Genomic DNA, 57671 nt, shown 5'->3' on the forward strand with positions numbered 1-57671 from the left:
GCTACGTGGTCACCATCAAATGCCGTTCGATTGGCAAATGCAGTAAAACTTGAGCAGTAAAATTTAAAATGAACTATTTATAATTTTGCATTTAAATGTTCTGTTCCAAACGATTTTTATCTAAATACATTTATTTAAACAAACTGTAAAGCCAGATTTAATGAGGGTTTAAGTGGTTTTAACCATAAAGTGTTTTACATTTGTCTGTTATTCATTATATTAGAGAGTGGGTTGGTTAAATGGATATAGCCAACTTATCTACTCGCAGCCGTTTTTTGCGTATTAGTCAGTATGCTTGATTTGCCGCATTGAAAACGCTTCGAGGTACTTAATCTTAGATTGGAAGCTTTCAGTCTAAGATTTTACTCTATGTTAAGGATAACAGATGGCTACTTCCTCTATTGCACCTCCATTATTACGACCTTCTATGTTACTTATCTCTATTTGTACCGTCGCTCTCAGTTTAACTGCCTGCGAGACAGATTCAACGGAGTCAGCTTTAGTACAGGCTGACTCAATATAGTCTGCATCCGTGCAGTCCGATTCAGTCCTGTCTGATTCAGAGCAAACCATTACCGAAAATACAACCTCCTCATCAGACAGCTCTGTTACGTTAAATCGTAGCGCTTCTGCTATGTCTATGAGAGCAATGCCGACAAGTCAGTATCTCGTTGGTAGTGGTAAGGCAGATATCACCGGTGCGGCTGCTGAAACCGGCATGTTTGGTTATGCTTCTGGGCAGGTTGTGCAAGGTATTAATGACCGCTTATATTCTCATGCCTTTATTATAGGAGAGGATACGAATAGTCAAAATCAAGGTAAACGCGTCGTTTATGTCTCAGCAGATATGGGCGCGATGTTTACCGCGGTAAAGCTTGAGGTCATCAAGCGCTTAAAAGCGGATTATGGCGAATTATATAATGATGATAATGTCATGCTTACTGCTACTCACACCCACGTTGGCAATGCTGGCTACTCGCATCAACAGTTATATCAAATTGCCAGTACCGACGACACCCTCTCAGGCTATAGCAGCCAAAACTTCAATGCTATTGTCAATGGGATTGTTACCTCGATTAAGCGTGCTCACGATACCTTGGCTCCCGGGACGCTATCTTTGGCGCAAGGCGAGCTAAAAGGTGCAACACTTAATCGCTCAGAGTTTGCCTATAACAATAATGCCGATGCAAAAGACTTTGATAGTAATGTTAATGAGACCATGACTCAGCTGCGCCTAAATACTGCCGATGGCACGCCAGTGGGGCTGATTAATTGGTTTGCACTGCATCCGACCAGTTTTAGTAATCAGTTTATGCATCTCAGCGCTGATAATAAAGGCTTTGCCCAGCGCGGTGCTGAAAAGATTTTCGGTGGAAATGCAGATAAGCCATTTGTTGCCGCTTTTGCCAATGCTGATGAAGGTGATGTATTAGCCGCAGGTGGTAATGCCAACTCAAAACCTGGCTATCAAGGCAGCGACAATGAGTGGGAAAACGTCAGGCGTGATGGACAACTGCAGCTTGATAAGGCGGTTGAGCTTTGGAATCAAGGTGTGCCGGTTGCTGGTCCCGTGGATGTACGCGCGCGTTGGGTTGATTTAAAGGGCTACCAAGTCGATGGTAAATTTACCGATGGCGCAGGCAATAAAGTCTTATGTATGCCAGCCCGCGGTTACTCGTTTGCTGCTGGCGGCGAGAATGGCCCATCGAACATACCGGGGATGTATGAGGGCATGACACGAGAAAACTTCCGCATTAATGATGATATCAATAAAGTCGACCAATCCTTTCTAGGTAGTTTGACGCGCGGCGCCTTTGGGATTGTTTCAACCGTCAGCCAAGATGACTGTCAGGCTGAAAAACAAGTATTATTACCGACTGGCAGCTGGGGTTGGATTAATACTCAGCAACCCGTTCAGCTGATGCGCATTGGTAATATCGCCATCGTTGCTATCCCTGGTGAACCTACGACCATGGTCGGACGGCGGATGCGCGCTGCCGTGCTGGCGCAGCTAAGAGATTCAGGCGTAGATACCGTTATCATTAATGGCTTGGCTAATAATTATAGCGGTTATTTGAGCACGCGTGAAGAGTTCGCCACCCAGCATTACGAAGGGGCATCTACTGAATATGGCCCTTATCAAACAGCTGCTTATATACAAGAATATACCCAATTGGCCGAAGCGCTACGGGATGGCATAGAGGTTTATGACAGTGCCACACCGCCTGATCGCTCAGCTAAGTCGTTTAATGAGCGTCCGGGTGTGGTATTTGATGATAAGCCTTTAAAACAAGCTTGGGGACAAACGCTCACTCAGCCTAAAGCCAGTTATCAAAAAAGTCAGGTTGCCACAGCGGTATTCCGCGGTGCTCATCCTAAAAACAATCTACGGACCGAAGACAGTTTTTTAAAGGTGCAGCGTTTTGAGAATGGCCAGTGGGTCGATTATCTGAGTGATAGTGACTTTGAGACCACCTATACTTGGAAGCGTGAAGGGGCGGCTTATAGTAAAGCTATTATCGATTGGCGAATCAGTAATGATACTCCAGCGGGTACGTATCGATTGACCCATCAAGGCGATTGGAAAAGTGGCTGGACACGTAAAATAAAGCCGTATTCAGGCGTTTCTAATAGCTTTATCGTTCAGTAATAAATTTTATTATGTTTTTATCAATTCACTTTCCACTTAATCTTTATATATAGAGAAGCCAGATAGTAGTTATCTGGCTTTTTGGTCTTTATTTCTTGCTATGTATTCTTGTGTCTTTTAAGAATGTTAATTTAAATCAGAGCTATTAAGCTTTGGATTTAAAGAGCTTTTTAGGCAAATGAGCGATAAGTGGTATACTTTTTCCTACCAGTGACCTAGGTGCTATGGGAATAAGGCAGTATAATGTATAGATTTACTATCTACTTATATTATCAGTGGTTTATAAAGATGAGCGTTAGTGATCGATCTTTTATCCCGAAATAGGGGCTGCTTAATAAGAGCTACCTAAACCTCAATGATAATATGAGCGTTATTTTAATGTTCATTAAAATTTCTGATGGTTTATCTTTAGGCGAATAGCGACCATGGCATTTTTAGAAACCTCAAGCGCAAAGATTCCGCTACAGGATGGTAATAGCAATGCCTATCGCTTTGACTATCCGGAAATCTACGTTTTAATACTGACGGTTATATTACTCGCTGTACATTTTAATTTTAGTCCAACCTCAATGGCGCTAGTGGTCATTGTCTGTCTGCCGAGCTTGATGCTTTTAATTTATAACTATCGTCGCCAAACCAGTTTTTGGACCTCGAACATTGTCATTATCTTATTATCGGCGGTCATCGGCTCGATACAGTTTTGCCCCATTATCTCGCTCAGCTTATCGGCGCTCATCGGCTTGCGAGTTATTCTTAGCAGTCCGGAAAACCATCTAAAACTCATAGCGGTTTCCGTAGTCACGGTCATTGTTTTTTATTATGTGAGTGTCACCTTAAGTAGCGCTCAGATAGATTGCCACGAAGGCTTGATTACCCCCGTTATCTTATTGGCCAGTATGCTGGTGCTATTGTGCCATTTTCGCCACGTTTATCATGACTATATAAACTATGAAGCACGAGCGCAGCAAGCGGTTGGGCGTCTCAATACCATGGTTTCTGTGATTAATAAGTTAACACGCTTTGTGCCGCTGCAAGTCTGGGAGCCAATTGTAAAATCTGACAGTCCCGTTAACGTCGATAATAAACGTGCCAAGCTAACGATTATGTTTTCAGATATTGTCGGCTTTACCGAACTGTCTGAGAGTTTGAGCGCAGACAATTTGGCTGATATCTTAAATACCTATATGCACTGTATGACCTTAATTGCCAATAAGCATGGTGCGGTATTGGATAAATTTATTGGCGATGGTATGGTGTGTTTTTTTGGCGAACCAAACAGCCGCGGACCGCGTCAAGATGCACTAGACTGCGTGGCAATGGCCATAGATATGCGCCGTGAGATGCGCACCTTGCGGCAAAAATGGCGTTTGTTGGGCTTTGAGGGTTTGTATATTCGCATCGGTATTACCACAGGCTACTGTCATGTCGGTAACTTTGGTAGTAATAGCCGCCTAAGCTATACCCTCATTGGGAAAGAAGCCAACCTAGCGTCAAGGCTTGAGGCGGTCGCTGGCAAAGGACAGATATTTATCAGCGACAGTACCTATGATTATATCTCGCATGATTACGACTGCGAATATGCTGGTGCTTTTCAGCTTAAAGGTTTTGATAAAAAAATAAACGCTTGGCAAGTACTCGATCCTGATGAGAATAAAGGTCAGTTATCAAAGTGGGTTGACCACACCTTACCAGGTTTTAATTTGCATCTGAATTTTAGAGACATGCAAGACAATGATTATCAGGATATCAGAAATCGCTTAAATCTGGCGCTGGCGCGTATTGAAAAAGAAGAGCAGACGATAGCGCTTGAGATGTTAGAGGCAAGTAAGCAAGAAAACAATCGTCATTAATAAGCGCAGAATGAAACCGATTTGAGTGATTTGTAGAAATGAATGTTTATAGCATGACAGTTAAATTTGCACGCAGGATTACTAGCAGTAAAAATAGAAAAAGCCAGTTATGATAAATAACTGGCTTTTTTAGTTTACTGTCAGCGTGTTTTCAACTAAATGAGCTTGGATAATCAAGCTAAGTCATAAAACACTACAAGTATTTAATGGTTTTCTTTGGCATGGTTTAGGGTGTACTTAGGAATCTCGATGGTTAAATCTTCATCATCAAGCATGACCTGACACGATAAGCGCGAATCAGGTTCCAAACCCCAAGCGCGGTCTAGTAAGTCGGCTTCGATATCGTCCATCTCATCTAAGCTATTAAAACCTTTACGTACCACCACATGACAAGTCGTACAAGCTTTTGACATCTCGCAAGCATGCTCAATCTTGATGCCTTTTTCTAGCAGCGCTTTACATAAGTTGCTGCCTGCCTCTAGTTCGACTTCAGTACCTTCAGGGCAAATTTCATGATGGGGTAATATAGTAATTTTTGGCATAAGTTGTTTGTCCGCTGCTAATCAATTAAAAAAATAAAAAGGGTCCGCCTAGTTCAACTGCTAGGTAATTTTCTTAGGCGTATATATTGTTAATGGTATCTGCTACCAATCTTGGGCACTGGTGCCTGCCATACTGGCTTTAACACTTTGATTCATAATGCGGGCGGCAAAGGCATCACTGTGTGGCTTTAACTTGGCTTGTTTGGCTTCGATAATGGCTAAATCATTAGTGTTAAGCGCGCTTTGCAGGTCTTGCATGGTTTGCGCCAATGACTGCTGCTCTTCAGCTGACACTAATGCTGAAAACTCGTTAAGCGCCGATTGTAGTGCCAATAATTCACGTTCAGCTTTTACTTTGGTCTCAATTAAAGAGCGCACATTTTTATCTTCTTCAGCGTATTTAAAGCCTGCAATCAATAGCTGCTCTTTTTGCTCATCAGACAGACCATAAGATGGCACAATTTCGATTTTACTTTCAGTTTTAGTGGTGGTTTCTTGCGCACTGACGGTTAGCTGTCCATTGGCATCAATACTAAAGGTCACCTCAATACGTGCAAAGCCTGCTTTCATCGGTGGAATGCCGTATAGCTCAAAGCGTCCAAGTGAGCGGCAGTTATCGACCGTCTCACGCTCGCCTTGTACCACATGGATGACCATGCCGGTTTGACCATCTTGATAAGTGGTAAACACTTGGCGTTTTTTAACCGGAATAGGGGTGTTACGCGGAATCAGTACTTCAACCAACCCGCCCATGGTCTCTAGACCAAGCGATAAAGGTGTCACATCAAGTAATAACAAGCCATTGTCACCATCGCCATTGACCAATTGATGCGCAGACTGTGCCGCACCTAAAGCGACGACTTCATCTGGATTCAAGCGGCAAAGCGGCTCTTTAGCAAAAAAGTCTGCAACCACTTGCTGAATTGCTGGCATACGCGTAGAACCACCGACCAAAATCACTTCATCTAAATCAGCGGCAGATAACTTGGCATCACGCAGTACTTGCTCGCAGACGCTCAACGTACGGCGACTGACAGGCTCTGCAATCGTTATCAAATCTTTGCGACTTAAGACGCCTTGATAAGATTGCTCATTGACCACAATGTCGATATCGACTTGTTCAGCATCCGTCAATGCTTGCTTATAGCTCTTAGCTTGTTGCGCAAGTATTGATTTGTCATGCAAGCTTACGTCTTTGGGGTCAATGTTTAATTGCTTAATCAGCCAATTGGTCAATAAGCGGTCAATATCATCACCACCAAGCGCACTATTGCCGCCTGTGGCCAATACTTCAAATACGCCATCGCTTAGCTTTAAAATAGACACATCAAAAGTACCACCACCCAAATCATAGATTAAGTAGTAGTTTTCAGTATCGTCATCGGTAGGTTGGTCGAGACCGTAAGCGACTGCCGCAGCGGTAGGCTCATTTAATAGGCGTAATACATTGATACCTGCCGCCTGTGCCGCATCTTTAGTGGCTTGACGCTGTGCTTCATCGAAATAGGCTGGCACAGTAATCACCGCACCTTGTATGCTCTCATCGGGCAAGGCACTTGCGGCACGTTGCTCTAGCGCTGCTAAAATACGCGCTGAAACCTCAACAGGAGATACTTCCCCTTGCGCCGTCACAAACGCAGGCATCGCATCTTTGCTGCCACTTAACTCATAAGGATGGGAGAATTTAATATCTGCTTGGCTACGACCCATAAAGCGCTTAGCCGAGATAATCGTATTTTTTGGATCATCTGCTAAGTGAGCAAGGGCATCATAGCCAACCACTGGATTACCTGTGCTTGGATAGTAGACCACAGACGGTAACAAGGTATCTGTCGTTGTCGCTGCTTGCAAAACTTGCGCCTTGCCTGAGCGTACCACAGCGACCAGTGAGCGCGTGGTACCAAGGTCGATTCCTAGACCAAAACGATGCTGGTGAGGTTGGGCACTTTGATTGGGTTCGGCAATTTGCAATAAAGACATAAGAAAACTCAAAGATAAAATGAATAAGTGAAATGGAACAAAGGCAATATATGGGCGACTATCATTTAACCGCTGTACTATTAACTGCTATTAATAATCTAATTGTTATTAATAATCAAAAATAGTTAAACGTAGGTATTTAAAAACATACGGACTTAGAAAGCCATGGTAAAAATGTTAGTTAAAAGGCAGTTAATATCTGCAATTATACGGGATAGCAGCAATCATTTTAACCATACCCTCATATAAACTTGTCACTCGTAAAGTTAAACAGTGCTACTTAGCATGAGGTTAAACGTATAAGTCATCATCGTCTAAATGCTCAGCAGACGCGACTTCATCAAGTCCTATGGTCACATCGGCATCTAACTTTACTAAGAACTTTAACTTTTGTGTGGCGTCAATCGCCGTTTGCCAGTCTTGGCTTTGGTAAGCTGTGTTAAAACGCTCTGACTGTTTGGCTAAACGCTCAGTAATCTGTGGGTGTAGCTGCTTTAGCGCTGTCAGCTCTTTATCTTCAATCGCCTCATCTAAGTCAATACGCATTTGCATGGCATCTTCTAAGAAGTTTAAATCAGCAATAGAATGCTCCAAATTTTGGGCTTGACCTGCAATATCTAACAAATAGCTGGCACGACTATCGGGCACACTTAGCGTTTGATAAGCTTGGTTAATAAGCGCTGATGCCTGCTCTGATTGTTGCTTAGCTTGCGCGCTATCTGCCGCATTTTTATCATTTGCTACCGATAAGTTATCCGGATGATAGCGTTTTTGTAGCAGACGCAGCTGCTGATCAAGATGCTCTTGATTGACCGCAAATTGTACAGGTTGTTCAAATAAGGCAAAGAAGTTATCAAACTGTGCTTCTGAGGTGATGTCTGTCATATCGTCTGCCTTCATTTCTATTTATTATTGTGAGGACTTTACTGTTTTGATGGTCGTTTCAAATACTTTTTTAATAACTCAGTATTTAAGCGCTAATCGCTTGAGTGTCAATCGTTTAGCGCACTCTCGTTTAAGCCTTTAAACCGTAAACGATTCACCGCAGCCACATTCACCTTTTTGATTGGGATTGGTGAATTTGAAGCCTTCGTTAAGACCTTCTTTTTCATAATCCATCAATAAGCCATCTAAATAGACCAAACTTTTAGGGTCAATAAAAATATTAACGCCAAGGCTTTCATAACGGGTGTCATTTTCGTCAGGTGTGTCAACAAACTCTAAGACATAAGCCAAGCCTGAGCAACCCGCTGTGCGGATACCCACTCGAATGCCTTCACCTTTACCGCGATTGTCCAAAAAATCTCGAACATGCTGAGCGGCGCGTTCTGTCATTTCAATCATGCCAACTCCCATTGACTCTCAAAATCGATAATAATAATTCACGCAAAATGCTTATTTTGTGTAGAGCTTAGTACGAATAAAGCGTTGCGAGTAATAACTTGCCAATAAAGCGTTAAAAAATAAATAAAAGGTGACAATTACATGAGCGTTATTGTCACCTTATTAGCGTTAGTAGCTTCTAACGTTACTGCTCATGGCTTTTACTAAAATACTGCTATTAAAGTATTGCTGCTAAAGCACTGCTACTAAAATATGGCTACTAACGCTCATTACATTAATAAGCGCATACGCTCTAAATTAGCTGGTTGCTTCTTCAGTTACCGCAGCAGCGCTATGTTTGCCTTTATAGTCGCTAATCGCGGCTTTAATGGCGTCTTCTGCAAGTACAGAGCAATGCACTTTTACTGGTGGCAATGCCAATTCTTCAGCAATATCCATATTTTTGATTTCGCCAGCTTGATCCAAGCTTTTGCCTTTTAGCCACTCGGTGACGAGTGAGCTTGACGCAATTGCTGAACCGCAGCCATAGGTTTTAAAGCGTGCATCTTCGATGATACCGTTATCATCGACTTGGATTTGTAGACGCATCACATCGCCACATGCTGGCGCACCAACCATACCTGTACCAACGTTTTTGGCATTTTTGTCAAGATTGCCGACGTTGCGTGGGTTTTCGTAATGATCAATAACTTGGTCACTATAGGCCATGGGATTTTCTCCTAGTTAGATGATGAGTAAGCATTTAGACGATGAAACTGAATTAGTCACTTACTAACGCTAAATGCTTGTCTACTCATCGATAATTGGGGTCAAACATGTCGTTCATAAAACTGTATTTATAAAAACTAAATGTATGACTATCTAATTAATGGTTCAGCTAATGGTTATATTTGATAACCATTAGACGTTTTAACTATTAAAAGTTTTACTGGTAAATATTAATGCTCAGACCATTCTACCGAGTCTAAATCAACGCCTTCTTGATACATATCCCAAAGTGGTGATAGGGCACGTAGCTTATCAACCGCTTCATGCATTTGCTTGATAACTGTATCAATGTCTTCTTCAGTGGTATAACGACCAAAGCTAAAGCGGATTGAGCTATGCGCCAACTCATCTGGGCGACCAATAGCACGCAATACGTATGATGGCTCAAGCGTGGCTGAGGTGCAGGCTGAACCTGATGATACCGCCAAGTCTTTTAGCGACATCATGAGCGACTCGCCTTCAACAAAGTTAAAGCTGATATTAACAATATTTGGCACACTGTTTTCTAAATCACCGTTTAGATAAATCTCTTCGATATCTTGTAGACCGTCCCACAGTTTTTGGCGTAGCTTTGCCGCGTGAGCATGGTCTTCTGCATAGCGCTCATTGGCTAAAGCAAATGCGGCACCGATACCAACGATTTGATGCGTTGGCAACGTACCTGAACGCATACCGCGCTCATGACCACCGCCATGTTGTTCCGCTTTTAGGCGAACACGTGGTTTACGACTGACGAATAATGCGCCGATACCTTTAGGACCGTAAGCTTTATGACCTGAGAAGCTCATTAAGTCAATTTTCATCTTTTCAAGATCGACCAATACTTTACCAACTGACTGAGCACCATCGACGTGGAAGATAACGCCCGCTTCGCGAGTGATTTCACCAATCGCCGCAACATCGGTAATCGTACCAAGCTCATTATTTACTATCATCAGTGATACTAAAATTGTATCGTCACGTAAAGCTGCTTTCACTTGCTCTGGTAAAATCAAACCGGTGCTTGGCTGCGGCTCAAGATAGGTAATCTCAAAGCCTTCTTGCTCAAGCTCACGGCAGGTATCTAAAACAGCTTTATGCTCAATTTTACTGGTAATAATATGCTTACCACGAGACTGATAAAAGTGTGCTGCGCCTTTAATGGCTAAGTTATCTGATTCTGTCGCACCCGAGGTAAAGACGATTTCGCGTGGGTCAGCATTAATTGCTTCAGCCACTTGCCCGCGAGCCGTTTCTACCGCTTCTTCCGCTTGCCAGCCATAGCCATGTGAACGTGATGCTGGGTTACCAAAGATGCCGTCTACTGTCAGATATTCGCTCATCTTGGCAGCGACTGACTTAGCAACTGGCGTAGTGGCGGCATAATCTAAGTATATAAGGTTGTTATGTTGGCTCATGCTGGGTTTGCCTCGCTGGTCGATAGGGTAATAGTATTGATGTCTTTCATAGAAGTTTCTTTTGGAAAAGAGAGGTGCTGACGGTCTGAGACTGACTGCACGTGTTCCATGTCTAATAATTGCGCTAATGTTATATTTTTCAAGTACTGTTCAACATGATTAGATAGAGCGCACCACAAATCATGCGTTAGGCACATTGTACCACTTTGACAGTCGCCGCGTCCGCCGCACTGCATTGCATCCACAGATTCATCGACGGCAGAAATGATGCTCATCACATCAATCTCATCAAGTGGTTTGGCCAGATGATAGCCGCCTGCTGCACCGCGAATACTGGTGACTAAACCACGTTTACGCAGTTTGGAAAATAACTGTTCAAGATAAGAGATAGATATCGATTGCCGCTTAGCAATGTCTGATAAAGAGACGGCGCTCTCTTGTTGGCTGGTTTGCAGTGCCAAATCAAGTAAAGCGGTCACGGCGTATCTGCCTCGAGTAGTCAAACGCATATATTATCTCCAAACCTTTTAAGGATAAATTTATTTAACAACGATCTTAGTCATGTCGTATTTTTAGAAGTGTGCCGCTTGCAATCATTTATGCCATCAATCATTTATAAAGCATAAGTGGTTTATTGGCAGCGAACTATTAATAGCTAATAGCATTTAATACTTAACGGCATTTAATACTTAATAGTATTGACACTTCTATTAAGGGAAATCATCTATCGACTAAGTGGTGTCTTGTCGCTATTAAACAGCAGATGGTTTACCCGATGTGTACAACGATAGAGTCATTATAATCAATCCCGAGTAATTTAGTCAAGATTAAAGTGTGGTTGAATGGTGAGTGCAACTTATGACCATGATTGATAAAAACAATGACGCAGATATTAAAGGTAAATATGAAAGAGGAGTAGCGAGGAGGAAAAGTGTGCAATAGCGTGTATATGACAAAAAGCGTTTAATAATGCTAAGCATTATTAAACGCTACATCGATATGAAGCTATTATATTCTTAAAAAAACGATTTGTATGAAATATCAGTATTTATAAGCGATCAGCGGCCGTGCATTGTTGTAAAGCTAATTCATTATCGAATTAGATTATTAAAAGTTAAGTCATTATAAATAGAGCGATGATAGCGGCAATGGCGATAACAGCAGCGACTATGCTCGTAATAATAAAGGTCTGCTGTTTACTTTGTAATTCTTTTACCGTGGTTTCAAGCTCACGGTTTTTGATGGTCAAAGTGGTGATTTGAGTTTGCTGCTCTTTAATACGTAGCTTATAGCTCTCTTTTTTATCGGCCTTTTCAGCTTCAGTAGGCTTGGGCTTGCTTTTGCCGCCCTTAATCTTTTTAATCAGGCCTTGAATCAAACTACCAAGACCCAGCTGCATAATAAACTGCTTCACCAACTGTACTTGCACCGACTCACCACGCATTTGTAGCTTTTCGGTGGTTTCGCTGTCGTGGGTAGTGATGGCATTAATCACTTGAATGCTATAAGCATTGATAACAACGTCAGGCTCAGTACGCCCGATAGGCAAGCGGTCGTCCAATAACACGCCTTTGGTACTAAAAGTGGCAAAAACTTCCACATGCGGTAAGTACAATCTTAGCGCGACGACAGTCTCTTGCTTGGCAAGCGGATAAGCGGCTTTACGGAGCTCTGGGTCTAAGCGTAACAGCAGGGTCAGCGCCGACTCGATAAACACCAATATGATATTAAGCAAAGAGTGAGACAACGTAGAACGCTTCATGTAGATAATCCGTTTTTATGGTGTAAATGAAAGACAAAAGGACAGGCAGGGATCAAAGTCGACCCAAAATGTACAATAGAATTGCGCTTATAGTAACGCCTTTATAATAAAAAGTAACGCCCGTTTCTGTCAGTTGTTAATTTATTACCTTACAATTTGCCAGTCAATAAAGACACTGGTATTTATGACTGACAATGTATTAGTATGGCTTGGCAGTTATTTTTATCGATAAAAATTGGTTTTTAGCAGCGCAGTCAGGTTATTAAGCGCTTTAATAAGCGTTTGATGACATTGTTTATGCGCAAGCTAAATTGTTTGTGCACCAGCTATTATAGTGTTTAACTGGCTAAGCTGATTTTTCTACGTCAAATGACACAAGACCTAAGCCAAATACACAAGCTAAAATAGCGATTTTGCAAAAAAGTTGCAGCAGTTTTGAGTAACATTGGGTGTCAAATACGTAGTAGAGTGCACAAAAATATGTAAAATCGCTTGCGCTCCTTATGCTGCCTTGCTATAAAGACGTTAACAAAGCGAAACCTGTTTATACGCCAGTCAGGTGGTTTTTATTGCTTAAGTACTCTGAGAGCGATACAATACTTGGCGTGAGCGTTTTTTTACCCCCTAAAACTTGAAGGAAATTTTATGAATAAGTCAGAATTAATTGATAGCATCGCCGAGAAAAGTGGTCTAAATAAAACTCAAGCTGGCGAAGCTTTGAATGCAGTAATGGAAAGTGTTGGCGAAGCTCTAGAAGCTGGCGATAGCATCTCATTGGTTGGTTTTGGTACTTTTAGCGTAAAAGACCGTAAGGCTCGTACTGGCCGTAACCCTAAGACTGGTGAAGAGCTTAGCATTCCAGCAAGCAAAGTACCAAGCTTCAAAGCGGGTAAAAACTTGAAAGAGCGTTTAAACTAAGCCGTTTAAAACAAGCCGCTTTATTTACGCCATTTCATTTAAGCTATTTTATGATACACAGATGCTCGTTGACGACGTGATACACGCATAACAACAGCGTTTGTTGGCAGTAAATTGATGATGGCAACTTGTGGCTTAAGGCACAATCAAAGTACAATTTAAGTCATGAGTGATGTAGCAAAAAAGCACCTAGAGATTAGGTGCTTTTTTTAGTGCTATAGTTTGTGTCAATTAGTGTGAATAGTAGCGTGAATATTTTGAGTCTGCATTAAAAATCACGTATCATAGGGCGCGCGATAGATGTGTTGTTTAAACAAGAGGTTTTAAAAACCTTGCTATAAGCTTTGTCAATAAGCCTTGTTTTGCAACGATAGACTGCACACGTTCTTCTTCTTACCATTGCCTGCTTATACAGCGTTGATATTATTAATAGTATTACAATGGTCTTTCATCAATATAGGTTAATAAAGCAGAGATAACTATGGATAAATTGCGCGATTTTTTAAAAAGCTGGCCAGGTCGCATTTTATTGATTTTATGCCTATCGCCGCTCGCTCTATTGGGTGTCGAAAGCTACTTTGGAGGCGGGGTCGATCCCAACCAAATCGCTCAAGTAGGTGACGCAAGCGTGGGACTGTCCGAGTATCAGACTGCGGTAAACAACCGCCGTACCGAGCTTTTAGACCAAGTTGATGATGCCAGTTTATTAAATGAAGATGTGCTACATGAGCAAGTCTTAAAGGGATTGATTGATCGCACTTTACTAGAGCAGCAGGCTGGTAAGCTTGGTATGACGGTTTCTGATGACACCATTAATCGCTTATTGCGCCAAGAAGAGATCTTTAAAGATGCGGAAGGCAACTTTTCTAACGATCAGTTTTCAAACTTTTTACGTCAGCGCAATATGACCAAAGACCAGCTGTTTGCAGAGTTCCGCAACCAGTTAAGCTTAGACCAGCTCAACGCCAGTATCGTAGGCACAGCGGTATATCCAATGCAAGCGGTCAGTCAATTGATTGACCTGCAGCTAGAGTCGCGCAATATTTGGCTGCATCGTTTTAATTGGCAAGACTATGCTGAACAAGTAAAGTTGAGCAAGGGTGATATCCAAGCCTATTATGATGCCAATAAAGACAAGTTAAAAAGCGCTGCCATGGTTGATTTGGCTTACCTGCAACTGAGCCCGCAGGCCATTGAAGTTAATGAGGTTAGTAAAGAAGATGTGCAGCAGCAGTATGAAGCTTATAAGCAAGGTCTGGCTGTCGTTGATGAGCGTAAAATTAGTCAAATCTTGCTAACCGGTAAAGATGCCAAAGCGCGCGCTGATAAGATTAAAGCCCGTCTTGCTAAAGGTGAGTCATTTGCTAAGCTGGCTAAGACAGAATCTGATGATCCATCAGGAGAAACAGGTGGCGATATCGGACGCTTTAATGCCTCGGTATTTGGTAATGACGCCCCAGCGGTTGAAAAAGCACTTGAAGGCTTGAGTGTTGGTGATGTCAGCGCGCCTGTAAAGACCAGCTTTGGCTATCAGATATTTACTGTGACTGAAGATAATGGTAGCAAAATACCAAGTCTAGACAGCATGCGTGCAGAGTTAACGGCTAAAGCCAAAGAGTATAAACGTCAGGAAATGTATGCGGATAAAGTGACGGCGATTAACGATTTGGCGGCAGATGGCTTTAGTATTGAAGATATTGCTCAGCAAGAAAACGTCGCATTAAAACGTATCAAAGACTATCGTAAAGAAAACAATCAATCTGCTTTGGCGCAGCCTGCGGTGATTAAGCAAGCGTTTGATGAGTTTACCATTCAAGACCAAGCAGTGACGGCAGGTATTGAGGTCGGTAATGGCACGGTATGGGTACAACCAAGTAACTATCGTCCAACGAAAACGCTATCTTTGACAGCAGCGACGCCAAGAATTACGCAGATATTGCGTCAACAAAAAGCGACGGCACTAGCACTAAAAGAGGCGAAGAAACTGGCCGCTGGTATTAAGACGCCTGCTGATATTGCTAAACAACCAGTTAAGCTACAAGCGTTAGGCGAAATAAACCGTCAGACCACGCAATTGACCGAAAAAGAGCGTGGCTTAGCCTTTAGTCAGCAAGCAGCCGCCAATGGTGTGGTGGCAGTAGCGAGCGAGACTGAGATGGGTGCGACGTTATTGGTCGGTGATCGCATCAAAACAGAGCAGCAATCGCCGTTATCTGATGCCCAAAGAGCCCAAACTGCCGCCATTATTCGTGATAATTTAGGTCAAGATCAGCTGCAAGATTATCTAGATTATCTACGTATGGTGTACAAAGTTGAAATTAATAAAACCAATATGGCCAATGCGCAAGGGCGTTAAGCGACCTATAGGGCACTTATTAAACCATTTGTTTTAATAAGCTTTATCAAATCTTAAATGTAAAAAAGCCACTATTAATAGTGGCTTTTTTATGTAATACGATTCTTATTTATTCTTAATGATTTTGTCTTAACAGCATTATCTTGACAGCAGATTAATGGCGGAAATGACGCATACCAGTGAATACCATGGCGATACCATGCTCATTTGCGGCGGCAATCGTTTCGTCATCACGCATAGAACCACCCGGTTGGATGATAGCAGCAATACCGACTTCAGCAGCGTTATCGATACCATCACGGAACGGGAAGAAGGCATCTGATGCCATTACCGCGCCTTCAGTAGCAAGACCTGCGTGCTCAGCTTTGATAGCGGCGATACGCGCTGAATTTACACGGCTCATTTGACCTGCGCCAACACCGATAGTGCGTTGACCTTTGGCATAAACAATGGCGTTAGATTTGACATATTTAGCGACATTCCAGCTGAATAGCAAATCAGCAATTTGCGCTTCCGTTGGCTGGACGTCAGTGACGATTTTTAAGTCGTTGGCAGTAATTAAGCCCAAATCTTGCTCTTGCACCAATAAACCACCATTGACGCGTTTATAATCAAGCTGGCTTTCACGCTGCTCAGGCGTTGGTAATTCACCACAAACCAAGACGCGCACGTTTTTCTTGCTCGCAGTTGCTTCAAGAACGCCATCCTCAATACTTGGAGCAATGATAACTTCGACAAATTGATTGTCAATAATGGCTTTAGCAGCAGCAAGCGTTAGTGGGCGGTTAAAGGCGATAATACCACCAAAAGATGACTCAGGGTCGGTACTAAAGGCGGTGCGATAAGCCGCTACTTGATCGCTATCTACGGCCACACCGCAAGGATTAGCGTGTTTTACGATAACACAAGCGGGTGCACTAAAGGCTTTAACACATTCAAGCGCGGCATCGGTATCAGCGATATTGTTATAAGACAGCTCTTTACCTTGCAATTGCTGCGCGGTTGCAATAGACGCTTGCTTGCTTTTTAAAGCATGATTTTCAACATAAAAAGCAGCGTTTTGATGAGGGTTTTCACCGTAGCGTAGGTCTTGTACTTTTTCAAGTTGAACGTTAAAGGTACGTGAGAAACTCTCTGGCGTTTGAGTTTCATTAACTCGGCTACCCAAGAAGTTTGCAATCATACCGTCGTATTGTGCGGTATGCTCAAAGGCTTTAACCGCTAAATCGTAGCGTAGGGCATGGGTCAGTGTGGTACCTTCGCCTAAGGCTTCGAGTACGCGCGTATAATCAGCAGGATCGGTCACAATACCAACATGGGCGTGGTTTTTTGCTGCTGAACGCACCATAGTAGGACCGCCAATATCGATATTTTCGATCGCATCATTCATGGTCACGTCAGGACGCGCAATGGTTTCTACGAACGGATAAAGGTTGACGACGACCAAATCAATACGTTCAATGGCGTGCGCGCTCATCACCGCGTCATCGGTACCACGGCGCCCTAGAATGCCGCCATGAATCTTAGGATGCAAGGTTTTAACACGGCCGTCCATCATTTCAGGGAAGCCGGTATAGTCTGATACTTCGGTCACAGCGACGTTGTGCTCGGTCAGTAAGCGGTAAGTGCCGCCGGTCGATAGTAAGCCAAAACCTGCTTTTAGCAGACCTTGAGCGAATTCAACGATGTTAGATTTATCGGAGACCGAGAGTAGGGCAAGTGGGGTTGTACTCATAAAAAAAGTTCCATAAAAAAAAGCCTGACGTAAACGCCTGGCAAGGTAATAATGGCAAGTAGTACAGAGTGTATCGTGATTGATAAGATCATAAACTCTAGCTTTGCCATAAATAATGACTGTGAAAAGTGGCTTTGAAAAACGGCTTTGAAAAATGATAATTAAAAGTGGCCGTTAAAAAGCACTGGAAAATAAAGGCAGCGCGCCCATGGTTTTAGCACTATTAAGCAAAAGTATGGGTCATCTAAGCAAAATTAGAGGCAGCAAGGCTAAGCCATTCTACATTAAACCATAGATTTTTAGCTTTTTGCGTAGCGTACCGCGATTGAGCCCCAAAATTTGCGCGCACTTGGTTTGATTGCCTCGGCTCTTTTCAAGGACAACAGACAACAGCGGTTGCTCTATCTCTTTTAAAATAAGCTCATATAAGTCTGTTGGCATCTCATCACCTAACATCGCAAAATACTGCCGCACCACACGTTCTACATGCACCCGCAGGGGTTCATGAACATGAATGCTATTGTCTAAAGAAGACTCTACCTCGTGAATTGAGCGATGGTAGTCCTCTTTATAGTAATCAGCAGGATTCTCAGCATTTTTGTCAAAATGATTGGCATTATACTGTGCATGTGGTGCCATAAGATAATGTCCTTGAGCGTAAAGAAAAACCATAAGGCGTTTGAGCGCTATTATAACAAAGTCATCGCCTATCACAGCAATAGATTGGGCATTACCATAGCATTGAAGCTATTTATTTCTATTTAATAGACTGTTTTAGAGCGATTGGCTTTAATGTTATTGGATAGCATCGTATTTTTGATAAATGATGCCCTTACTAAGAACTTTCTGTAATAAGAGCTGTCTTTTTATAAAAGATAATTTTGCATAAACTATGTGGTTATTCTTGCATAAGTCATGTGGCTATTAATGGTGTTGTTAATAAATAATATCGTTAATAAACAGGAGTAACACTCACTTTACTGATTTGAGCATTAGCAACCGGTACAGTAAATAATAGCTGTTTGCGACTTTGCGCGCCTAATTGGCTCTGCGTGCTCAATAAATAATCCTGTGGCGCTGCGATAAACTCTCCGATAAGCGCCTTGTTACCGTAGACACTGACTTTTACATGAGGAAGTAATTGTGCTTGCGGGCTTTGATTGTTTAAAGTGATGCTGATATCGCTAAATGAGCTGGCTGTTTTAATACGGCTGGATTGATGGCTAACATCGCTTGTGCTCAAAGCCGCTAAATTAGCACTGGGTAGGCTACAAGCCGCGATAGCACATACTTTTTGCAAGCGCTCTGCATGGGCAGGATTTTTAACCAAGTTATCCAAATTAAAAATGACATACTGGGCAAATAGTAGCAGCGCTAATACCAGACAGCCAAGTGTCCATAACAACGAGGCAATCGACCGCCTAGCAGGCGTTGGTGAAAACTTTGCTTGTGCCTGCTGTTGTTTAAAACGTGCAGCCTTGCTATGGTCTTCGTCTTTGAGGGAGACACCCATACTGGCAAGCAGCTCTGATAAATCAGTCTGGTCTTTTGGCGCATCTTCACTTTTATTTTGTTCTTTAAGTAATTTTTCAAGCCATGATTCATCAGCATTTTCGTCGATACTGGCATGAATATCATTGGCTGCGGCTGAGCTCAGAGCAACGTGTGCGGCTGATGGCGGCTCTTTTAAGGCAGCACTTGCTAAAGCAGGATTTGCTATTGGATTAATAGAGAAGTGCGTGCTTTTATTCAATGAGGTAGGCGTGTTTTTTGCATGTTGATTACCCATAATAGCGGCAGAGTTGCTATTTGCGGCTTGAGTCAACCATGCATCCATGCTGTCTAATGAGTCATATTCTACATGTTCATCTTTATCTTCAAAACCATCAGTGTCCATGTCGTCATAAATTAAGCCATCATGAATCACCTCATCCTCAATCATATCATCATGAATAAGAATATCTGCTTCTGCTGGCTCTGATGTGACGTTTGGCTTTGATTTTGTCTTTGATAAGACAGAAGGATTTTGCTTATTGATAGGAATATTAGGCGTAGCGGCTGCGGCAGTTTTATCTTCACTTGCTATATTTTCAAGCGGGCGTTCTGTGTCCGCGGTGACGATAAGGTTATTATTGACCAAAAAACTGTGCTGACAATGTTCACAGCAGACATTTGCTGTTTTTTGGTCTAACTGAGTTTTTTTGATATTAAAAATAGCATGACAATGAGGGCACTGGGTTTTTATTGGCGTAGTCATAGGGTCAGAATCCAAAAAGGTATAAGTATTAATACCGCATGTTAATACCGCATGTTAATACCGTATAGCCACTCACCAACCGCTGCCAATCATTCTAATGTCAATTTAGATATGCTAACCATCATAACCCACAGGCAACTATAGAGCAGCGTTAAATACACAACATTTAACTGCTCCTCTATCGTAACAGATGTAATTAAATGTTGCTAGCCTGTAAATGTACCAGATAAACGCTGCCAATGTTGATCTTCTTGCGCCGTAAAAGCGTGCTTAGGATCAAGGGCAAAGTAGGGCTGATATGCTTCGGTAACTTGCTCGGTTTGGGATTCAATCAAACCTGCTAATACGATGCGACTTTTTGGTGCCATTAAGGTGGCAAAATAAGGCGCTAAGCCAATAAGCGGCTTGGCTAAAATGTTGGCAACCATGACTTCTACGGGTTTAATATCGTTTTGTTGCCAGTAGTTATTGAAGTCTTCTGGCAGAAATGCTTGCAGGCGATTATCAACTTGATTACGCTCCGCATTTTGATTGGTTGCCAGCACGGCTTGTGGGTCAATATCAACGGCATAAACTTGGCGAGCGCCCAACAAAAGCGCAGCAATCCCTAAAATACCCGAACCACAGCCATAGTCGATGACGACTTTATCGGTCAGGTCTTGCTCTGTCAGCCAATCAAGGCATAAACGGGTAGTGGCATGGTAGCCGGTACCAAAAGCCAAACCTGGATCCATAATAATATTGGTGGCTTCAGGGTTTGGCGGTGTCAGCCAATTAGGCACAATCCATAAGTTATTGGCACATTCGATAGGCTGATAATTGGACATCCATTCACGTTCCCAATCCTTATCATCGACAGCGCTGACCCACGTTCGGCTAGCTTGTACTTGTGCGCCGATTTCATGACTTAATTGCTCAATCGCTTGGCGGCTGCCTGCATCAGTGCTGGCATCGAACAATCCTGTGAGTATGACTTCATCCCATAACGGTGATTCACCAGGAAGTGGTTCAAATAAAGGCTGGTCGCCGGCGTCATCTAAAGCAATTGATAGAGCGCCTGCCTCTAATAACAGTGCCTCAGCAAGATCGACGTTATTTTTTTCACATTGTAAGTGCAGTTGTTGCCATGCCATAAGGGTAACCTTAATGTTAAATTAAAAATGGATAATGAAAGGGGGGTAAGAAAGTAATCATTAAATGGGATGAAAAATTAACGACTAACTATATAAGCCTATTTTAGCGCTTATATAGTCAGTCGTCATGGTGAATACGAGGGCGTGTGTGATTAGCGCAGTGCTTGTTTGGCTTCTTTTATCACGCGGGCGTTGCCTTGAGCTTGTCCTGATTGCAAAATAATTTGCCACAGCGCACGGCGGCGACTGCTGTCTTGAGAGACCGTCAGACCACGGCGTGCCATTGCTTCAGCTTTACGAGGTTGGTTTTTCTTAAGGGCTACTTGTCCCAAATAAAAATAGACGGCTGATGACTTGGGCGCGAGTCGCTGCGCGCGCGTAAAGCTGCTTTCAGCGCCATTTAGATTGCCCGCTTTTAATTGCTCTGTACCCACTTGCATAAGATTACGAAAGGCGGGCAAGTTACTGTTATTGGTCGTGCTTTGCTGACTGCGCTGCTGTGAGTTCTGCCGCGCCCGCTCCAATAGCTCATTATGTGAGGGTATCGATGGCTCAGATATCATGTAATCTTCACGAGAAGGCGTAAAGATTATGGCATCATGGCTGTCAGGGCTATCAGGCTGAGTGACTATCGGACTTTGCGTAGACGGTGTGTAAACCGATGTTGCTTCGGTTAATGGGTTGGTTGCCGTGGGCTGCTCAGGCGGCGTATAAGGCTCGATAGGGTATTCATAAGCCTCATCTTCATAGTCATTGCTTTCATAAGGACTGGTTGCATGGGTACTGTTTTTAACAATAGGTGCTTGAGTCGCTGTTGACGGTTGCTTCGCTGTAGTTTGCTTATTTATTGGTTGTGAAGTTTGTACAGCAGAGGTTGTCATCACCGTCGGCGCCGTCTGGCAGGCACTTAAACTCAGCATGCCGATAAGGGCGCTGACAGTAACGATACTATTAATAAGCTTTGTCTGTTTTATCTGCGTAGTAGCTTGGGCCGTGATAGCCTGCTTAGTAGCGACAGTTTGCTGTATAAATAATGCCATGTTAAAACCCTTTTTTAAGTTTTAAAAACTCTAGAACCATTCAACGGCACGATCATACCAAGTATCGGTACGATTGCTTGAATCCCCCTCTTGCTCAGCATTGTTCTCTTCGTTATCCGCATCAACTGCTGCGCCATTAGGAATGTCTAAGCCTTCACGGCGACGCTGCTGATTGATAGAGCCTTGCTGATTTTGCAACTGTATCTGCTCACGGGCACGATCTTGTTGATATAAGCTCAGCGCACAACTGCTGGCTTCTTCTGGTAGATACGCTGACATAACGGGCAAGTAGCGCGCATCGGCACAGCGTTCATTAGACAGCTTGCCTGAGTTGTTCTCAAGCCACAACCATTCAATACCTTCGGGTTCTGGCAGGGCTACAGGTGTCAGTTTTAGACGATTCATATAATCGACCCAAACTGGTAAAGCGCCACTACCACCGCTCAGACCAATCGGTTTATTGTCATCACGACCAACCCAAACCACACTAACATAGTTACCACTGTAGCCGGCAAACCAAGCATCACGGTAATCGTTAGTAGTACCCGTTTTACCAGCAAGATTTAAATTGCTGCCAAGCGATTGTATGCGTCTAGCCGTGCCGTTTTTAACCACGTCTTGTAACGCATAATTAATCAAAAAGTTGGTTTCAGGCGGGATACTGCGCTGAGTATTTAAACCCGTACGCTGCAAGATACGCCCACGATCATCAATCACGCTACGAATACTGTGGATAGGCGTACGGAAACCACCAGTGGCAAACACTTGGTAAACCCCAAGCATGTCCATCGGGCTAAGATTGACCGAGCCTAATAAAGCTGAAGGATAAGGCGGGATTTTCTCTTTAATACCCATACGCTGCAATTGCTTAACAAAGGTAGGAACGCCAAATTCCATGCCTAAACGTACCGCGCTGTGATTGTAAGATTGCGACAAAGCGGTGGTAAATGGCACATAACCATGGTCACGATTGTCATAGTTTCTAGGATTCCACTCAGTACCGTCACTGAGATTGACCGTAATCGGCGAATCATCAACCGAGCTTGCCAAATTATAGCGCCCGCTTTCAAGCGCCGTCATATAGATAATCGGCTTTAATAATGAACCAACTTGGCGTTTGGCGTCGACAGCACGGTTAAAGCCCGTAAATTCACTGCCACTACCGACCACTGCCACCAGCTCGCCCGTTTCAGGGTTGGCACTGACTAAAGCGCCTTGTAAATCCTTGGTCTTACTACCTCGGCGGCGCAGCTCACCAAGTTTTCTCTCAACCGCTTTATCCGCTGCTAACTGGGCAATAGGATCTAAGGTACTGATGATAATCAGACCTTCGTTTTTCAGGTCATCCGAGTAATAAACTTTATTTAATTCGCGCTTAACAATATCTAGAAAATCAGGGAACTGGCTTTTGCCTTCAACGGGTTTATCAACGACACCAAGTGGTTGCTCGATGGCTTTATCGTAATCTTCTTGACTGAGCGAGCCGACCGCCAACATATTGCTTAGTACTGTATTTCGACGCGCTTTTGAATCGTTTGGATGGCGGCGTGGATTATAAACGCTCGGTCCTTTTGCCATACCGACCAGCAGCGCTTGTTGGTCTAAACGCAGCTCTTTGAGTGGTTTATCAAAGTAAAATTGTGAGGCAAGGCCAAAACCATTGATAGAGCGGTTGCCGTTTTGACCCAAGTAAATCTCGTTCAAATAGGTTTGCAGAATTTCATCTTTACTATAATGCAGCTCAAGTAGTACCGCCATCAAAGCTTCATTGGCTTTGCGTTTCATGGTACGGTCTGAATTTAGATAAAAGTTTTTAATCAGCTGCTGGGTGATGGTCGAGCCACCTTGCCTAGAACCACCGGTAAAGTTGTTTAATACGGCGCGGGCGATACCACGTATCGATACGCCTTTATGCTCATAAAATCCCCGATCTTCTGTAGCGATTAGGGCGTCAATCAGTGGCTGCGGCACTTGGTCTAGCGACACCACCATACGATCTTCGTTGCTGTCTGGATAAATCCCACCGATATTAACCGGCTCAAGACGAATAATGCCAGTTTTGGCCGGCTGGGTACTTTGTACCGATTCAATCTTATTGCCAGCAATGGTCATTTTGATGACTTGCTCTTTATCGACATCATTGGCGCTATAAGTAAAGCCGCGCGTATGGATAAAGTAAGTATTGCCGGATTTATGATAAGTACCCGTACGATCATAAGACTTGTTGCTTTGATAATTAAGTAGCTCGAGCCACTTTTTCATCGTGTCTGTATCGACGTTCGCGCCTTGATATAGCTCTAGCGGCTGCGAATACACTTTGGCAGGAATATCCCAGCGTTTACCCTCAAACTTGTGGGTAATGGTGCGATCAAGTTTGACCAAATACAGCGCCAACAGCACCATACCGGCGATAATGACAATTAATAAAATACTACTAAACACCATGCCGCGCTGCTGTGAAGGTAGCGTATTGATAGCAGGCTTAGAGGACTGTGGTTGCTTAGAATTAGATTTTTGCACTGATGACACACCATTCTGGGATAAAAAACTGCCTCATAATGACGCAAATTGACAATTTTTTCAATCTATCATCGTCAACGCGCGCATTCATCGGGCGTTCGTTAGGGATTCGTTATACGGGGTTTGGATACATTGAGATGGCGCGACTATATGCGACTAAGGGTTATGCTGCTTAGCGCACCTGCTTATAGTATAATGGTTATCTTAATACTTAATGGTATATTAATAGGTTTTTACGCAAGCTTTAGACTCTTTTAATAGAGCGTATTGATGCCATATAGTTGCTATTACCTGAAAGCAATAACAAACAAAAGCAATAGGTTGGTAGGCGGATTCTGCTGGGATAACTTTTTCTCGCTTGCTGTGCCGATGCCGACAGAGGCTTCGAAAAACTTATCCCAGCTTTACTGTATCGTTTTTGAATTGGATAAACTATATAAGCTGTATTAAAAGCACTAGCCAAACCAGCAATTTACCATTTACGTTACTTATATCATTGAAAGCAGTGGCATCATACTTTTCCCACCATTTGTTTTATGATGATTTTTATTAATGCTATCTATGCTGCCAATGCTATTAATGAGCCGTTATCGTTCTTGTTCGGTATTTTGTTTATGCCAGTCATGCCAATATCTATGTAAAGTAGCTGTGTTAAAAAACAGCCTTGTTAAGCAGCTCTTTTACATAGGGGTTGACTCTAGTTAATCATGACAAGTTTACTAAAGGCCAGTCGGCTGTAAGTAAACCTGTCGAAAGGAAATAAGCGCGATTATGTCCAGTGTTCCTTCATCAATGCCATCAAGCAGCAACCGTCATTATCAGGACCACTCGATTACTGAGGGTTTGGTGCTGCCGCTTGCCGGTCACTGTTTTCATTGCGGCGATCCTGTGCCGCAGCCGCCGTTTCATACGGATATTTTAGGTCAGTCGCGTGAGATGTGCTGTATGGGCTGTCAGTTGGCGTCGCAAAGTATTGTCGAGGCGGGGCTTGAGCAATATTATCTTGACCGCTCAGAGATTAACCGTACGGCAAGTTTGCCCACCCAGCTGACTCGCCTCGAAGCCTATGATCACGACGAGATAAAGTCGCAGTTTGTCTACGCACAAGATGGTCTGTCGGTGGCCGAGCTGTCGGTGAATAATCTGCGCTGTGCTGCTTGTACGTGGCTGATTGAGTCGCGCCTAGATGAGTTAGATGGCATCAGTCAATGTCAGGTGAATTTAACCAATCAGCGTATGCGGGTGATTTGGAACGAAGACAAGCTGCCGATTAGTCGTATTTTGGGCGTTATCAATGAGATTGGCTATGAAGCCAAGCCTTATCGGCAAGATACCCATGAGGCTATGCTGGCACGCCATAACAGTCAGATGCTATTGCGTCTTGGTATCGCGGCGCTCGGGTCGATGCAAGCGATGATGTATGCGGTCGCGATTTACTTTGGTGAATATAGCGACATGCTTATTTTCCAACGTGACTTTCTACGTTGGGTGTCGTTATTTGTGAGTACGCCGGTGTTCTTTTATGCGGGTGTGCCGTTTTTTACTTCAGCATGGTCAGCGATTCGTGCCCGTCAAGTCAATATGGATGTGCCGGTTAGTATTGCCTTAGTGGTGACATTCTTTGCCAGTCTTTACGCTACCGTCACGGGGCAAGGGGAGACGTACTATGATTCGGTCAGTATGTTTATTTTCTTCTTATTGGCTGGGCGTTATATTGAGCATAATGCACGCCTGAAAGCAGCCACCATGGCCAATGACTTGGTAGTGGTCGAGCCTGTCTTAGTACAAAAAATTGCCGAAGATAAAGACGCAGCTGCGCGTATCTTGCAGCTTTTAGAACAAAATGCCCTTAATGAAACCCTTGCTGATAATGACACTGAACAAGTTGCTAACCCAAATAATGATTTAGCGACTAATGACACAAGCGCTGTAGCAAAATCGATGCCCAACTTTATGCAAAGCATGGATGCCAATATCCAGCAGTTGACCTTGCGTATTGCTCAAGACTGGCAGCAATCCAATAATACGCCCGCCAGTCTCTCAAAAACGCAGCATACGCTAAATAACAAGCAAAAAGACAAACAGATGGTGACCGCTCATAGCTTGCAAGTGGGTGACATCATTATGGTGGAGGCTGGTTCAGAGATTATCAGCGATGGTATCTTGCTCAGCCAAACCGCTACCGTTTCGCAAAGTTTGCTGACAGGTGAGGGTGATTTAATCATCAAAACCCAAGGCGATTATATCGTTGGCGGCGCCCAAAATGACAGTCAGCCGTTTGAGATGCTAGTGACTGCATTGCCAGAAGACAGCCAGATAGGTTTGATAGACAGGCTGATGAACCGTGCCATGAGCGAAAAACCAAAACTTGCTCAGCAAGCGGATAAGCTGGCACGTTGGTTTGTGGCACGGATTTTAGTATTGTCAGCTTTGGTATTTATCGGTTGGTATATCGTTGACCCAAGCCAAGCGATTTGGGCGACGGTTGCAGTCTTGGTGGCGACCTGTCCTTGTGCGCTTTCCTTAGCGACACCGATTGCGCTGACGGTAGCGACCAATCGATTGGCGAGTTATGGCTTTTTAACCACACGTGGGCATACTTTGCAAACCCTTGCTGAGATTACCCATGTGGCGTTTGATAAGACCGGTACGCTCACTTACGGTAAGCCCAATTTATTAAATATCGAGCTAATAGCTACTAATAATGTGGCAACAGCCATAAATGATGCTAGTGACGAAAAGGACAAGCTATTAGCCATTGCCGCCGCGCTCGAAGTCGGTAGTCGCCATCCGATTGCTCATGCGCTGCTCACAGCAGCTTATCAATTGCACCTGCCAGCCACGCAAGCCTTGCAATATTATCCAGCAGGCGGCGTAGAAGCGATGATTGATGGGGTGCTATATCGCATTGGTCATGTGGATTTTGCCTTGAATAAAGCGAATAGTGATAATCATGACTTAGTTATTGATTTGGTTGCACAGCGAGCCAGCTCGGCTGTGGTATTATCTTGTCAGGATAGTCAGTCAAATGCATGGCAAGCGCTGGCCTGTTTTTACTTTAACGATAAGGTGCGTGATAGTGCTAAATCGATGCTTGATACGCTGAAAGAGCTTGGTATTGAACCCGTCATGCTGACAGGTGACCCAAGCCCGCAAGCGCTAATAATGGCTGAGGACTTAGGCATGAAAGCCGCTTATAACGGTTTATCTCCAACCGACAAAGTCAATCATATTCAAGCGCTACAAGCAAAAGGCGCAGTCGTGTTAATGGTCGGCGATGGTATTAATGATGCGCCAGTATTGGCCGCAGCCGATGTTTCCACCTCGATTGCGGGGGCTGCAGATTTGGCGCAAGTATCGAGCGACAGTATTATCCTAAATGGTCAAATCGAAGCTATTACTGCGGCGAAACGTATCGCTGATAAGACCAAGCGTATTATTAAGCAAAACTTGCGTTGGGCGCTCATTTATAATAGTAGTGTCTTGATACCAGCGGCTTTAGGCTATGTACCACCTTGGCTTGCGGCGATTGGCATGTCATTAAGCTCATTATTTGTAGTATTAAATGCGCTGCGTCTAAAGCGTGCTTAATTTAAGCCAGCTTAAACTCATTTAGATAAATTTCTGAAAATTACCCACAAAAAAACCGCCTTTATAAAAGACGGTTTTTTTATTTAAATAACTACTAAACAGGGTTTAGATTAGTCTTGTAGATAGCTTAGCAGACGCATAAATTCGATATACATCCACACCAGCGTGGCAAGGATACCAATACTAAATAACCATTCGTAGTCTTCAGATACACCCATCGCCACACCGCGATCAATATTATCAAAGTCTAATAACAGGGTAAAAGAGGCGATAACAATCACGAATAAGCTAAAGCCGATAGCGATAGCGCCACCTTCAAATAAGAAAGGTAAGCTCGAACCGAACGCTAAGGACAGTACCCACTGCGCCACATAAACAAGCATGATGGCAATCAATGCTGAGGTGACGATTGAGCGGAATTTTTCAGTCACTTTAACCAAACCTGAGCGATATAGCCCTAGCATTACGGCTGCGGTGACAAAGGTCGCACACATCGCAGTAACTGGCACGCTTGGGTACATGCGCATAAAGAATAGCGAGATACCACCTAAAAAGATACCTTCTAATAAAGCATAAGGCACCGCAAAGGTTTTGGCTTTTTGTGGTTTAAAGGTGATAAAAATAGCAAGACCAAAGGCGGCAAACATACTACCAAAAGCCGCCATGGTGATAAAGCCTTGTGATAGGCCTGCCATTAACGCATAAAAGAAAAATCCAATACCAGTAATCGCCGATAAGCCAAGCAATAGACTGGTTTTTTGAATCACGCCCTTAACCGTCATCGGCGCGCCGCCAACGGCAAGCTCTGTACGACTGACAATAGGATTGGCCATAAAAATGTCCTTAATAAAATATAAATAACTGAGATGCCAGCTACTTTAGCAAAACCGCTATTATTGTCAACTGTGTTTGCGTGACAGCATACAAGGCTCTCAGCGACTATTACGCCGGTGATTCGCTCATGTATGTAGAAATAGGGTGCGATAGTGAGTAGCTAAACAAACACGCCTAAAAGTGGCGTATGATAGAAGATATATGGGGTCAATTACGACAGTTAACAACGATAATTGATAAACATGCTAGTCTAAGCGCTGTTTTCTCGCTATCATTGCCCTGTACTTTACCGTTATGCCGAGTCGTTTTATGGAAAACTCAGCGCAGTCCGCCCGATTGCCGCACTTACATGAATCAGAGCTGTTCCACGCTATCAAAAATCCTGCTTTCAGGCGTATCGGTCTGATGGGCCGCGCGGGAAAACGTAGTGTGACCCAAAGTTTGGTGCAGATTGCCCAAACCATCAATGACATGAATTTGACATTGATTATGGATGTACAAACGGCCAATTTACCGACGTTAAACCTGACTGAGATTGAGCGCGTCAAAATCGTTAAACGCAGTTTAATTGGCGAGATTTGTGACTTGGTCATCGTAGTAGGCGGTGATGGCTCAATCTTGCATGCCGCTGAAGCACTGGCACGCTACCGTGTCCCTGTATTGGGGGTTAACCGTGGTCGTTTGGGATTTTTGGCCGATGTAAAGCCTGATGAAGCCGCCTTTAAATTACGCCAAGTATTGATGGGCGATTATCAGTTAGACCATAGGTTTTTGCTCACCATGGAGATTCGTGAAGGTCGCAAGATTATTCATGAAGATATGGCGCTTAACGATGTGGTATTACATGCGGGTAAATCGGTGCACATGATTGATTTTCAGATGAAAATTGATGGTCATGATGTTTACCGCCAGCATAGTGATGGGCTTATTGTCGCGACGCCAACGGGCTCAACGGCTTATGCACTTTCTGGCGGTGGTCCTATCATTCACCCGAGTATGGATGCGATTTGTTTGGTGCCGATGCACCCGCACACCTTGTCTAGTCGCCCGATTGTGGTGAGTGGGACGAGTGAGATTTGTATTCGTATCCATGAGGACAATCGCACCCAGCCGCAGGTGAGCGCCGATGGCAAGCCCAGTATACCGCTCGACCAAGAGCAACGCCTGTACATTCGCAAGCACCCTGATAAACTTACCTTGTTACATCCACCAGGGTTTGATTTCTATGAGGCCTGCCGCACCAAGTTGCACTGGAACGTCCATGCCGAAGAATTCAGTATGGATGTTGATGATGATATTATAGAAGAATAAGCGCATCGATGATAAAAAGTCTGTCTGATAAGGCTTTTTATATAAAATATAGTAGTGGAGAGTAGGTACGATGGACAAACAAACGATATTAGCAAGTGTCACCCCAGAAGTGGTCGATCAATTCCGTTTGGCGATTGAGATAGGTAAGTGGCCAGATGGTCGTAAGCTCACGCCTGAGCAGCGCGAAACTTGTATGCAAGCGGTGATGGTTTGGGAGCATGAGCATCTGCCGCCAGCCGAGCGTACCGGTTATATCCATAAACCTGTAAAAGACGATGGCTCTATTGTGGGCGCTGAATGTGATGTCGAACACGAGCACCATTATCCCAATATGCCCAATCCTAAAGGTGCGGTGCAGCCGGTCAAATTTCGCAATAAATAGACTAACATCGAAGTTTTCGGATAAAAAATAATGCATATAAAAAAGCCACGCTATGATGATAGCGTGGCTTTTTTATGTATCAATATGGCATCACTACATAGCTAGATCACTATAGCGCGCTGGTATCAACACTAGGACGCGGCGTTAATGGATTTTTTTCCATCAAAAACCCTTGCCAACCCCAATGTAAGAAATTGCGGATATTGGCATGGTCGGTACCCTTTGGGGTCGCTTGAACCTTGGCATAATGCTCACCGAACAGCTTTAGGGTGTCTAATTGATTTAAGCCATGGTGCTTAGCAAAGCCAAAAATCTTGGCGCTGCCTTCGTTTTCGCCTGCAGCGTTATGGATCAAGCCATTGACAAAAGGCGCTGGTGCATAGCGATAAAAATCATCAATAAAGCTGATGACATCATTGAATCCAATGGCTTTTTTATTCAAACCATTAAGTAGAGCCGATACATCTGATTGGCGGATACTCATAAATACATGACCTCAGAGCAGATTAGAAAGCAAAAATAGGGTGCTTAATTTATGCCCAATAATTATTGATAGTTAGATAGTAAGCGAACCATTTAGCGATTGAAATAGTCTTCATCATCGAATGAAGGCGCAAAGCTGCCTTGTTCAAGATGTTGCATTTGCGACTGTACCGTACGCTCATGCTGGATACGCTGATAAATCTCTTCACGGTGTACGGCAATATCTTTAGGTGCATTCACACCGATTCGTACTTGATTGCCCTTGACACCTAGGACAGTCACACTGACCTCGTCGCCAATCATTAGCGTTTCGCCCACGCGGCGTGTCAAAATTAACATGCGTCACACTCCTTATGTCGCATCAACAGATTATTACTCATCAGATTGCGTCTCAATTACAGGACATCACCGCAGCACTAAATAAGCAAGGTATTCATCATAAAAACAATGCTTAAGGTGGTGCCAATAGCGGTAATGATAGGTAGATTCATTTAGCCCAAATGAAAGCCCCATTATAGGGGGCATAACAGATACTGTCACGGGTTTTCACAAAACTATTAGGTATATACTTACCTTAGCAATAGTAATAAAAGAAAATAGAGCCTAATGAGACTCTATTTAATTAAAATTTGCTAAAAATAATCAATCGTTATTTGCTTAATAAGTATGCAACCCGCTTTGGTTTTTATTAAAGCGCTAATGCTTATACTGTATAAACGCTAGCCATTAAATATTATAATCCAGCAATTTTGCTGTCACCGTCTTCACGGTCAAGCCCAAAGGCCGTGTGCAATGATTTGACCGCTTTTTCTAAATGCTGTTCTTGGATAAGTACAGACACTTTGATTTCACTGGTCGATATCATTTGGATATTGATGTTATTTTCAGCCAAGGTTTGGAACATCAGGCTAGCAACACCAGCGTGCGAGCGCATACCAACACCGACCAATGACACTTTAACCACTTCGTTGTTGGCCAATATCTCTTTGGCACCAATCTCATCTTTTACTTCATCTTCTAGCACTTTCATGGTTTTATCCATGTCAGTACGGTTGACGGTAAAGGTAAAGTCAGTGGTGCCGTTGGTCGATAGGTTTTGGACAATCATATCAATTTCGATATTGGCGCGACCGATAGGGCTTAGGATGGCAGAGGCGATACCAGGGTGATCAGGCACACCGCGCACGACTATTTTTGCTTCGTCGCGATTAAAAGCGATACCTGAGATGATTGCCTGTTCCATGTTGTCTCCTTCGTCTATCGTAATTAGGGTGCCGACATTGTCTTGAAAGTCTTGGTCGAAGCTACCATCGTTGTTTTCATCAAAGCTAGATAATACGCGCAGTGGCACGCCGTATTTGCCAGCGAACTCTACTGAGCGAATCTGTAAAATCTTGGAGCCAAGGCTTGCCATCTCAAGCATTTCTTCAAAGGTAATCTTTTCAAGTTTTTTGGCTTTTGAGGTGACGCGTGGGTCGGTGGTATAGACACCATCGACATCGGTATAGATTTGGCATTCATCAGCGCCCAAGGCTGCTGCAATGGCAACACCTGTCGTATCAGAGCCGCCGCGACCTAATGTCGTCGCGTTGCCTTCTTCATCGATACCTTGGAAGCCTGCGACGATAACGACGTTGCCCGCATCTAGTTGCTCACGGATGTTTTTATCATCGATGCTTTCGATACGCGCTTTATTATGGGCGCTATCGGTTTTAATGGCGACTTGGCGACCGGTGAATGAACGGGCGCCAACCCCCAACTCTTTAATCGCCATCGCAAGTAAAGAGATAGAGACTTGCTCGCCCGTTGAGACCATTTGGTCGTATTCGCGCGGGTCAGGTTGGCTGCTGATTTGGCGTGCTAAATCGATCAAACGGTTGGTTTCGCCGCTCATGGCAGACACCACCACAATCACTTGGTGACCGTTGTCATGCCAGCGTTTGACTCGTTTGGCGACATTTTTGATGCGGTCGATACTGCCCATCGAGGTGCCGCCGTATTTTTGTACTATTAACGCCATAAAAATCTACCTATTATTCACCAATGGCCATCTGTTACTTATCGACATCAATCCATCATGGCGCTGTTTGCAACGACAGTGCTAGATTCATTTTAATAACGATAAAGCCGGATTATAAAAACTGCGCCCTGTATTTTACTTTCTGCTGTTTTACGCTCTGCTGTTTTACTATTTATAGCTAGAGACTAGATATGCTGACCTGCATCTAAGCGTGGTACTTTATACCATATTAGCGCCATAACTTTAAGTGCTAGCAAGCATTAGATGTATGGCGATTGGTTATAACCGTTATAACCGTTATAACCAATCATCTATTAGCCTCAGCTTAATACTTAACCAAGCTGCTCTGCAATCCACGCAGGTAACGCATTGATAACCGCGCTGGTGTTGGCAGCTTTTGGTGCGCCGCCTTGGGCATAGTCAGGCTTACCGCCACCTTTACCACCCAGCTCACCTGCCAAATGACGAATGATATCACCGGCTTTTACTTTAGCGGTAACAGATTTTGCCACACTAGCGGCTAATGCCAATTGCCCATCTTTATCACCAATCAATACAATCACGCTATCAGGAAGTTTTGATTTGATATCGTCCATCAGGGTACGGATGGATTTACCATCAACGCCGCTTAAAGTACTGATAAGCACGGGTGTACCAGCAATGGTTTGCACGTCATCAAGCAAATTAGCGGCTTGGGCGCTGGCGATTTTTTGCTCTAAACGTTCGAGCTGTTTTTCCAAATCACGCTGCTTATCGGCCATGGTACGCACACGCTGTGCTACTTCAGGACGTTTGACTTTTAGCTGGCTGGCAAGCTCGCTGAGTTGTTGCTCACTTTGCTGAATGTTTTTAATGGCATTCATACCGGTGACCGCTTCAATACGGCGAATGCCCGCCGCAATACCGGATTCGCTGGTAATTTTTAACACCCCAATATCACCAGTGCGTTTAACGTGCAAACCACCGCACAGCTCAATAGAAAACGGCTGACGCTGCCCATCAACGATACTGTCGGTTCCCATGGTCAGTACGCGCACATCACTACCATATTTTTCGCCAAATAACGCCATCGCACCTTGCTTCATCGCTTCATCGATAGACATGTGCTCGATACGGGCAGGGGTGTTGGCTTGAATTTGCTCATTGACAAGGCGTTCTATACGGCTGATTTCAGCAGCGCTAACCGGTTTGTCATAAGAAAAGTCAAAACGTAATACTTCGCTTGAGACTAATGAGCCTTTTTGTGTGACTGCATCGCCCAATACTTGTCTTAGCGCGGCATGCAATAGATGCGTGGCCGAGTGGTTTTTGGCACTAGCCGCACGAATGCTTGATAATACTTGCGCATCGGCTGTTTGCTGGGCGTTAATCTCGCCCATGGTAACCACGCCATAATGAATAATAGCTTGCCCAGATTTTTTGGTATCTTGCACTTCAAAAACACCCGTTGCAGTGCGAATTTCGCCAAGCTCACCTACTTGACCACCGCCTTCAGCATAAAACGGTGTACGGTCAAGTACAACAACGCCTTCCATGCCCTCAGCTAAGCTCTCGGCTGGATTGCCATCTTGATAAAGGGCATGAATAATCACGCCATCTTCTTCAAGCTGCTCATAACCGATAAAGGTCGTTGGGTTTTCTACTTGGATAACGCTACTGTAATCGACATCAAATTTGCCGGCATCACGCGCCCGTTCACGCTGTGCTTGCATGTGTTCATCAAACTCCGCTTCATCAATCACAATACCGCGCTCACGGGTGATATCAGCGGTCAAGTCAACGGGGAAGCCGTAAGTATCATAAAGTTTGAATGCCGCCTCGCCAGAAAGGGTATCCCCATCTTGCAAGCCTTCAAGCTCGCTGGCAAGCAGGCGTAAACCTTGTGCTAGGGTTTTAGCAAATTGGGCTTCTTCTTTTTGAATGGCATTTTCAATGACGCTCTGTTTGTCTTTTAGCTCAGGATAGGCGCTGCCCATCTCAGCGACAAGCGGCGCAACCATTTTATAAAAGAAGTCGCTATCGGCACCAAGCTTGTTACCGTGACGTACCGCACGGCGAATAACGCGGCGCAGTACATAACCGCGACCTTCATTACTTGGAGTGACGCCATCAGCAATCAAAAATGCCACGGCACGGATATGGTCGGCGATAACTTTTAAGGAAGATTGTTGCTCGTTTTCAATACCTAAAATCTCAGCCGCCGCATCCATTAGATGGACAAATAAATCTATCTCGTAGTTGCCATGGACGCCTTGCATAATGGCACTGATACGCTCAAGACCCATACCAGTGTCGACGCTTGGGGCTGGTAGCGGCAGCAGAGTACCGTCTTTTTGACGGTTAAACTGCATAAAGACGCAGTTCCAAATCTCAATATAACGGTCGCCATCTTCTTCAGGCGTACCCGGCAAACCGCCTTCGATATCAGCGCCATGGTCATAAAACACTTCGGTACAAGGACCGCATGGACCGGTATCACCCATCGTCCAAAAGTTATCAGAGGCGTAAGGCGCGCCTTTATTATCACCAATACGGATAATACGCTCGCTTGGGATGCCAATGTCTTTATGCCAAATATCAAAGGCTTCATCATCGGTTGCATAAATGGTCACATACAAACGGTCTTTATCGATTGCCAACCATTCATCTGAGGTTAAAAACTCCCAAATATAGGCAATACCAGCTTGCTTAAAGTAATCACCAAAAGAGAAGTTACCAAGCATCTCAAAAAACGTATGATGGCGCGCCGTATAACCAACATTATCCAAATCGTTGTGTTTACCGCCGGCACGTACGCATTTTTGTGAGCTCACGGCACGCGTATAGTCACGCGGCTCCATGCCCAAAAAGGTTTCTTTAAACTGATTCATACCGGCATTGGTAAATAGCAATGTCGGGTCATTGTACGGAATCAAGCTCGACGAGGCGACGGGGGTGTGCTGCTTGCTTATGAAAAAATCGATAAAAGCTTGACGAATATCGGCTGAGCGAAATGGCTGGCTCACAGCGGCTCCTTACTGACGGATGTATTGAGTAAAATAAGTAAAATAATTTTGCAAGCGATTTTAGCACAAACGTGCCAAGGGTGTTGAAGATTCATAAGCAAACAACAGGTAAATACGGCTTAAGTTTCATTGTTAAGCAGGCGTTTGCATTGAACATCTGCTCTTATTAAATCGCTATATATTGAATAAATACTTTAGGTTTTATAGAAAGATTGTCGCATTATCGTTATTGCATTAACCGACTAGGGTAAATTAATCGGTTAAATAAATTGCTGGTTAAATAAATCAGTTGGTTAGTATAGTCACATCGGTTTTATCGAGTTTATCTTGAATGAGTGGATGCGACTCAATCACCTGTACAGGCATATAGCGCAGCTGCAAGCGAATCGGTAGATAGTCAGGGAAATTATCGGCCATATCTTGGCTGATAATCGCTTCGATTTGACGGACATCGTAGGAGCTGGGCGTTGTTTCGCCGCGAATCACCGCGCGCACGACTTGATTGGTGTCGCTTTTATCAAACTGCGTATTGGTCAGTACATTGCCTTTATCACTAAAATAGCTATTAATCGTCTCTTTGACGCTACTTTCAAACACCTGCTGTTTGGCGTTGGTTTGTAGATTAATGGTCAAATAGGTTCCTAATCCGCCCAATAACAATAAGGTCACCGCATTACGCTGCAAAAAAGTCAAATAGGTGTTGGACTTATAATCGTCTTTAACCAAACGGCGAAAGCCCAAAACCCATAATACCAGCGCATTGGTAAATTGAATGGCAAGGATGTTAGTCATAGCCAGCAAGAGTGCGCCAAACCCAAGCTGAAGCTCGCCATTGGCAAATAAAATGCCACTGGCAGCAAGGGGCGGCACCAACGCTGTCGCCACCGCGACGCCAACCACTGCCACCGACAGGTGCGGAGAAACCATTGCATAAGCACCAGCCGTACCACCAGCAAGGGCAATCATCAAATCCATCGACGTCGGCTGCGTGCGCGATAGTATTTCTGCCGTTAGCAGTTGGTCTTTGTGTAGCCAACCAACGATAAAGCCCACCAATACCACCAAAGAGATACCTAGAAACACGGTGATAAGTGATTTACGTAGTAGCGGCATACGATGGTCGATAATCGCTAATGCCACCCCAGTGATAGGACCTAACATCATGGCAACTAGCATGGCCCCAATGACCACCGCCGCTGAGTTGGTCACCAGTCCATAGCTTGCGATAATAGCCGAGAGGATATTCATGATGAAATACATTTTGCTCGGCAGCGCATTGGCCTCAATCCTAACGCGCACTTCTGGATAGTCTACTTTTTTATTACTAAACTGTTCAGCGACAAACTGCTTATAAGATTCAAGTTTGGCTTCCTTTTTTTCTTTTACCTCTTCGCCTTCTTCATTGTCTTCTTCATCGCTCTTATGGTTATCATCGCTAACCTCATCTTCTTCTAAAACATTATCAGCGGTTTGAGTACTGTTTTGCTTTTTATTAATTGGCGGCTTATTTTTGTTGATGTTTTTCTCATCGTTCATTGCTTGAGGCTTAGCCGTAGGAACAGCCGCTTGTTCCTGATTGAGCGCTTCTTTTTCGTTTGGGTTTTCGCTGTTCAAGCTTTCTGCATCTGTCAGCTTATGAGCTTGTGCATCGTTTGAATGCTGTTGACTAGAATCCGTTTCATCAGCTTCTACGCTTACTTGCGCATCTGAGTCGCCCTGAAAAAAATCTTCTTCAGTGCTTAGAAAATCCGACTCTGTATGATCATTCACGGCTTGAGATTCTGTTTCAGGGGTTTCTAATGAGGCAACCACCACATCAGGCGCAACGGTTTCCATCTTTATCTTCGCTTCTGGTGCTTGCGCCGCTGCCGACTCTTTGGCAACTTCTTTATCGCTGTTATTGTCGGCATCAACATTTTCAACAGCCGCATCCTGTGCTGCTGGTTCAGCAATGTTGTCATCAATGTCATCAATGTTATTAACGACTTTAGATTTAAAATCGTTTTGGGATTTATCGACAGGCAGTGAACCGTTAGTAGTGTCAGTATTAGATGAGGTCATAGAAGCAAGCTTAGGTATTGAGTAAGTATAGAAGAGTGCAAACTAGCAAATGCAAGTGGCAGAGTGCATGTAAGAGTACAGGAAACCCACTATTGTAATGATAAATGCATCATAGCGTATGAACTTTTTGCGACTCAAGGATGAGAGGTACAGAGAAGTTGAGCAGGCAAAAAATAGCCAATATACTGCTTTTCTCCTTATTGAAAGTGCATAGCGCAAATCAACAATTATAATATGGCTTTTAATATGAATCACTTGCTATGAATGGGCTGCGGGTCTATAAGAAAACACTTACTTTTTGTGTGGATTTAGTGTATAAAGGTGTTATACCCACACAATAAATGAGGAATATATCATGAACTGGCCACTATTCTCTGTCATCTATTCGATAGCCGCAACCGTTACCATCGGCGTATTTATGATTGGCGCATTGGTCACGGGTTTTAACGAGATTCCGCATATTCAAATAGCGGTAGCAGCAGGTTTCCTGGCGTCTATTCCTGCCGCACTCATCTTTACCAAAAAAGTCGGTAGTATCACTGGTAAAGAAGATGGTTATAAAGCGTAATTTTTCAAAAGCAATCGATTTCAAAAAGCTATCAATAATAAAAATAATTGATGCTTAGTTTTTGACTGTGTATTTGATCGTGTATAAAGTAAAAAAACAGCCCTTAATAAAGAGGCTGTTTTTTATTGGCATGTAGTTTGTATTAAAAGTTTGTATCGCTTTAAACAAAAAAAGACCTTGATTACGCATCAAGGTCTTTTTTATTCATTTGCGTTAACTGCTAACTATTTGAGCTCAACGGTTGCGCCATTTTCGATATTGGCATAAACCTCTAGCACATCCCAGTTAGTCAGACGTACACAGCCTGCCGAGGCTTGACGGCTGATACCTTCAGGCTTTGGTGAGCCATGGATACCATATGAGGGTTTCGATAAGCCCATCCATACAACACCGACAGGGCTGTTTGGGCCTGGTGGTAGCATATGGATTTTTTTATCGGCGCCCTTACCAACGGTTGCTTTATACCAAGGCATTTTTACCTTGTTAATGATTTTAAACGAACCTTGCGGTGATGGCGTCGCGTCACTACCAATGGTGGTTGGATAAGTGGCAACCAGCTTATCATCGTTATAAGCGTATAAGGTCTTATCAGCTTTATTGGCAACGACGCGGTTGATACGCTGCTTAAGCGGGGCACGGGTATTCAAAACAGTGATGGTTTCGCCCGCTTTATATTGCTTGTTTTTATTCAGCTTATCTAAATAGCGCACATCCATATGGAAGCGCTCACCAAACATCTCTTTGATGTCTTGATAGTATAAGCCTTTCATTTTTGACTTGGCTTCTGAGCCTGCAGGCATGTTAGCAAAGTTAGTATTCACATCATCTTCAGTGATGGTATAAGTCACGAGCACGGGCTTATTGGCTGGGATATTTTTATTTAAAGCATCCCACGTTTTTTGGTCCATTTTGCCCGTTGCTGGCAAGCCTTTCATAGTCTGGAAGTTAATAAGTGCTTTTTTACTGTTCATGCCCCAGCCGCCATCAATAGCACCAGGAGAGGCGTGGTTCCAATCCAATAGCGCCTGCATTTTGATGGTCATTGCCGAGTTGACTTTCATATTCGGTGTCCATGTGGCACCGTTTACTTGTTTGGCATAATTAGATAAATTCAGTGTGGTATGCTTTTTACCATCAATATCTTCGATGCTCTTAATCGCAGGGTCATTTGCGCTATCAGCGGTCGATGTAGAAGGGGCAGCAACGGCTTGACCTTCGCTGATATCGTCAGTGCTATCAGACTGCACATCTTTAAGAGACAGTTCTTCTACGGTCATATTATCAGCGCTAACCGCTGCTGAATTGGCTTCAGCTTCTTGCTTTGAGTCAATCAGCTGAGTCATACGGTCAGCTGGCTTGGCTTTATTCGCTTGATTAGCAGTTGGCTGTACAGTAGTACGAGCATCAATTGAGCTGCTACGGCTTTCTTGCACATCCAAGCTCACTTTCTTAGCGATGCTAGGCATTGAGTCAGCTTTGCGTACTGGTAAGGTGCGCGTCGTGTCGGCAGGTGCGGCAACAGCGCTGACACTGGCACTAACGATAGCAATTGAGATGGCGGTAATAAGAGGCTTCATTTTCATCATATTGGCATACTTATGGTTATAACTAATGGCGCTATTATGCGCATAATTTGGATGCTTCGCAAACTTTTGACACATCTTTTTTCGTTTAGGGCTTGCTAAACGTCAACTGTTGACGTATTCACTACAGTTGGGAAATAATTTAGTCATGCTGGATATAGGGTTGCCGTTAATTATTGCTACAATGGCTAATTTTCTACTTTATAGTCAAATATTATCCTAATGCTCAATCTCATTTGCCCAAATACATAAACTTGCTAAATTTAACTATATTCGTCGGTAAGCAAGTAGATAGGCAGTTTTGCCTTGCCGTAAAAAACCCAGTCAGTACAATACACAGTTATTGGCGCATCATGACGTTTGCGTCTATAATGGGTGACGAGTTTTTATTTAATAAATCAGCTGCTAATTGAAAGCGATTTAACCCATACGCATGTAGTTAGTAAGCATGTAAATCAGTAAGGTGCGATATGTCAGAAGACCAAACCATGAGCGCAGAAGAGTTTCAAAATCAGTACTTTGATGATGAGTCGCAAGGCTTGGATAATGAGCCGGAGTATGATTTAGAGACCGGTCTGCTCGGTGAGCACGATGAGTTTGCCAACCTGCATGCAGAGCTTGAAGAGGCGCGTGAGCAGCTGGTCAGTATCCGTGACTTTATTCGTTTTGCTGTCACCCAGCTACGCAATTATGATGTGGTGGTCGCTCAAGGAACGACAGACGAGTTCGCTGAAGCCTCTGCTATTGTGTTGCATTCTTTATCTTTAGATTGGGCTGCCAATGATCAGATTTTGGATTGCCGCCTGACCACATCAGAGAAGCAGCAGGTACTGAGCTTATTAGAAGAGCGCATCGCTGAGCGTAAGCCATTAAGCTATTTGATTAATTTATCGTATTTCTGTGACTTGCCTTTTTATGTCGATGAGCGCGTTCTAATTCCACGCTCGCCAATCGCTGAGCTGATTCGTCAGCAGTTCCATCCATACTTTGAAGTGAGCGAGCTTGCAAAACCGATAGGCGTTAGTGTCAATAATCAAGCGCCAGCTTTTTATGATCATGGCCTAGAGATTAAACAGCTATCACAGCCCGAGCGTATTTTAGATTTATGCACCGGTTCTGGCTGTATCGCTATTGCACTTGCCACACGTTTTGTCGATGCACTGGTTGATGCCGTTGATATCGATAAAGGGGCGCTGGAAGTCGCGATGGTCAACGTCGATCATCATGACCTAGGTCATCAAGTCAATGTGATTGAATCGGACTTATTTGCTAAGATTCCTGCTGAACATCAATATGAGCTGATTGTCACCAATCCTCCGTATGTCGATGCCGCTATTATGGCAGATTTGCCCCCTGAGTTTTTATATGAGCCGGAACATGCGCTCGCAGCCGGTCAAGACGGCCTAGACTTAGTACATCGTATCTTGTTTGAAGCGCCAGATTATTTAAGCCCTGAAGGGTTGCTGGTCTGTGAAGTGGGCGATAGTGAGTGGGCATTAAAACAGGCTTATCCTGAGATTCAGTTTGATTGGTTAAGGTTTGCTCACGGCGGTCATGGTATCTTTGCCATTACTTATGATGAGCTCATGACCCATCGCCAGTTATTTGCCGCTTATGTACAATTATTGGATAGCAATCAATAAATCAAGTTTGATATTGACACTAGAATTAAAAATCAGCAATTAAAAATCGACTTCATTTGTTTAAGGATAAATATGGCTGGCAATAGTATTGGACAGGTTTTTACGGTAACGACGTGCGGTGAGTCGCATGGTGCAGGCCTGATGGCTATCGTCGATGGCGTACCACCAGGTTTGGAATTATGTGAAGCAGATTTGCAGGTAGATTTGGATCGCCGTAAACCTGGGACGTCTAAATACTCGACCCAGCGCCGTGAATCTGACGAAGTTGAGATTATCTCTGGCGTCTTTGAAGGTAAAACGACGGGCACATCGATTGGGCTTTTGATTCGTAACACCAATCAAAAATCAAAAGATTATAGTGAAATAAAAGACACTTTTCGCCCCGGTCATGCCGACTATACTTATAGTATGAAATACGGCTTTCGCGATTATCGCGGCGGCGGGCGTTCATCTGCGCGTGAAACGGCTATGCGTGTGGCGGCAGGTGCTATCGCTAAGAAATACTTGCATCAGCGCTTAGGCGTGCAAGTGCGCGGGCATGTTACCCAAATTGGCTCGGAATACAGTCAAGTGCTAGACCCAAGTCAAATCGACTGGGATTTTGTTAATAGCAATCCGTTCTTTTGTGCGGATAAAGACGCAGTCAGCCGCTTTGAAGTCTTGATAGACAGCTTACGCCGTGAAGGCACAAGCTGCGGTGCGCGGTTAGAGATTATCGCAAGCGGCGTACCAGTTGGATTGGGTGAGCCTGTCTTTGATCGTTTAGATGCGGATATTGCCCATGCAATGATGAGTATCAATGCGGTAAAAGGCGTTGAAGTTGGTGACGGCATGGCAGTGGCTGGACAGTTTGGGCATAGTTCTCGTGATGAGATGACACCCGATGGTTTTACCGCCAATCATGCAGGCGGCATCTTGGGTGGTATCTCATCAGGACAAGATATCCGTGTCAGTATTGCCCTGAAGCCAACCTCTAGTATTACCACGGCTGGCAAGAGTATCAATACAGATGGGGAAGCGATTGAGATGCTGACTAAAGGTCGTCATGACCCTTGCGTAGGTGTGCGAGCGACGCCCATTGCAGAAGCGATGTTAGCGATTGTCTTGCTTGATCATTATCTGCGTCATCGTGGTCAAAATGCGGATATTAAGCAACCAGTCCAATCGATTATTTAGATTTTCTGCCATACATTTATTTGCCCTTTGTCGCATCTACTGCTGTTCTATTAGATACGTTAGAGGGTTTTTTTATGCATGCTTAAAACTGTAATGATTCAGGTTATACATTCTAATTTAAACATTGTATGTCTTGCTTAATCAAACAAATAAATCTGATTTTATTTATCAGTTAAAGGAACTTAAAACATGAGTAACTATTTAGATGCCGTTATTGTCGAACATAATCCCTCACAAAAAAAGATAGATAGAGCAGTGATTTGGCTGCATGGCTTGGGCGCTAGCGGTCATGACTTTGAGCCAGTAGTGCCGCAGCTTGGCTTAATGGATGACATGGCGGTACGTTTTATCTTTCCGCATGCCCCCAATCGCCCAGTGACGGTCAATGGCGGTATGGTCATGCCCGCATGGTATGACATCTTAGAGATGAGCCTTGAGCGTAAAGTCGATATCGCGCAGATTGAAGAGTCCTCACAGCAAATCCATGACTTGATTGCTCGTGAAATCGAGCGCGGTGTTAAACCTGAACATATTGTCATTGCTGGATTTTCGCAGGGTGGGGCAGTGGCGTATCATGTGGCGCTCGGCTATCCACAGCGCTTAGCAGGATTGATGGCACTGTCTACGTATCTTGCGACCAATGACAATATTGACTATAGTGAGGCTAATAAAGACATGCCGATATTGATAGAGCATGGTACGCACGACCCTGTTGTTCCTGTGGTTTTAGGTGAGCAGGCACAGGAGTTGTTATCAGCGAAAGGCTACAGTGTCGTTTATCATAACTATCCGATGGCGCATCAAGTTTGCATGCCGCAAATCCAAAATATCGGTAAATGGATGAATAAAGTTTTGGCTTAGCACCTTAAGCTGTAACTTAATGTAATACGGACTGCTTATAGGTTGAAAGTCTATGGCTAAGTCCTATATAATAGTCAGTCTTATTGGGGATGTTCTGGCTTCGACGCTGGTGATGAAACTCAATGATGCATGTCGAGAGTGTATGTCCTCTCGTTAATCAAACATATATTGTTATAGTCGCAAACGACGAAACTTACGCTCTAGCAGCTTAAACCCTGCTTACTTGGTTGCTGATCACCTACAGTTGGTCAACTAAGTTGAAGCGTCCGCATGTAGGCTCGCCACAAGTGATTGTCTCAATCGCTTGGGTTCAAAAGTAGAGAATCGTCCAATCCATCCTGACTGTCGGATCGGTGCGGATTAAAACTAAAGACAGAAACTAAACATGTAGATTCATGAGCGTAATGCTGGCGGACGCGGGTTCAACTCCCGCCATCTCCACCAAATATTAAAAATCCGATCACTTAATGTGGTCGGATTTTTTTGTTTGATTTTGATAGAATGTCTAAAAGTTATAAATTGCCAGTCTCTATTTTACACAATAGCTATGCTCTAGAGTAGTTTATAATAGTCAGCTAATTTAGGATGGTTTATAAGAAATTAATGGCTTTCGGGATAATCAATATTGCCACACGTTTCAAGAAGATCTGCATCTATATGTCGAGATGCATAAGCTAATCTGGCTTTTTTTAGTTCATCTTCCCAAATACTTAAATGCTCAGACTGAACCGCCCCGGGATTGTCGGAGACTCAACATTCTGAGAGAATACGACAATGAAAAGACAAGCCTACACTCCTGAGATTAAAGAACGCGCCGTTCGCATGCTTATTGAAGCGTCAGGCTATTATCCATCCACATGGTCAGCTATTCAAGCCATTGCTCCTAAGATTGGCTGTACGCCTGAAACCCTACGATCATGGCATAAAAAATACAACGATCAAACCGTTCCTGCGTCGGTACAAGCTCAAAGCCAAGATCAACGTATTAAAGAGCTCAAGCAAGCCAATGAAATCATTCGTAAGGCAGCGGCTTTTTTCGCCCGGGCGGAGCTCGACCGTCCACCCAAGTAATGGTTGAGTTTATTGATGATAACAAAGCTGAGTATAGGGTCGAGCTGATCTGTAGAGTATTACCGATTGCCCCATCAACTTATTACCGTGCTAAAGACCTAGAGTGCTACCCTGAAAAGCGCTCACTACGCAGTCAGCATGACGATTATTATATCAGTGAGATTAAACGTATTTGGCAGGACAGCAAGTGTCGTTACGGTGCTCGTAAAGTATGGCAGCAGATGAAAGCTGATGGCGTAAAGGTTGCTCGCTGTACGATAGAGCGTTTAATGAGACAGCATGGTTTACAAGGCGTCTGGCGTAGAAAAGGTAAAATAACAACTTGCAGCCGTGATGACCAAAAACGCGCTGATGACTTGGTCAATCGTAACTTTAATGCTCATCGTCCTAACCACCTATGGGTTGCAGACTTTACTTATATTAAGACAACGAGTGGCTGGGTGTATACCGCTTTTATTATTGATGTGTTTGCTCGCGCTATCGTTGGCTGGAAAGTATCAAATCGCATGAATACCGATATGGTGATGGCGGCGTTAGATCAAGCAATAGCAGATAGAAACTATCCCAAAGATGTGATTCATCACAGTGATCGAGGGGTTCAGTATTTATCCATTCGCTATACTGATAAAATGGCTACATGCGGTGTTATAGCTTCTGTCGGTACGACAGGCGATTCATACGATAATGCATTAGCTGAAACGGTCAACGGGCTTTATAAGTCTGAGGTGATTCATTATTTAAAACAGAACTGGACTGGGGTGAAAGATGTTGAACTGGCAACTCTTGAGTGGGTAGATTGGTTTAACAAAACACGACTGCATAGCACGATTGGATATGTGTCACCTTTTGAGTTTGAAAGACGCTATTATGATAGTTTAATCCTGTCAGGCATCGCTGCCTGACTCAAGTAAATTAGCCTCCGATATAGTCGGGGCGGTTCATCTTCTTAATTAATCCTAAATTGAAATAAAAATTATTACAGACATCCTTCCATATACAATAAAGAGGTGTTTCCTATACTCATACCTGTAACAATGTCATCATCAACATCATAGCGAATACCACTATTCTTCTCAGGAGAATACCAGTAGATTAATACTATATTTCTACCTGATTCACCGTATGGATTGTCTATTACTTCAGGTGTCTCATTTGCATGTTTGCTATATACATCTTCTAAGCTACTTCCTATTTTGACTCCACTATAAGATTCAACTCCTAATTCATTAGTATATATTATTGCTACTAATCCATTTTCTATTTGATAATTGGCCTTCTTTTTTTCTATATTGCTGACTGCGTTAAAGCAGTTATCAATAACTTCTGTATCTCGCTTTAATAAAGTCTCATTGAATTTATCGCCGATATAAATATCGTTGTAACTGTCTTTGCTGAAGTGACTTGAATCATTTAGATCAGTAAGAGTACTGTCATTAATATTTTTTGTTTCAATAGTATGTGTTGAGTCAGCAACTATTTTATTGTTAGTAGTATTTTTTTCAATGACATTTATTAGGTCAACATTCTCATCAAAGCTATCTTTTTCAATAGCAGCATCATTTTGTGGGCTACAAGAGATTATTGAAACACATCCTATAATATAGATAGTAAATTTACTAAATGTCCTCAACTTCATAGCTATGACCTCCTACATGTAAATGATGATGATGATTTGGAGCCCAAGAAGTATCTGGTATTTTAGCTACTCCACCACTGGGCTTAGTACCTGTGTAAAAAGCTTTAAACTTGAATTTTTTAAAAAGCTTCACTAGTTTAGTATTTGCTTGCATATCAAATGAGGAATAAGTTGTATGAACAGCGCCACGTCTATGAGCTCCATTTTTACCGAGATATCTGAAGTCACCTGCCTCTCCATTCCTATGAGTTTTACTTGGAGCCACGGATTGACCTTTTACGTTACTCCAGCCTGTACCAATATATTCTTCATATCCATAGCTCATCATTGTACCTAGTGTAGCCGCTAAAGTTATTCCATTAGGGTAATAACGTTTACTGTCACTTTCTATTGTCCATTTATATCCAATATTATCTTTCTTGTAAAAAGCATGCTTTTGCTGATTAACAAGGTATACATCACCATCGATTTCTACATTACCTGCTTTAAGTCTAGAGACAGATATATACTTCGACTTACCCAAATTATGCTTACCCCCATTTTCATCATAATAAATAAATTCAGCATAGCCAGTAGCGTTCGCGTTCTGCCTTTTAATATTACCATTATAATAAATATGGTAACGTGTGGTGTCGCTTGCGGCTTTATCCGTTAGTACACTGGTAACTGGACGCCCGTTATTTTCAGTATGACTTTCTTCTGTTGTAGTTTTAGGTTTTGCCACAGTAGGCTTAGTCGGTGGCGGATTGCTAGCTGGTTTTGAAGATGAGCTAGTCTTGTTATTAGGTGATGGTGATGGCTTAGTATTACTTACTCCTGTTGCTTTATTTTTAGCGGTTTCATTAATATTGATAGTCCGATGAGTCACTCCTTTTAGACAACGAAGGGACACTAATGGATTGCCATTAGCTAGCCCAAACTTATAAACAAAACCAACTAGCATCTTCACACTGATCAAGCCTTGACTATTAGTCTGTTTAACGATTTCTCTGCCTCTATAAAAAATCATGAACTTAGTGTTTTTTACTGGCAATTTATTATGATCTTTTATTTCCATATTGAAGGCTTGTACTGGCAATAAAGCTCGTATTGTCTTTCCTTGATGACTGACACTTACTTTAAAATGGGCTACTGCTTGCAGTCTTCCTTCACCAGCTACAGACACTTCTATATCTTGACCCACTTCGGCTGTGATATTAGATTCTATACCTTGATTGTCAGTATGATGCTCTTTTGACTGGCCCTTATAGGTAAGGTAGTAGCGCAAATTAGTAATGGGCTTTTTGGTATCGGCTTCGACGATTGTAAGATTAAAGGTGACCTCCTTCAACGCTTCGGACGACGAGGTCTGCTGTGCTTGCTGTTGTTTGTTTTGTTCATTACGTTGGTCTTGAGGTGATTTGTCTGGAACTGGACGAGGCGTAGGGGCGCTAGGCTTATTAAGCACGCCAGTTGTTTTGATGCTGCCTGTTATATCTATGGTATAACTCTGTCTTTGATCAGCCTTTTGAACTATGGTTTGTGATTTGCCATTGACAGTAATTTTGATTACAGCATCTGGATGACGAACGATAACAGGGATTTTGCCATCTTTATTAGTAGTGTAGGTGTTCTTAATTTTACCTACTTTTGAATAATGTTTGCCAGCTTTATACTCAGATTCAACTTGTACTGCAATGCCTGATACAGGGCTATTATTGTCTTTAACTGTGATATATATTTTGCGGTTGCAGCAAGATTCCATATCGTAGTAGTTAAGCAAATCCATATAATCTTTCACACTAGTGCCATTACCATCTTTCTTGTTTGTTTTCCCACTTGATAGAGCGTAGTCTCTTAATGAACCATAACCAACTAAGTGAGAGGCAGCAATACAGCCAGATTCTGTTAGTTCAACACCATTCATTGTCTTGCCGTAAAACTCATTTATATTCTCATTTCTTATATAACCGCAGTTTTTATTGACAAGTATATTAATAGCAGTTAACTGATGTCGTCTTCCTCTAAGATAATCAGCTTTAGAATTTACTCCATCTTTACCAGTCCAACTTCCGACCCAATCATTATTGGTAATTGCTTTTTGAAATGGACTGTTTTTATTAGTGCTAAAGGCATATGGCACAGTAAAGAAACCTGCATCATAAAGAGCTGATTCGCCAACTTGAAAATATCCTATATATCCCCTTTTAGGTGGCTGGTTATGAACTTCTTGACGTTTAATATTGATTGGACTGTTATCAGGCTGATTTAAATCAGAACTAGTTTCTCTACTAGACAATGCATAGAAAAAACCTTGACGATCAGATGGATAAGTAATTTGATTGACTGGCTTTACAAAGCTCATTTTTTCCCCGCTTATTAATTTTAATAACTTTGTTTGTCCACATACTGATTAAGAATAAATTTTCCTTTCGGAAAACTATCTAGGTCTCCAAGATACTTACGTTTACCTTCTGAGATATGTTGAAGAGGATTAGTGCGTGTTACTGTTACTAAAACGCGCTTTTTTTTCTTTGTTTCATATATATAAAAAACATGCAATGGACTGTTTTTATCATACAACTCATAGATTATTACATTATCAAAGCCTGATGTTTTTACTTGAGTACAGTAATAAGGACTCATTAGCCAGCGAACCCTATTCATTCCCATTCCGTAATAGTTCAGATCATCTTCAATATTTTGCCAAGTAAAGCCAAAGTTTTTCTGATCACACTTCTCCTCAGAATCATGAATCGTATTAAACTCTAGTTTTACATTTTGATTTGTTCTTAAGTTTTCTTGTTTCACTTGTACTGTCACAGGCGTTGTCGAAACTTTGGGCACTTCGGACAAAGGCTTGGCGCTCACACAGCTGATAGAGCTAACAGCTAATGTTAAAGATAAAAGTACAGTTTTACGTAAATTATTAGTTACCAAATTCATGGTAGTCATCCTCTAAATTGTCATTCATGTCAGCTTCTGAGTCAGATTCATCAATTTCATTATCATCAGTCTCCTCAGGAGCACAGCATTCTTCATCTTCATGATCATGGTTACTGTTGTCAATTTCATTTTCTATCATCAGTAGCTCTTCAGCATCCTCATGACCAATGATAATGACTTCAATTTGATCTTGTTCAGTTCCATATATTCTAGGTGTCCTACCATCCTCTGGTAATACATTGTTAAACTCAGTACCTTTAGTATGGTTAATAATTTTGTACTCTCTACCTACTGTTAATATACCCTCTTCTAACAATTGGCTAAAATCGAAGCGGCGGCTAAAGAGTCCTGAAGTTGGTAAAGCAATCACTGGTGCATTAACCTGACCACCCCCCACCAACGCTTTCTTCACCGCCAGAACCTTAATCGTCCCCGGACACACAAGCTTAATTCCACCGTCATCGATTGTGATTGAAGCTCCACCTGACGTTTGCAGCTTAATCCGCTTAGGACTTGACAGATTCACCTGTCCTGACGCACTGCCAATCGTCATCGACTGCTGACTGTGCAATTGCAACTCACCGCTTTGTGCCTGTATGGCTACAGGTTTGGTATTGGCGCTGATATGTAACCCTGATAGATCGACTAGACCACCAGCCCCAGAGAGGGAGCCAATCGTATTTGCCATCAGCGTATAATTACCTGCCACCACATCCGATTGGGTGCTACCTGATTGCCTAACGATTATTTTTGCTGTCCACAATGTATTGCTGCTTGAGGCGAGGATACTGTCACGACTGACCAGTAGTACATCAGCTGCGCCAAGCACTTCCGTATTTAGCGTCTCATCGATGATTTGTGCACTGGTTTTAAAGGCTTCTATCGTTTGGTTGGCATCACTAATTGCTGCCGTGGATTGCAAGTGCGCCTGCTTGGCCTCTTTAAAGGTTTCACTCAGCTCAATGCCCATTCTTAACTGACGTTGTCCTGCATCATTGACCCAAGCCGATTCGTGCTCGCTTTGACTATGTCTGATATCAAAGGTGGATAGCAGTACACCGGTATCACCGGTGATTTGCAAACCATGGTCGGTTGCTAGATTAATCCCTTGTCCACTGTCTGTTGATTGATGATTACTAAAGCGATGACGTAGTACGCCTAATTCTAATACATGCTCATCAGGAGCGAAGATAGCTTGATCTGTGATGGTTGGCATCTCAATATTGGCGCGCCCCCCAGTATTTACCGTCCACTGCAGACCGACTTTGCTTGGCGTATCATCAAAGCTAAATGCTACTTGAGAATCTGTGTCAAGTCCGTATTGCGCAATACCGGATATCCAACCACTATGATTATCATCCTCTTGAATTTGTGAATGACCAAGAGCGCCGCCATGCCATCTAGGTGAAGCACCATTTTTTAAATTATGGCGATTAGACCGCCCTGCATCCAAACAAGTGATATCTTTGTCATCCACATCGCCCATACCAATACCGTCATAAATAGAGCGGGTAATAACAGGGCTGTCTATATCACCATACCAATAATTAAGGAGCACCGATTGTCCAAGTCTTGGAGAAAACTGCCAGCCATGTGACGCACCCGATGACAGTTGTAATGAACGTAGCGGTGGGGTAGTACCGTCATCATCAGGGCTGATACCTGACCAGACAGGGGTGGTGATAGTTTGCTGTAAACCGTTGTCAGTGACGTGTGATTCATAGCTTGGCGTGGTAGTGTCACCAGTCCGTGCTTGGGTAAGACCTCTGTAGGTATTGCTTACTAACGATAAGCTGCTGGGATAAGGGGTGTAAGGGATAGCCGCACGTAAAAGGGTTGCGGATGCCCATATGCCGGTTTCAAATAAAAGCTCATAACCATGCTCAGGAATACTGATAAAGCGATGCTGGGTAACCTTACGTAGCCAATCTTGAATAAAAGAGCGATTGTTATAAGAGACGCTATCACTGTCCGGCTCAATACCCATCACGTGAGCGTCTAAACAATGGACAGAGAGACCGCCTATCGCAGGCAAGTCACTAATACTCACAGAAGAACCTGTATGAATTCCTCGCATGGCCCCCATAGCTCGGTAGGTTTCGCGCTGACACTTATTAGCAGCAACCCATTGAGCCGCAAGCTGTGCTGCTGCTTCATCGCTATTAATACGAGAGGGGGAGCCAAATAATATAGTGCTGTCATCTAATGCTAACGGTGATTCATCAGCTGCCTGACCCTCATAGATAATATCTGTTGCCAATCCATCAGCTTTTACCTGAACAGTAGCGCTACCCAGCTGTTTGACACTCATTTGTAGCGTATTAATCGTATCTTGTCCTGACTGAATAGAAGACTGAGCATAACGATAGTGCATCACTGACTGCTCAAGCTCATCTAAACGACTGGCCAAATACCAAGTACCGAGATTGTCTACCGAATCACCCGGCTGCCATAGGGCAAAAGCTCCAATATCCGTTAATACGCCTTTTATAAAGTCCCAGTCACTCAAGTTAGATTGAGTGCGCATCGGAAGCGAAGCGTTGAAGCGCTCTGATGCCAACAGCGCATCAGAAACCTGCCAATCAAAATCATAATGCGTAAGAATGCTAGTGATAATGCTAAGCGTAGACTGCTGTGTGAATGTGCGGCTATGTATAGATTGGGTCAATTGCCAATCAGGTGTAACAATGTCTAACGTATAAAAGTGCACGCCACCATCAGAATGTTGGCAATCAACCGCTTGAATAAGACCTGTACGGTAGGTTACACCCAAATCGGCTAAAGCACTGGATAAGCAAACAGATGTATTTAATAAAGACAAACATTCGTTCGAACTTAAAAAAGTGTAACTATAAGCCAGTAACTGATTGGGTAATGTCTCATTAATGGCACTTGACCAAGAGAAGGCAGTTAAACTAAGAGCGATATTATCCTCTAAGTCTTTACTTATGGATACTTCATGAATGTTATTAGTCTTGGAGAGCATAGGTGATATTCCGATAACTGCGAAAATATTACGCAGCCGGTCACTTAAAGGTAAGCACTGCTAAATTATTTGCTAAGAAAATTATAGAGTTTATTGAAATATTGTCAAGTATCTGTATAATCGATTCAAATATAATTATGATGAAGATGAACTTTAGTTATAATTTATCAGTTTTATTGCTGGTTTTTTCTTATTTTTGCGTTCTTATTGATGGCATTTCGCTTATGAATAATATTTATGCTACTAAGCTTTCTACTATAAGTTTATTATCTATTGTGTTGAGCACTGGGGTGTTAATAACGGGTTGTAGTGCCGGTGCCAAAAAAACACCACAACCTATTTCATCGCCGCCGCTGATCGCTAAAAAACTTCAGTCGCCATCATTGTCTTATTTACCAGAAGTCATCGCAGTAGATGATGAGAGTCAAATAACGGCTGCCCAATGGATACTAATTGCACAAAGTAATTATCAAGCACAAAAATATGCGCGCTCATTGCGAGCGGCTACAAAAGCTTTAGAGTTTGACGCGCAGTCGCTAGAAGCTCGTCAGCTCGCGATGTTGTCTGCTGTCAAAATCACTGAGACTAATATTGATAGTTATCAAGATGATGTGACGCTAAGTAGTAGTAATAAAAGCGAGTTGAAAACAACTTTGGAAAATTTGACGACGTTACTGAATACGTCAGATGAATAGATTTGGGTATTAGGGTATGTCAATGAATCAAAAGAATTGGGTCTGCGGTGAGTAATCTTATGATAGGTAATGTCAGTAAAGTGACTAAATCGGCTATAGCTGGTTTTATTATTATGTGTTCAGGGATGAGTGTCGCCCATAGTGAGCTTTCAATCCAAGAAAGAGAGCCGGAATCTAGTATTACCAATCGATATGCTGCACTCAAAAATGCAGACGAAACATCTGTGGAGCTACATCAGCTGATTGCAGAATTGAATCAAAGAGTTACTGTCAATCCTGCCGATTCCCTAGCATGGGAGCTGTTGGCTCAGATTTACTATAGCAATGGTTATCATGCTAATGCTGTCTATGCCGCCAGTGAAGCTGTTGAAAAAGGCTATAGCACGCCGACTTTGAAAAAAGTCCTGCTCAACAGTAGTGCTATGGTGGCTCAAAATCAGCTCAAGGGGCATTACTTATCGACTGATGTAGATGAAGACTTCATAAAAGAGTATCAGAATGCCCTTAGCAAGATATACGGCTCAATATACGACTTTAATTATGATGAGTCTTTACCAAAACCTCCCGCGCCCATCGTAAGACCGAAAGCGCGTCAAATGAAAAGCACATCAAATTCACGCCACCGTGCGCCTATACCGAAAAAAGTAAAAACAACTGCCAAGAAAAAGACAGTAGTACAGAAGCCACGAGTTGCGCCAAAAGTGCTACCCGCTAAACAACCGATTAAAAGCTTGCCATCTAATAGCGGCAAATCAAGTACCGCTGATCCATTCAAGATCTTACGTTAAAACAGGTGCGTTTTATCCAGTGTGATAAAACCAGAATAGCAATTGCTTAGGTGACTTATATGGCCAATCAAGACAGTGTACAAAAGAAGCTTGCAAAAGTACGTGCGCCCCGAGTGCATCTTACTTATGACGTTGAAGTGGGCGACTCGATAGAGACGAAAGAAATTCCTTTTGTGGTGGGAGTACTAGGGGAATTCTCTGGTGACTCTGTACTTGAACAACCACGCTTAAAGGATAAAAAGTTTGTCGAAGTGGACTTAGATACTTTTGATGAGGTGATGTCAGGTTTAGCACCGCGTGCGACGTTTCGGGTTAGTAATGACTTGAGTGATAAAGGCGGCGAGTTTGCCGTTGATTTGGCATTCAATCGCATTGATGACTTTCGCCCAGAAGCAGTAGCCGCGCAAATTGAGCCATTGAAGCAGTTGGTACAAGCACGTGATCGACTGGCTGATTTGCGCAATAAAATCTCAGCCAACGAAAAGTTGGAGGATTTATTGGACGAGGTACTTAAAAATACTGAGCAAGTCAGAAAAATGGCCGAACAAAATCTAAGCGATGGGGAATAAGGTATGAGCGCTCAAGCCCAGTATGGTTCAGATATTATAGAAGAAAGCTTTGATTTGCTTGAAGATATCGTAAGTAAGAGCAACATTGCTAAATCCGATGAGGAAAAAAACCGTGCCAAGTCACAAATTGCAGAGCTTGCTAATGAAGTCATGCAAGGTACAGTAACTTTATCGGATAATTTGGCAGCATCGATTGATGCCCGTATTGCCCAAATTGATGCGCTGATATCGAAGCAATTGACCACGGTCATGCACGCGCCTGAATTCCAAAAGCTAGAGTCTAGTTGGCGCGGTCTGCATTATTTATGCAGTCAGACACCTTCTGAATCCATGCTAAAAATACGCATGCTCAATACCACTAAGCGTGAGCTAACCAAAGATTTCCAGTCTTCAATCGATTTTGATCAAAGCACGCTGTTTAAAAAGATATATGAAGAAGAGTTTGGTAGCTTTGGTGGCGAACCGTATGCCGCCATTGTCGGTGATTTTGAGTTTACGCGCCAAAATGCTGACATGTATTTGCTTGAACAACTGTCTCATGTGGCAGCTGCTGCGCATGCGCCGTTTGTATCAGCTGCTTCAGCTGAGATGTTTGGACTTGAGTCATTTACAGATATTGGGCGCCCTCGTGATTTATCAAAGATATTTGAAACGGCGGAATATATACGCTGGCGTGCTTTTAGGCAGTCTGAAGATGCACGCTATGTAGCGCTTACTGTTCCTAGATTCTTAGGCCGTCTACCTTATAACCCTAAAGATGGCACAGTGGTCGAAGGTTTTAATTTTGTTGAAGAAGTTTCTGGTACAGACCACAGTGATTATTTATGGGTCAATGCGGCCTATGCTTTCGCGTCACGTTTGACATCAGCTTTCTCTGATTATCGTTGGTGCGCCGCCATCCGCGGTGTTGAAGGAGGTGGGTTGGTTGAAGGCTTGCCTGTGCATACTTTTAAAACCGATGAAGGTGATTTGGCGCTCAAATGCCCAACGGAGATATCCATTACCGATCGCCGTGAAAAAGAGTTAAGTGATTTAGGATTTATACCGTTAGTGCATTGCAAAAACACCAACTATGCTGCCTTTTTCGGTGCGCAGTCTGTACAAAAAGCCAAGACTTATCAGAATGATGATGCCAATGCCAATGCGGTGCTATCCACTCAATTGCAGTACATCATGGCGGTCTCACGCATTGCTCATTACTTAAAAGCCATGATGCGTGACAAGGTTGGTAGTTTTTTAGCGCCTGGTAATGTTGAGTCGTTTTTAAATGACTGGATTTCACGTTACGTCTTGTTAGATGACGGTGCCTCTCAAGAAGCAAAAGCTCAGTATCCGCTGCGCGAAGCTTCTGTACAAGTTGTAGAAGTACCGGGTAAGCCTGGTGTCTACAAGTCAGTGGTCTTTTTGAGACCACACTTTCAACTTGACGAATTGTCTGTTTCTTTGCGACTGGTTACTCAACTGCCGCAGTCTAGCAACAGCTGATCGTTTATTAAAATCCAACGTTAACATTAAACTTCTCAAACAAGGTGTGTGATATGAAAGATATTTATATTCAGTTCCGTGGCAAATATAAAATTGATGGCGAGTCTCGTGATAGCGAGCATAAAGGTTGGCTTGAAGTAAATACTTGGGATCATTTGATTCGTCAGCCAAAATCAGCGACAGCCAGTAGCGTTGGTGGTCATACTTCTGAGCGTTGTGAACATGCTGATATGACATTTATGAAAGATTTGGACTCGACCAGTCCTAAGCTATGGGAAGCGTGTTCTGCTGGCTATACTTTCGATGAGATTCAAATTGATTTTTATCGTGCCAACGGTGATAAACGAGTTAAATATCTTGAAGTGAAACTGAAGCATGCACTTATTGCAAGTGTTGAGCCTACGGTACGTTCAGAAGGTGTGCCAATCGAAAAAGTCGGTATTAAGTATGCGGCGGTTGAGTGGACGTACACTCAGCAGGATATCGATGGTACTGCTAAAGGCGCAGTGACTAAGAAGTGGTCGCTAGCCAATAACACTGCTACTTATACCGCTTAAGCGAGATAGTGTTAGGTGTTATCCATTTATATATCTTGCCGAAAAGAAAGGTTTATATTTAGGCCTTTCTTTTTTATTTATTCAATTAGGGACGCTGATATCAATGAATTACGCTGCTAAGGCCTCTAATAAAGAAGTGGGTTTTCGCCCAAACTTGTTCGAACAACTGTTCGATGATCAGCCTCGGCATTTAGCGCATGAGCTCGTGGTTCGCAGGCTTAATATTGATGAATTGAAATCGTCCGTCGCCCAAGATTTGGAATCTTTATTAAATACCCGTTGTGTGGTGTCAAGTAAGCTGCAAGCCTATCAACACGTGCGCTCATCGATATTAAACTTTGGCATATTGGACTTCGTTGGATTAAGCAGTGCCAATCCTGTTGATTGTGATTATATCTGTCGTCAAATTGCTCAAACGGTTGAGCAGCAAGATACTCGATTAAAAAACGTTCGAGTCTCATTAGATATTGGCGCGGTCGATGTCAATCAGCTGTGTTTTTCTATTGAAGCTTTACTAAAAGTTTATCCAGCACAAGAGCTGGTCAGTTTTGATGCGTTCTTTGAGCCAAGCTCTCAGCGTTACTTAATAAAATAATCAGTATTTATTTAATGCAATAAATACTCTCACCGCTCAATCTATGTCGTTGGCAGCGATCAATATACTGAGGCATCATGGACAGTTTACTTCCTTACTTTGAGCATGAGCTTAGCCTGTTTAATAAACAGTCAAAAGAATTTGCCAAGAAATATCCCAAGATAGCCAATCGGCTATTGATGGGGCACGATACGGTAGATGATCCACATATTGAGCGCCTTATTCAGTCTTTTTCGTTGATTAGCGCACGCATCAATAAAAAGCTGGACGATTCATACGCTGACTTTACCGAATCCTTATTAGAAGTGGTTTATCCTGATTACCTCAAACCTTTTCCATCGGTCTCTATTGCGCAGTTTAATTTAGGCGTACAGGGCAATGCGATGAGTGAGGCAGTTTTAGTTCCTAAACAAAGCCCATTTGCCACACAAAAAATAAACGGGACGCCGTGTCAGTTCCAGTCAACTCAAGATGTGACTTTACTGCCGCTGCAGATAGATAACGTCAGTTTTGAGACTCACCAAGAAGTGTACGACAATCAGCATGGACTGCTTAATGGTTGTATTAGTATTAAATTTAAAGGTCTTAATCCGA

Annotated in this window: 44 protein-coding genes, 1 other RNA gene, 1 pseudogene and 1 other annotated feature (2 of these 47 running past the window's edge); of the genes and pseudogenes, 21 read left to right on the forward strand and 25 right to left on the reverse strand. The window is 43.2% G+C overall.

Annotated features, from left to right (window positions below):
* From B3Q63_RS06200 to B3Q63_RS06210, 3 genes are all read left to right on the forward strand, one after another.
* A protein-coding gene (locus tag B3Q63_RS06200; RefSeq protein WP_183620932.1) for an HIT domain-containing protein crosses the window boundary here: on the forward strand, window positions 1-46 show its end. 389 nt of this gene lie to the left of the window's left edge; only the last 46 of its 435 coding nucleotides appear in the window; its start codon lies beyond the left edge, outside the window; it ends in the stop codon at window positions 44-46.
* A 486-nt stretch (window positions 47-532) separates the two neighbouring features.
* On the forward strand, window positions 533-2650 hold the full coding sequence (locus B3Q63_RS06205) for a neutral/alkaline non-lysosomal ceramidase N-terminal domain-containing protein (RefSeq protein WP_296174938.1): 2118 nt from the start codon (window positions 533-535) through the stop codon (window positions 2648-2650).
* A gap of 425 nt (window positions 2651-3075) precedes the next feature.
* Window positions 3076-4500 carry an adenylate/guanylate cyclase domain-containing protein gene (locus tag B3Q63_RS06210; RefSeq protein WP_296174941.1) on the forward strand — a complete coding sequence of 475 codons (1425 nt, stop codon included), beginning with the start codon at window positions 3076-3078 and terminating at the stop codon, window positions 4498-4500.
* Window positions 4501-4703: 203 nt separating this feature from the next.
* Here the strand turns inward: B3Q63_RS06210 and fdx are convergent, their stop codons facing one another.
* The 8 genes from fdx to B3Q63_RS06250 form a co-directional block, all read right to left on the reverse strand.
* Entirely contained in the window at window positions 4704-5042 is a 339-nt protein-coding gene (gene fdx, locus B3Q63_RS06215; RefSeq protein WP_201565424.1) for an ISC system 2Fe-2S type ferredoxin, read from the reverse strand.
* Window positions 5043-5144: 102 nt separating this feature from the next.
* Complete coding sequence (hscA, locus tag B3Q63_RS06220; protein WP_296174943.1) at window positions 5145-7022, reverse strand: Fe-S protein assembly chaperone HscA; 1878 nt, start codon at window positions 7020-7022, stop codon at window positions 5145-5147.
* A 291-nt stretch (window positions 7023-7313) separates the two neighbouring features.
* Entirely contained in the window at window positions 7314-7907 is a 594-nt protein-coding gene (gene hscB / locus B3Q63_RS06225) for a Fe-S protein assembly co-chaperone HscB (protein WP_296174947.1), read from the reverse strand.
* Between the two features lie 138 nt (window positions 7908-8045).
* Window positions 8046-8366 carry an iron-sulfur cluster assembly protein IscA gene (gene iscA / locus B3Q63_RS06230; RefSeq protein WP_149489769.1) on the reverse strand — a complete coding sequence of 107 codons (321 nt, stop codon included), beginning with the start codon at window positions 8364-8366 and terminating at the stop codon, window positions 8046-8048.
* A gap of 297 nt (window positions 8367-8663) precedes the next feature.
* A complete protein-coding gene (iscU, locus tag B3Q63_RS06235) occupies window positions 8664-9074 on the reverse strand; it encodes a Fe-S cluster assembly scaffold IscU (protein ID WP_183620927.1) in 411 nt (136 codons plus the stop codon).
* Window positions 9075-9304: 230 nt separating this feature from the next.
* Window positions 9305-10531: an IscS subfamily cysteine desulfurase gene (locus tag B3Q63_RS06240; protein WP_201565954.1), complete on the reverse strand. Its 1227-nt coding sequence runs from the start codon at window positions 10529-10531 to the stop codon at window positions 9305-9307.
* Window positions 10528-11040 (reverse strand): Rrf2 family transcriptional regulator, encoded by a 513-nt coding sequence (locus B3Q63_RS06245; protein WP_201565956.1) that lies wholly within the window; start codon window positions 11038-11040, stop codon window positions 10528-10530. The genes B3Q63_RS06240 and B3Q63_RS06245 overlap by 4 nt, the downstream gene beginning before the upstream one ends.
* A gap of 605 nt (window positions 11041-11645) precedes the next feature.
* Window positions 11646-12293 (reverse strand): hypothetical protein, encoded by a 648-nt coding sequence (locus B3Q63_RS06250; protein WP_296174957.1) that lies wholly within the window; start codon window positions 12291-12293, stop codon window positions 11646-11648.
* 645 nt (window positions 12294-12938) lie between these two features.
* Here B3Q63_RS06250 and B3Q63_RS06255 point away from each other — a divergent pair.
* Both B3Q63_RS06255 and B3Q63_RS06260 read left to right on the forward strand, forming a co-directional pair.
* Window positions 12939-13211, forward strand: a complete 273-nt coding sequence (locus tag B3Q63_RS06255) for an HU family DNA-binding protein (RefSeq protein ID WP_068404475.1) — start codon at window positions 12939-12941, stop codon at window positions 13209-13211.
* A gap of 481 nt (window positions 13212-13692) precedes the next feature.
* Window positions 13693-15567, forward strand: coding sequence for a SurA N-terminal domain-containing protein (locus B3Q63_RS06260; protein WP_296174963.1), 1875 nt, complete (start codon window positions 13693-13695; stop codon window positions 15565-15567).
* Between the two features lie 154 nt (window positions 15568-15721).
* On the opposite strand, the gene purH is transcribed toward B3Q63_RS06260, so the two are convergent.
* From purH to mrcB, 6 genes are all read right to left on the reverse strand, one after another.
* Window positions 15722-17302 carry a bifunctional phosphoribosylaminoimidazolecarboxamide formyltransferase/IMP cyclohydrolase gene (gene purH, locus B3Q63_RS06265; protein ID WP_296174966.1) on the reverse strand — a complete coding sequence of 527 codons (1581 nt, stop codon included), beginning with the start codon at window positions 17300-17302 and terminating at the stop codon, window positions 15722-15724.
* Between the two features lie 279 nt (window positions 17303-17581).
* Window positions 17582-17974, reverse strand: a complete 393-nt coding sequence (gene fis / locus B3Q63_RS06270) for a DNA-binding transcriptional regulator Fis (protein ID WP_349676423.1) — start codon at window positions 17972-17974, stop codon at window positions 17582-17584.
* A 280-nt stretch (window positions 17975-18254) separates the two neighbouring features.
* The gene (locus B3Q63_RS06275) at window positions 18255-19559 is read right to left on the reverse strand and encodes a DUF3426 domain-containing protein (RefSeq protein WP_296174972.1); all 1305 of its coding nucleotides are present in this window, start codon (window positions 19557-19559) and stop codon (window positions 18255-18257) included.
* Between the two features lie 206 nt (window positions 19560-19765).
* Window positions 19766-20692, reverse strand: coding sequence for a 50S ribosomal protein L11 methyltransferase (gene prmA / locus B3Q63_RS06280; protein ID WP_296174974.1), 927 nt, complete (start codon window positions 20690-20692; stop codon window positions 19766-19768).
* Between the two features lie 152 nt (window positions 20693-20844).
* The gene (locus B3Q63_RS06285) at window positions 20845-21732 is read right to left on the reverse strand and encodes a tetratricopeptide repeat protein (RefSeq protein WP_296174976.1); all 888 of its coding nucleotides are present in this window, start codon (window positions 21730-21732) and stop codon (window positions 20845-20847) included.
* Between the two features lie 30 nt (window positions 21733-21762).
* Window positions 21763-24252 carry a penicillin-binding protein 1B gene (gene mrcB / locus B3Q63_RS06290; RefSeq protein ID WP_296174979.1) on the reverse strand — a complete coding sequence of 830 codons (2490 nt, stop codon included), beginning with the start codon at window positions 24250-24252 and terminating at the stop codon, window positions 21763-21765.
* Between the two features lie 771 nt (window positions 24253-25023).
* Here mrcB and B3Q63_RS06295 point away from each other — a divergent pair.
* Window positions 25024-27843, forward strand: coding sequence for a heavy metal translocating P-type ATPase (locus B3Q63_RS06295; RefSeq protein ID WP_296174981.1), 2820 nt, complete (start codon window positions 25024-25026; stop codon window positions 27841-27843).
* A gap of 110 nt (window positions 27844-27953) precedes the next feature.
* Here B3Q63_RS06295 and B3Q63_RS06300 read toward each other — a convergent pair whose 3' ends face one another.
* Window positions 27954-28676 (reverse strand): Bax inhibitor-1/YccA family protein, encoded by a 723-nt coding sequence (locus tag B3Q63_RS06300; protein WP_296174983.1) that lies wholly within the window; start codon window positions 28674-28676, stop codon window positions 27954-27956.
* 310 nt (window positions 28677-28986) lie between these two features.
* Between B3Q63_RS06300 and B3Q63_RS06305 the strand changes: the two genes are divergently transcribed.
* Window positions 28987-29988 (forward strand): NAD(+) kinase, encoded by a 1002-nt coding sequence (locus B3Q63_RS06305; protein WP_227670440.1) that lies wholly within the window; start codon window positions 28987-28989, stop codon window positions 29986-29988.
* Between the two features lie 70 nt (window positions 29989-30058).
* Entirely contained in the window at window positions 30059-30370 is a 312-nt protein-coding gene (locus B3Q63_RS06310) for a YeaC family protein (RefSeq protein WP_201619441.1), read from the forward strand.
* 109 nt (window positions 30371-30479) lie between these two features.
* Here the strand turns inward: B3Q63_RS06310 and B3Q63_RS06315 are convergent, their stop codons facing one another.
* The 5 genes and pseudogenes from B3Q63_RS06315 to B3Q63_RS06335 all read right to left on the reverse strand — a co-directional run bounded on the left by B3Q63_RS06315 (window position 30480) and on the right by B3Q63_RS06335 (window position 37939).
* A complete protein-coding gene (locus B3Q63_RS06315) occupies window positions 30480-30854 on the reverse strand; it encodes a HopJ type III effector protein (RefSeq protein WP_201564802.1) in 375 nt (124 codons plus the stop codon).
* Between the two features lie 170 nt (window positions 30855-31024).
* A pseudogene (csrA, locus tag B3Q63_RS06320) lies at window positions 31025-31192 on the reverse strand (carbon storage regulator CsrA); the annotation flags it as partial.
* 394 nt (window positions 31193-31586) lie between these two features.
* The gene (locus B3Q63_RS06325; RefSeq protein WP_201619442.1) at window positions 31587-32873 is read right to left on the reverse strand and encodes an aspartate kinase; all 1287 of its coding nucleotides are present in this window, start codon (window positions 32871-32873) and stop codon (window positions 31587-31589) included.
* A 332-nt stretch (window positions 32874-33205) separates the two neighbouring features.
* Window positions 33206-35878, reverse strand: a complete 2673-nt coding sequence (gene alaS, locus B3Q63_RS06330; RefSeq protein ID WP_296174990.1) for an alanine--tRNA ligase — start codon at window positions 35876-35878, stop codon at window positions 33206-33208.
* A 285-nt stretch (window positions 35879-36163) separates the two neighbouring features.
* Entirely contained in the window at window positions 36164-37939 is a 1776-nt protein-coding gene (locus tag B3Q63_RS06335; protein ID WP_296174993.1) for a DUF389 domain-containing protein, read from the reverse strand.
* A gap of 355 nt (window positions 37940-38294) precedes the next feature.
* Between B3Q63_RS06335 and B3Q63_RS06340 the strand changes: the two genes are divergently transcribed.
* Window positions 38295-38507: a hypothetical protein gene (locus B3Q63_RS06340; protein ID WP_201619445.1), complete on the forward strand. Its 213-nt coding sequence runs from the start codon at window positions 38295-38297 to the stop codon at window positions 38505-38507.
* A 224-nt stretch (window positions 38508-38731) separates the two neighbouring features.
* On the opposite strand, the gene B3Q63_RS06345 is transcribed toward B3Q63_RS06340, so the two are convergent.
* The gene (locus B3Q63_RS06345) at window positions 38732-40168 is read right to left on the reverse strand and encodes a L,D-transpeptidase family protein (protein WP_296174997.1); all 1437 of its coding nucleotides are present in this window, start codon (window positions 40166-40168) and stop codon (window positions 38732-38734) included.
* Window positions 40169-40560: 392 nt separating this feature from the next.
* Here B3Q63_RS06345 and prmB point away from each other — a divergent pair, with 392 nt between their 5' ends.
* From prmB to B3Q63_RS06370, 5 genes are all read left to right on the forward strand, one after another.
* Entirely contained in the window at window positions 40561-41733 is a 1173-nt protein-coding gene (gene prmB / locus B3Q63_RS06350) for a 50S ribosomal protein L3 N(5)-glutamine methyltransferase (protein WP_201564796.1), read from the forward strand.
* Between the two features lie 72 nt (window positions 41734-41805).
* The gene (aroC, locus tag B3Q63_RS06355) at window positions 41806-42909 is read left to right on the forward strand and encodes a chorismate synthase (RefSeq protein WP_296175002.1); all 1104 of its coding nucleotides are present in this window, start codon (window positions 41806-41808) and stop codon (window positions 42907-42909) included.
* 189 nt (window positions 42910-43098) lie between these two features.
* Window positions 43099-43770 carry an alpha/beta hydrolase gene (locus B3Q63_RS06360; RefSeq protein ID WP_296175004.1) on the forward strand — a complete coding sequence of 224 codons (672 nt, stop codon included), beginning with the start codon at window positions 43099-43101 and terminating at the stop codon, window positions 43768-43770.
* Window positions 43771-43855: 85 nt separating this feature from the next.
* Window positions 43856-44214: a transfer-messenger RNA gene (ssrA, locus tag B3Q63_RS06365) on the forward strand.
* A gap of 330 nt (window positions 44215-44544) precedes the next feature.
* Window positions 44545-45743 (forward strand): IS3 family transposase gene (locus tag B3Q63_RS06370; RefSeq protein WP_414706320.1). Its coding sequence is split into 2 segments (ribosomal slippage): window positions 44545-44800 and window positions 44800-45743, totalling 1200 coding nucleotides; the frame shifts between segments, so codons are not numbered across the junction.
* Window positions 44799-44915, forward strand: a sequence feature (AL1L pseudoknot). (Overlaps the previous gene by 117 nt.)
* A 74-nt stretch (window positions 45744-45817) precedes the next feature.
* Here B3Q63_RS06370 and B3Q63_RS06375 read toward each other — a convergent pair.
* The 4 genes from B3Q63_RS06375 to B3Q63_RS06390 are packed head-to-tail and all read right to left on the reverse strand — an operon-like array spanning window position 45818 to window position 52388.
* A complete protein-coding gene (locus tag B3Q63_RS06375) occupies window positions 45818-46477 on the reverse strand; it encodes a hypothetical protein (RefSeq protein WP_296175009.1) in 660 nt (219 codons plus the stop codon).
* On the reverse strand, window positions 46458-48821 hold the full coding sequence (locus tag B3Q63_RS06380) for a hypothetical protein (protein WP_296175013.1): 2364 nt from the start codon (window positions 48819-48821) through the stop codon (window positions 46458-46460). The genes B3Q63_RS06375 and B3Q63_RS06380 overlap by 20 nt, the downstream gene beginning before the upstream one ends.
* 20 nt (window positions 48822-48841) lie before the next feature.
* Window positions 48842-49402 (reverse strand): hypothetical protein, encoded by a 561-nt coding sequence (locus tag B3Q63_RS06385; protein ID WP_296175015.1) that lies wholly within the window; start codon window positions 49400-49402, stop codon window positions 48842-48844.
* Window positions 49386-52388 carry a contractile injection system protein, VgrG/Pvc8 family gene (locus tag B3Q63_RS06390; protein WP_296175017.1) on the reverse strand — a complete coding sequence of 1001 codons (3003 nt, stop codon included), beginning with the start codon at window positions 52386-52388 and terminating at the stop codon, window positions 49386-49388. The genes B3Q63_RS06385 and B3Q63_RS06390 overlap by 17 nt, the downstream gene beginning before the upstream one ends.
* Window positions 52389-52612: 224 nt before the next feature.
* Between B3Q63_RS06390 and B3Q63_RS06395 the strand changes: the two genes are divergently transcribed.
* The 7 genes from B3Q63_RS06395 to tssF form a co-directional block, all read left to right on the forward strand.
* Window positions 52613-53083 (forward strand): hypothetical protein, encoded by a 471-nt coding sequence (locus tag B3Q63_RS06395; protein WP_296175019.1) that lies wholly within the window; start codon window positions 52613-52615, stop codon window positions 53081-53083.
* Between the two features lie 59 nt (window positions 53084-53142).
* The gene (locus B3Q63_RS06400) at window positions 53143-53871 is read left to right on the forward strand and encodes a hypothetical protein (RefSeq protein WP_296175020.1); all 729 of its coding nucleotides are present in this window, start codon (window positions 53143-53145) and stop codon (window positions 53869-53871) included.
* Window positions 53872-53930: 59 nt separating this feature from the next.
* Window positions 53931-54440: a type VI secretion system contractile sheath small subunit gene (tssB, locus tag B3Q63_RS06405; protein WP_200662664.1), complete on the forward strand. Its 510-nt coding sequence runs from the start codon at window positions 53931-53933 to the stop codon at window positions 54438-54440.
* Between the two features lie 3 nt (window positions 54441-54443).
* On the forward strand, window positions 54444-55925 hold the full coding sequence (gene tssC / locus B3Q63_RS06410) for a type VI secretion system contractile sheath large subunit (RefSeq protein WP_296175024.1): 1482 nt from the start codon (window positions 54444-54446) through the stop codon (window positions 55923-55925).
* A 53-nt stretch (window positions 55926-55978) separates the two neighbouring features.
* The gene (locus B3Q63_RS06415; protein WP_025651832.1) at window positions 55979-56482 is read left to right on the forward strand and encodes an Hcp family type VI secretion system effector; all 504 of its coding nucleotides are present in this window, start codon (window positions 55979-55981) and stop codon (window positions 56480-56482) included.
* Window positions 56483-56585: 103 nt separating this feature from the next.
* Window positions 56586-57077: a type VI secretion system baseplate subunit TssE gene (gene tssE, locus B3Q63_RS06420; RefSeq protein WP_201628005.1), complete on the forward strand. Its 492-nt coding sequence runs from the start codon at window positions 56586-56588 to the stop codon at window positions 57075-57077.
* 77 nt (window positions 57078-57154) lie between these two features.
* Window positions 57155-57671: the 5' portion of a type VI secretion system baseplate subunit TssF gene (gene tssF / locus B3Q63_RS06425; RefSeq protein WP_296175030.1), read on the forward strand. The gene runs 1307 nt beyond the window's last position; 517 of the gene's 1824 nt are visible here — the first part of the coding sequence; it begins with the start codon at window positions 57155-57157; its stop codon lies off the right edge, out of view.

This window comes from Psychrobacter sp. UBA2769, assembly GCF_002352555.1.
GTDB lineage: Bacteria > Pseudomonadota > Gammaproteobacteria > Pseudomonadales > Moraxellaceae > Psychrobacter > Psychrobacter maritimus.

Coding starts and splice junctions, on each gene's coding strand:
- B3Q63_RS06210 (WP_296174941.1), top strand. CDS start 3,076: ATGGCATTTTTAGAAACCTCAAGCGCAAAGATTCCGCTACAGGATGGT.
- fdx (WP_201565424.1), bottom strand. CDS start 5,042: ATGCCAAAAATTACTATATTACCCCATCATGAAATTTGCCCTGAAGGT.
- hscA (WP_296174943.1), bottom strand. CDS start 7,022: ATGTCTTTATTGCAAATTGCCGAACCCAATCAAAGTGCCCAACCTCAC.
- hscB (WP_296174947.1), bottom strand. CDS start 7,907: ATGACAGACATCACCTCAGAAGCACAGTTTGATAACTTCTTTGCCTTA.
- iscA (WP_149489769.1), bottom strand. CDS start 8,366: ATGATTGAAATGACAGAACGCGCCGCTCAGCATGTTCGAGATTTTTTG.
- iscU (WP_183620927.1), bottom strand. CDS start 9,074: ATGGCCTATAGTGACCAAGTTATTGATCATTACGAAAACCCACGCAAC.
- B3Q63_RS06240 (WP_201565954.1), bottom strand. CDS start 10,531: ATGAGCCAACATAACAACCTTATATACTTAGATTATGCCGCCACTACG.
- B3Q63_RS06245 (WP_201565956.1), bottom strand. CDS start 11,040: ATGCGTTTGACTACTCGAGGCAGATACGCCGTGACCGCTTTACTTGAT.
- B3Q63_RS06250 (WP_296174957.1), bottom strand. CDS start 12,293: ATGAAGCGTTCTACGTTGTCTCACTCTTTGCTTAATATCATATTGGTG.
- B3Q63_RS06255 (WP_068404475.1), top strand. CDS start 12,939: ATGAATAAGTCAGAATTAATTGATAGCATCGCCGAGAAAAGTGGTCTA.
- B3Q63_RS06260 (WP_296174963.1), top strand. CDS start 13,693: ATGGATAAATTGCGCGATTTTTTAAAAAGCTGGCCAGGTCGCATTTTA.
- purH (WP_296174966.1), bottom strand. CDS start 17,302: ATGAGTACAACCCCACTTGCCCTACTCTCGGTCTCCGATAAATCTAAC.
- fis (WP_349676423.1), bottom strand. CDS start 17,974: ATGGTTTTTCTTTACGCTCAAGGACATTATCTTATGGCACCACATGCA.
- B3Q63_RS06275 (WP_296174972.1), bottom strand. CDS start 19,559: ATGACTACGCCAATAAAAACCCAGTGCCCTCATTGTCATGCTATTTTT.
- prmA (WP_296174974.1), bottom strand. CDS start 20,692: ATGGCATGGCAACAACTGCACTTACAATGTGAAAAAAATAACGTCGAT.
- B3Q63_RS06285 (WP_296174976.1), bottom strand. CDS start 21,732: ATGGCATTATTTATACAGCAAACTGTCGCTACTAAGCAGGCTATCACG.
- B3Q63_RS06295 (WP_296174981.1), top strand. CDS start 25,024: ATGTCCAGTGTTCCTTCATCAATGCCATCAAGCAGCAACCGTCATTAT.
- B3Q63_RS06300 (WP_296174983.1), bottom strand. CDS start 28,676: ATGGCCAATCCTATTGTCAGTCGTACAGAGCTTGCCGTTGGCGGCGCG.
- B3Q63_RS06305 (WP_227670440.1), top strand. CDS start 28,987: ATGGAAAACTCAGCGCAGTCCGCCCGATTGCCGCACTTACATGAATCA.
- B3Q63_RS06310 (WP_201619441.1), top strand. CDS start 30,059: ATGGACAAACAAACGATATTAGCAAGTGTCACCCCAGAAGTGGTCGAT.
- B3Q63_RS06315 (WP_201564802.1), bottom strand. CDS start 30,854: ATGAGTATCCGCCAATCAGATGTATCGGCTCTACTTAATGGTTTGAAT.
- B3Q63_RS06325 (WP_201619442.1), bottom strand. CDS start 32,873: ATGGCGTTAATAGTACAAAAATACGGCGGCACCTCGATGGGCAGTATC.
- B3Q63_RS06335 (WP_296174993.1), bottom strand. CDS start 37,939: ATGACCTCATCTAATACTGACACTACTAACGGTTCACTGCCTGTCGAT.
- B3Q63_RS06340 (WP_201619445.1), top strand. CDS start 38,295: ATGAACTGGCCACTATTCTCTGTCATCTATTCGATAGCCGCAACCGTT.
- B3Q63_RS06345 (WP_296174997.1), bottom strand. CDS start 40,168: ATGTGTCAAAAGTTTGCGAAGCATCCAAATTATGCGCATAATAGCGCC.
- prmB (WP_201564796.1), top strand. CDS start 40,561: ATGTCAGAAGACCAAACCATGAGCGCAGAAGAGTTTCAAAATCAGTAC.
- aroC (WP_296175002.1), top strand. CDS start 41,806: ATGGCTGGCAATAGTATTGGACAGGTTTTTACGGTAACGACGTGCGGT.
- B3Q63_RS06360 (WP_296175004.1), top strand. CDS start 43,099: ATGAGTAACTATTTAGATGCCGTTATTGTCGAACATAATCCCTCACAA.
- B3Q63_RS06375 (WP_296175009.1), bottom strand. CDS start 46,477: ATGAAGTTGAGGACATTTAGTAAATTTACTATCTATATTATAGGATGT.
- B3Q63_RS06380 (WP_296175013.1), bottom strand. CDS start 48,821: ATGAGCTTTGTAAAGCCAGTCAATCAAATTACTTATCCATCTGATCGT.
- B3Q63_RS06385 (WP_296175015.1), bottom strand. CDS start 49,402: ATGAATTTGGTAACTAATAATTTACGTAAAACTGTACTTTTATCTTTA.
- B3Q63_RS06390 (WP_296175017.1), bottom strand. CDS start 52,388: ATGCTCTCCAAGACTAATAACATTCATGAAGTATCCATAAGTAAAGAC.
- B3Q63_RS06395 (WP_296175019.1), top strand. CDS start 52,613: ATGAATAATATTTATGCTACTAAGCTTTCTACTATAAGTTTATTATCT.
- B3Q63_RS06400 (WP_296175020.1), top strand. CDS start 53,143: ATGATAGGTAATGTCAGTAAAGTGACTAAATCGGCTATAGCTGGTTTT.
- tssB (WP_200662664.1), top strand. CDS start 53,931: ATGGCCAATCAAGACAGTGTACAAAAGAAGCTTGCAAAAGTACGTGCG.
- tssC (WP_296175024.1), top strand. CDS start 54,444: ATGAGCGCTCAAGCCCAGTATGGTTCAGATATTATAGAAGAAAGCTTT.
- B3Q63_RS06415 (WP_025651832.1), top strand. CDS start 55,979: ATGAAAGATATTTATATTCAGTTCCGTGGCAAATATAAAATTGATGGC.
- tssE (WP_201628005.1), top strand. CDS start 56,586: ATGAATTACGCTGCTAAGGCCTCTAATAAAGAAGTGGGTTTTCGCCCA.